Origin of the sequence: Aeromonas tecta, assembly GCF_000820185.1 — a bacterium.
GTDB classification, from domain to species: domain Bacteria; phylum Pseudomonadota; class Gammaproteobacteria; order Enterobacterales; family Aeromonadaceae; genus Aeromonas; species Aeromonas tecta.
In genome coordinates, this window is the sequence record NZ_CDCA01000011.1 from 57,672 (window position 1) to 115,342 (window position 57,671).

Annotated in this window: 41 protein-coding genes (2 of these 41 cut by a window edge); 26 read left to right on the forward strand and 15 right to left on the reverse strand. The window is 60.2% G+C overall.

The annotated features are described in order from the left end of the window. The 3 genes from BN1137_RS02990 to BN1137_RS03000 all read left to right on the forward strand — a co-directional run. Positions 1–1,338, forward strand: partial view of an efflux transporter outer membrane subunit gene (locus BN1137_RS02990; RefSeq protein WP_050717186.1) — the 3' portion only. It extends 36 nt beyond the left edge of the window; only the last 1,338 of its 1,374 coding nucleotides appear in the window; the start codon falls outside the window, past its left edge; it ends in the stop codon at positions 1,336–1,338. Between the two features lie 139 nt (positions 1,339–1,477). Then, positions 1,478–2,284, forward strand: a complete 807-nt coding sequence (locus BN1137_RS02995; RefSeq protein ID WP_050717187.1) for a siderophore-interacting protein — start codon at positions 1,478–1,480, stop codon at positions 2,282–2,284. Between the two features lie 258 nt (positions 2,285–2,542). Next, positions 2,543–3,649: a 3-deoxy-7-phosphoheptulonate synthase gene (locus BN1137_RS03000; RefSeq protein ID WP_050717188.1), complete on the forward strand. Its 1,107-nt coding sequence runs from the start codon at positions 2,543–2,545 to the stop codon at positions 3,647–3,649. Positions 3,650–4,131: 482 nt separating this feature from the next. Here the strand turns inward: BN1137_RS03000 and BN1137_RS03005 are convergent, their stop codons facing one another. Next, complete coding sequence (locus BN1137_RS03005) at positions 4,132–4,539, reverse strand: H-NS family histone-like protein (protein WP_050717189.1); 408 nt, start codon at positions 4,537–4,539, stop codon at positions 4,132–4,134. A gap of 420 nt (positions 4,540–4,959) precedes the next feature. Next, positions 4,960–5,892, reverse strand: a complete 933-nt coding sequence (gene dsdC, locus BN1137_RS03010; RefSeq protein WP_050717190.1) for a DNA-binding transcriptional regulator DsdC — start codon at positions 5,890–5,892, stop codon at positions 4,960–4,962. A 230-nt stretch (positions 5,893–6,122) separates the two neighbouring features. Here dsdC and dsdX point away from each other — a divergent pair, with 230 nt between their 5' ends. Both dsdX and BN1137_RS03020 read left to right on the forward strand, forming a co-directional pair. Then, positions 6,123–7,460 (forward strand): D-serine transporter DsdX, encoded by a 1,338-nt coding sequence (dsdX, locus tag BN1137_RS03015; protein WP_050717191.1) that lies wholly within the window; start codon positions 6,123–6,125, stop codon positions 7,458–7,460. Between the two features lie 17 nt (positions 7,461–7,477). Beyond that, positions 7,478–8,809 (forward strand): D-serine ammonia-lyase, encoded by a 1,332-nt coding sequence (locus tag BN1137_RS03020; RefSeq protein ID WP_050717192.1) that lies wholly within the window; start codon positions 7,478–7,480, stop codon positions 8,807–8,809. 135 nt (positions 8,810–8,944) lie between these two features. Here the strand turns inward: BN1137_RS03020 and BN1137_RS03025 are convergent, their stop codons facing one another. Further along, entirely contained in the window at positions 8,945–12,238 is a 3,294-nt protein-coding gene (locus BN1137_RS03025; RefSeq protein WP_050717193.1) for an ImpA family metalloprotease, read from the reverse strand. A gap of 785 nt (positions 12,239–13,023) precedes the next feature. Here BN1137_RS03025 and BN1137_RS22250 point away from each other — a divergent pair. Next, positions 13,024–13,200, forward strand: coding sequence for a hypothetical protein (locus tag BN1137_RS22250; protein WP_106886258.1), 177 nt, complete (start codon positions 13,024–13,026; stop codon positions 13,198–13,200). Positions 13,201–13,287: 87 nt separating this feature from the next. On the opposite strand, the gene icd is transcribed toward BN1137_RS22250, so the two are convergent. Beyond that, positions 13,288–14,541: an NADP-dependent isocitrate dehydrogenase gene (icd, locus tag BN1137_RS03030; protein WP_050717194.1), complete on the reverse strand. Its 1,254-nt coding sequence runs from the start codon at positions 14,539–14,541 to the stop codon at positions 13,288–13,290. A 202-nt stretch (positions 14,542–14,743) separates the two neighbouring features. Beyond that, complete coding sequence (locus BN1137_RS03035; RefSeq protein ID WP_050717195.1) at positions 14,744–15,619, reverse strand: helix-turn-helix transcriptional regulator; 876 nt, start codon at positions 15,617–15,619, stop codon at positions 14,744–14,746. A gap of 116 nt (positions 15,620–15,735) precedes the next feature. Here BN1137_RS03035 and manA point away from each other — a divergent pair, with 116 nt between their 5' ends. Continuing rightward, positions 15,736–16,935 (forward strand): mannose-6-phosphate isomerase, class I, encoded by a 1,200-nt coding sequence (gene manA, locus BN1137_RS03040; RefSeq protein WP_050717196.1) that lies wholly within the window; start codon positions 15,736–15,738, stop codon positions 16,933–16,935. Positions 16,936–17,031: 96 nt separating this feature from the next. On the opposite strand, the gene BN1137_RS03045 is transcribed toward manA, so the two are convergent. Continuing rightward, complete coding sequence (locus BN1137_RS03045; protein ID WP_050717197.1) at positions 17,032–17,556, reverse strand: phospholipase D family nuclease; 525 nt, start codon at positions 17,554–17,556, stop codon at positions 17,032–17,034. A gap of 462 nt (positions 17,557–18,018) precedes the next feature. Between BN1137_RS03045 and BN1137_RS03050 the strand changes: the two genes are divergently transcribed. Beyond that, positions 18,019–18,564 (forward strand): YgjV family protein, encoded by a 546-nt coding sequence (locus BN1137_RS03050; RefSeq protein WP_050717198.1) that lies wholly within the window; start codon positions 18,019–18,021, stop codon positions 18,562–18,564. A 155-nt stretch (positions 18,565–18,719) separates the two neighbouring features. Here BN1137_RS03050 and BN1137_RS22255 read toward each other — a convergent pair whose 3' ends face one another. After that, on the reverse strand, positions 18,720–18,875 hold the full coding sequence (locus BN1137_RS22255; protein WP_157433605.1) for a hypothetical protein: 156 nt from the start codon (positions 18,873–18,875) through the stop codon (positions 18,720–18,722). A gap of 706 nt (positions 18,876–19,581) precedes the next feature. Between BN1137_RS22255 and BN1137_RS03055 the strand changes: the two genes are divergently transcribed. Continuing rightward, entirely contained in the window at positions 19,582–21,471 is a 1,890-nt protein-coding gene (locus BN1137_RS03055; RefSeq protein ID WP_050717199.1) for a PTS fructose transporter subunit EIIC, read from the forward strand. A 108-nt stretch (positions 21,472–21,579) separates the two neighbouring features. Here the strand turns inward: BN1137_RS03055 and BN1137_RS03060 are convergent, their stop codons facing one another. The 4 genes from BN1137_RS03060 to BN1137_RS03075 all read right to left on the reverse strand — a co-directional run bounded on the left by BN1137_RS03060 (position 21,580) and on the right by BN1137_RS03075 (position 29,807). After that, positions 21,580–23,883, reverse strand: a complete 2,304-nt coding sequence (locus tag BN1137_RS03060) for an Ig-like domain-containing protein (RefSeq protein WP_050717200.1) — start codon at positions 23,881–23,883, stop codon at positions 21,580–21,582. A gap of 270 nt (positions 23,884–24,153) precedes the next feature. Continuing rightward, positions 24,154–25,008 carry an aldose 1-epimerase gene (locus BN1137_RS03065; RefSeq protein WP_083443342.1) on the reverse strand — a complete coding sequence of 285 codons (855 nt, stop codon included), beginning with the start codon at positions 25,006–25,008 and terminating at the stop codon, positions 24,154–24,156. Continuing rightward, complete coding sequence (locus tag BN1137_RS03070; RefSeq protein ID WP_050717202.1) at positions 25,005–26,456, reverse strand: sugar porter family MFS transporter; 1,452 nt, start codon at positions 26,454–26,456, stop codon at positions 25,005–25,007. Before BN1137_RS03070 ends, BN1137_RS03065 begins: the two co-directional genes overlap by 4 nt. A 72-nt stretch (positions 26,457–26,528) precedes the next feature. Then, entirely contained in the window at positions 26,529–29,807 is a 3,279-nt protein-coding gene (locus BN1137_RS03075; RefSeq protein WP_050717203.1) for a DUF5107 domain-containing protein, read from the reverse strand. A gap of 119 nt (positions 29,808–29,926) precedes the next feature. On the opposite strand from BN1137_RS03075, the gene BN1137_RS03080 reads away from it, so the two are divergent. From BN1137_RS03080 to pgl, 17 genes are all read left to right on the forward strand, one after another. Beyond that, positions 29,927–31,147, forward strand: a complete 1,221-nt coding sequence (locus tag BN1137_RS03080; protein WP_050717204.1) for an ROK family transcriptional regulator — start codon at positions 29,927–29,929, stop codon at positions 31,145–31,147. A gap of 418 nt (positions 31,148–31,565) precedes the next feature. Beyond that, complete coding sequence (locus BN1137_RS03085) at positions 31,566–31,841, forward strand: hypothetical protein (protein ID WP_050717205.1); 276 nt, start codon at positions 31,566–31,568, stop codon at positions 31,839–31,841. Between the two features lie 388 nt (positions 31,842–32,229). Further along, the gene (locus BN1137_RS22260) at positions 32,230–33,375 is read left to right on the forward strand and encodes a hypothetical protein (RefSeq protein WP_157433606.1); all 1,146 of its coding nucleotides are present in this window, start codon (positions 32,230–32,232) and stop codon (positions 33,373–33,375) included. A gap of 436 nt (positions 33,376–33,811) precedes the next feature. Beyond that, positions 33,812–34,210, forward strand: a complete 399-nt coding sequence (locus BN1137_RS03090; RefSeq protein WP_083443343.1) for a GNAT family N-acetyltransferase — start codon at positions 33,812–33,814, stop codon at positions 34,208–34,210. A 482-nt stretch (positions 34,211–34,692) separates the two neighbouring features. Then, the gene (locus BN1137_RS03095) at positions 34,693–36,600 is read left to right on the forward strand and encodes a PTS fructose transporter subunit IIABC (protein WP_050717206.1); all 1,908 of its coding nucleotides are present in this window, start codon (positions 34,693–34,695) and stop codon (positions 36,598–36,600) included. 425 nt (positions 36,601–37,025) lie between these two features. Beyond that, positions 37,026–38,432: a hexose-6-phosphate:phosphate antiporter gene (gene uhpT, locus BN1137_RS03100; RefSeq protein WP_050717207.1), complete on the forward strand. Its 1,407-nt coding sequence runs from the start codon at positions 37,026–37,028 to the stop codon at positions 38,430–38,432. Between the two features lie 222 nt (positions 38,433–38,654). Then, positions 38,655–38,960, forward strand: coding sequence for a PTS fructose transporter subunit IIB (locus tag BN1137_RS03105; protein WP_050717208.1), 306 nt, complete (start codon positions 38,655–38,657; stop codon positions 38,958–38,960). Continuing rightward, entirely contained in the window at positions 38,961–39,728 is a 768-nt protein-coding gene (locus BN1137_RS03110) for a PTS sugar transporter subunit IIA (protein WP_050717209.1), read from the forward strand. 88 nt (positions 39,729–39,816) lie between these two features. Further along, positions 39,817–40,803 carry a pseudouridine synthase gene (locus tag BN1137_RS03115; protein ID WP_050717210.1) on the forward strand — a complete coding sequence of 329 codons (987 nt, stop codon included), beginning with the start codon at positions 39,817–39,819 and terminating at the stop codon, positions 40,801–40,803. A gap of 26 nt (positions 40,804–40,829) precedes the next feature. After that, positions 40,830–41,297, forward strand: coding sequence for an NUDIX hydrolase (locus BN1137_RS03120; RefSeq protein WP_050717211.1), 468 nt, complete (start codon positions 40,830–40,832; stop codon positions 41,295–41,297). 157 nt (positions 41,298–41,454) lie between these two features. Further along, entirely contained in the window at positions 41,455–42,561 is a 1,107-nt protein-coding gene (gene mnmA / locus BN1137_RS03125) for a tRNA 2-thiouridine(34) synthase MnmA (RefSeq protein ID WP_050717212.1), read from the forward strand. A gap of 256 nt (positions 42,562–42,817) precedes the next feature. After that, a complete protein-coding gene (gene hflD, locus BN1137_RS03130) occupies positions 42,818–43,429 on the forward strand; it encodes a high frequency lysogenization protein HflD (RefSeq protein WP_050717213.1) in 612 nt (203 codons plus the stop codon). 190 nt (positions 43,430–43,619) lie between these two features. Beyond that, positions 43,620–44,990: an adenylosuccinate lyase gene (purB, locus tag BN1137_RS03135; RefSeq protein WP_050717214.1), complete on the forward strand. Its 1,371-nt coding sequence runs from the start codon at positions 43,620–43,622 to the stop codon at positions 44,988–44,990. A gap of 152 nt (positions 44,991–45,142) precedes the next feature. Then, positions 45,143–46,273: a ribosomal protein uL16 3-hydroxylase gene (locus tag BN1137_RS03140; RefSeq protein ID WP_050717215.1), complete on the forward strand. Its 1,131-nt coding sequence runs from the start codon at positions 45,143–45,145 to the stop codon at positions 46,271–46,273. Positions 46,274–46,721: 448 nt separating this feature from the next. Further along, a complete protein-coding gene (pykF, locus tag BN1137_RS03145; protein ID WP_050717216.1) occupies positions 46,722–48,134 on the forward strand; it encodes a pyruvate kinase PykF in 1,413 nt (470 codons plus the stop codon). A 147-nt stretch (positions 48,135–48,281) separates the two neighbouring features. Then, positions 48,282–51,602 (forward strand): mechanosensitive channel MscK, encoded by a 3,321-nt coding sequence (gene mscK, locus BN1137_RS03150; protein ID WP_050717217.1) that lies wholly within the window; start codon positions 48,282–48,284, stop codon positions 51,600–51,602. A 245-nt stretch (positions 51,603–51,847) separates the two neighbouring features. Next, a complete protein-coding gene (gene pgl / locus BN1137_RS03155) occupies positions 51,848–52,888 on the forward strand; it encodes a 6-phosphogluconolactonase (RefSeq protein ID WP_050717218.1) in 1,041 nt (346 codons plus the stop codon). Between the two features lie 84 nt (positions 52,889–52,972). On the opposite strand, the gene BN1137_RS03160 is transcribed toward pgl, so the two are convergent. The 4 genes from BN1137_RS03160 to BN1137_RS03175 all read right to left on the reverse strand — a co-directional run. Continuing rightward, entirely contained in the window at positions 52,973–53,551 is a 579-nt protein-coding gene (locus BN1137_RS03160; protein ID WP_232306885.1) for a lipid-binding SYLF domain-containing protein, read from the reverse strand. A 186-nt stretch (positions 53,552–53,737) separates the two neighbouring features. Continuing rightward, positions 53,738–54,475, reverse strand: coding sequence for a dienelactone hydrolase family protein (locus tag BN1137_RS03165; RefSeq protein WP_050717219.1), 738 nt, complete (start codon positions 54,473–54,475; stop codon positions 53,738–53,740). A gap of 156 nt (positions 54,476–54,631) precedes the next feature. Next, positions 54,632–55,870 (reverse strand): uracil-xanthine permease family protein, encoded by a 1,239-nt coding sequence (locus tag BN1137_RS03170; protein ID WP_050717220.1) that lies wholly within the window; start codon positions 55,868–55,870, stop codon positions 54,632–54,634. A 397-nt stretch (positions 55,871–56,267) separates the two neighbouring features. Then, positions 56,268–57,671, reverse strand: the 3' portion of a protein-coding gene (locus BN1137_RS03175) for an NAD-dependent malic enzyme (RefSeq protein ID WP_050717221.1). It continues 306 nt past the right edge of the window; 1,404 of the gene's 1,710 nt are visible here — the last part of the coding sequence; its start codon lies off the right edge, out of view; the stop codon is at positions 56,268–56,270.

Consider the following 57,671-nt stretch of genomic DNA (forward strand, 5'->3'; position numbering starts at 1 on the left):
CTCGCCGCCAGCCTGACCTTGAGTGCCTGCAGCCAGCAGAGCAGTTACCACAGACCCGAGCTTAGCGTGGCACCGAACTGGCAGCAGGCCAGCGAGGGGCTCACCCAGCAGCAGGCAGGCCTCTGGTGGCAAGGATTTAACGATCCCGCCCTCGACCGGCTGGTGACGGCCGTGCTGGCCGCCAACCCGGACATGCAGGTAGCGGGGCTCAAGTTGAAAAACGCCCTGCTCGGCGCCGATCTGGCCGATACCAACCGCACCCCCTCGGTCAACGCCAGCATCGGGGTCACCGGCAACAAGAACATGAAGGATGGCAGTGCCAGCAGCAACCTGGGACCCTCCCTCACCCTAGGCTACGAGGTGGATCTGTGGGGCAAGCTGGCCTCTGTGCGGGATCAGGCAAGCTGGGAGGCGCAGGCCAGCGAGCAGGATCTGGCGGCCACCCGGCTGATGCTCATTGGCAAGGCGCTGGAGCAATACTGGCAGCTGGCCTACCTCGGCTCGGCCATCACCCTCGGCGAGCGTCAGCTGGCCAACTACAGCCGCGCCGAACAGCTGACCCAGGCCAAATATGCTGCCGGCGCCATCACCCGGCTCGATCTGGTGCAGGCCAGCCAGCAGAAGGCTGGCAAGCAGGCGGAGCTAGCCTCCCTCATCTTGCAGCGGGAACAGGCTGGCAATGCCCTGCGCCTGCTGCTCGGTCGCAGCAGCGGTCCGCTGGAATTTGCCCCGACCGCGCTGACGACGACCCCCATCCCGACGCTGGCGGTCGGCATTCCGGCCGACGTGCTGGCCCGCCGCCCCGATGTGCGCGCCGCCGAGCTGCGCCTTCGCAAGACCCTGGCCAGGGGAGATGAGATCCGCACCGGTTTTTATCCCTCCCTGAACCTGACCGGCAGTGCCAGCACCACCTCGGATACCCTGACCCAGGTGCTGAGTAACCCGGTGGGCACCCTGGGGGCGACCCTGGCCCTGCCCTTCCTCGAGTACAACAAGACCAGGCTCAGCATCGCCAGCTCCGAGCTCGATTACCAGATAGCCGAAACCGAGTTTCGCAAGCAACTCTACGGCGCCCTGCTGGAGGTGGAAGATGGCTTGGCGGCTCGCCATCAGGGCGAGCAACGGCTGCACTATCTGGCGCAGCAGCTGGGTTATGCGAAGGAGGCGGAGCGACTGGCCCAGGCGCGGTTCCAGGCCGGTGCCACCGGGGTGCAACCCTGGCTGGATGAGCAAAACAGGCTGTGGGATGCCGAGCTGAGCCTGCTGGCCCAACAGCAGAGCCAGCTCAATACCATGGCCGGGATCTACAAGGCGCTGGGGGGCAGCGATCGGGGGTAACGGGGCTCTTGCGTGCACATCATCCGCAGAGAGGGGGAATATTCCCCCTTTTTTCTTGCCGATTTCTTGTTCACAAAGCAATTGATAATAGTTTTCATTTGCCTGAAAATGAGCGCCATTGCCTGTCAGGAGTACTCATATGTCACAGCCCGTCCCGGCCAATCGCCCTCGCCTGCTCACCGTCAAACATGTTCATGATGTGGGCCCGCACCTGCGCCGACTCTGTCTGACCAGCCCGGAACTGGCAGATTATCCCTTCAGTTGTGGCGGCGCCCACATCAAGATCATGCTGCCCCAGGCTGGGCAACAACATATCGTGCTGCCAACACCGGGTCCCAAGGGGCCTCGCTGGGAAGACTCGAGCCAGAAACCCATCATCCGTACCTTTACCGTCCGCGCCTTTCGCCGTGAGGCGCTGGAGCTGGATATCGACTTCGCCCTGCATGGCGACATCGGCCCCGCCAGCCGCTTTGCCCTGCATGCCAAGCCCGGCGATCAGTTAGGCATCTCGGGCCCCGGTGGCCCGGATCCCATGCTGCAAGTGGCCGAACACTATTACATGGTGGGGGATCTCACCTCCCTGCCCGCCATCAGCGCCATGGCCGAGGCCATGCCTGCCGAGGCTCAGGGTCATATCGCCCTGCTGGTACCCCATCAGGAAGATGTGCAGGATCTGTCGCTGCCAAGCGGGGTCAGTCTGCGCTGGTTTGTCGGCTCTCCCGAGCAAACCGAGCCCCTGGTGAGCTATTTCACCGCCCTGCCCATGGCGTCGGAGCAGAGCTATTTCTGGTTCGGCGGGGAAGAGGGGCTGGTGGTACCGCTGCGTCGTCATGTCAGGCGAACCCTGGACGTCGACCGCCAGCGGGTCTATGCGGTGCCCTACTGGCGCAGCGGCAAGGATGAAGATGCCTATCATCAGGACAGGCACGTGGTGATGGACAGCTGACAGACTCTATTTTCCCTATATAAATCAGGTCTATCGCTCATAAGTGTCAGGCCTGATTGCAATCTGGTTTCCACTCTTTTTTTCCCCTCCCCCCCATCTTGGTGATCTCCTCACCAGCGCTTGCATTCCCGATAGACAACAAGATAATGATAATCACTCTCAATAAAGTGATGTGTCATTGCGCCCTAACCCCCTGAGACTCAGGGGCCGGATCCACAAGCACCTCATTCACCCCCCAGGTACAGCAAGGTAATCCAGATGGCAGTTTTGAATTCGGTAATGCGCGCCTTCGCGGTTGAGGCTCTCCCCACTCCTGCCGACCTGTTGGCACTGCACCCTTGCCCTGACGACATGGCGGGGCAGATTGAGCGGCACCGTCATCAGGTTCGTCAGATCCTGACCGGAGCAGACGATCGGTTGCTGGTGGTAGTCGGCCCCTGCTCCATCCACGATCCCCTCGCCGCGCTCGATTATGCGCGGCGCCTGGCGAGGCTCGCGGTGGAATATCAGGACCGCCTGCTGATCGTGATGCGCACCTATTTCGAGAAGCCCCGCACCACGGTCGGCTGGAAGGGGTTGGTATTCGATCCCCATCTCGATGGCAGCAACGACATCGGCCAGGGCCTGCGGCTGGCACGCCAGCTGCTGCTCGACATCAACCAGCTGGGGCTGGCCACCGCCACCGAGTTCCTCGATACCACCAGCTTCCTCTACCTAGCCGATCTCATCAGCTGGGGCGCCATAGGGGCGCGTACCACCGAATCCCAGGTGCACCGGCAGCTCGCCTCGGCCCTGCCCTGTCCCGTTGGCTTCAAGAACGGCACCGACGGCAACATCCGGGTGGCTATCGACGCCATCCAGGCCAGCGAGGCGTCCCACTTGTTTACCGCGCCCGGTAGCCAGGGCGGCATCGTCGTTATCAAGAGTGAAGGCAACCCGAGCGGGCACATCATCTTGCGTGGCGGTACACTCCCGAACTACCACCAGAGCGACGTGGAAGAGGCGGCCGAGCGACTGGCACGCCAGGGGCTCAACCATCGCCTGATGGTGGATTGCAGCCACGGCAACAGCCAGAAGCAGCACAAGAACCAGATAAGGGTCGCTGGCGAGCTCTGCCGTCAGCTGAGCGAGGGGAGCGACGCCGTCGCCGCCGTCATGGTCGAGAGCTTCTTGCAAGGAGGCAGCCAGAAACCGGCGCCGCTGAGCGAGCTGCAATACGGCCTGTCGGTCACCGACGCCTGCCTGTGCTGGGATGACAGCCAGACGCTGCTGACCATGCTGGCCGAGGCGGTCGAGGCTCGTCGCCATGCCAACAAGTGCTCACCAAAGCCCATCCGCAATAAAGATACCCAGCCAGTCAGTTAATCTGGGGCCTATTTATCAGCACGGGGCCGCCATAGGCCCCGTATTACGACCCTTGTCCAAGTCCTGATAACATCAATATGCTTTGATACTTGGGTGTCAAATAGACCAGAGATAACGAAATAAAATAGAATTGCCCACTCTTCTGGTTTCCCATGTGAAACGAGAGGTGATCCTCAGAGAGGAGTGCAACTAATCATCTGCTATTTCATCACACCGCACCGCCCCCCAATTTGTCATACCGACGCCACCCACGATAACAAATGGGCTATATGAGTCCTCGCTAAATTGCAGATGAGGGAAGCTTGAATGAGGGGGAGATAGCTTACTGTCGATGGCAGTCTTTTCTTATTGCCCTATGGTAGCCATGGCTATTTCAGATTTGCACACAAGTTCCCTCTACAAGCAACCGCCATCTTTTCACCGAATGTTACAAATAATAATGCCGCCCAGAAGGCGGCATTATTGATGATCAGGCTGAATGCTTAGATCAGGAAATCATTCAGATCCTTGCCCAGCGCAACTTGCTCGGCAATGGCTTTAGGCATACGGCCCTGACCGGTCCAGGTTTTTTCCTGGCCATCTTCCTGATACTTGTACTTGGCCGGACGCGGAGCACGCTTGCTCTTGGCGGCGCCAGTGGCGGCCGGAGCGGCTACGCTGCCGATCAGCTCACGCGGGTCGATACCAGCTTGCTGCAGCATCTCGGTGAACTCGCTCAGCTTGCGCTGACGCTCTTCCTGCTCGGCACGCTCTTGTTCAACAGACTCGGCACGCTCGTTATATACCAAGTCAAACTTTTCTTTCGCTTCTTGCAGTTGCTCAAACGGCAGTTCACGAATGGCAGCGCGCAAGCTGCGAATGTTCAGCAGAACTTTCAGAAACTCGTTCATTACTTCCTCACAGAATTATTTTTGTATGTCACAGGGATAGCACAGTTTGAGAATAGCATGGCGACTCGATAACAACATAATCATTTTATAATCCACTCCAGATTTTTGACAACCTCATGACGCTTATTTGTTGTCGTTAATTCATGCTGTTGCATTAAATGAAAAACAGGACATGCAGACATTATTTTCCTGCTGCATTTGTTAACCGCGGCCAACGCCCCATCCGGGGTTTCCATCGATGTCAGCATTCTAAGGGCAGCAGCCAAAGCCGGAATATGACAGAGCATCAGGTCTTCATTGGCTCACCGCCATGAGCCTCTGATGTACACCTAATTGCTGTCTGAATGAAAATAGACCGGGCACGGTACCGACATAACCCCTCGGCGCTGAACCCGATCTCCCTGCTCGTCAACGTGGCACCTATGCCTGAGCGCTGATCCAGTCGATAAAGGCCTGGATCTTGGGACACTGGCGATTGGGGAGTGTGGCTAGGTAATACCGCTGCTCGCAGCGCACTTCCTTGCCCGGGAAAGGGGCCACCAGCTCATTGCGCTCCAGCCGCTGGCGCACCAGATTCTGGCGGCCCATGGCCACCCCCGCATGATTCATGGCGGCGATGATGGCCAAGTCGGAGCGATCAAACCCCATGCTCGACTGACAGGACTCGAGGGAGATGCCGGATTGACGGGCCCAGCTCCCCCACTCGTCGGTGTCCGAGTCATGGCCCCAAGCTTGCCTGTCGTGCAGCAAACGGCAGCGTGGCAGATTGTCCGGGTTATTTAGCAGTTGATGCTGCTTCGCATATTCCGGGCTGCACACCGGCACCATGTATTCATCCATCAGCGGATGAATGGCGAGCCGCTCCGGCATCTTGTCATCAAAATAGAGTGTCACGTCGATGCCATAACCGTGCAGGTTGATGTTCTCGTTGCCGGTCATGATGTTGAGATCGATCTGGGGATGCAGGCGGGAGAAATCTGCGAGCCTCGGCACCAGCCAGCACTGGGCGATGGAGGGGCGAGAATAGACGGTCAGGGAGCCTGACAGCTCCTGATGCTTGATCTCCAGGATCTCCTGATTGATGAACTCAAGGGACGACTTGAGCGCCCAGAAGACACGCTGTCCCTCCGCCGTCAGCTCCACCCTGCGATGAAAACGCTGGAACAGCTTGAAACCGAGCTCTTCCTCGAGGGCGCTTATTCTGTGGCTTACCGCACTCGGGCTGAGCGCCAGTTCATCCGCCGCGAGGGCAAAGGAGCAGTGACGGGCCGCCGCCTCGAAGGTGTGCAGCTTGGCGAGCTGATAGCCATTGAGCAGCTTGTTTCTCGGCACATAGTGCTCTTCGGTATACATCCGTCGTCCTCCTCATCGGGCCAGGATCGGCGTCATCATATCCCGACAAGCTCGACTTAGGATGCTTATACCGAATCCAAATCACAAAATCATGGCTAAATGTGATGAATGTGGCAGCTTTGCATCAATCCAGTTCATCCAATACGCCATTTTCATCATTTGTCAGCCCCCCGCCATTTTCGTTCAATAAGTGCCTACATCATCACTCATCATCCATGTCGGGGCGCAGTATGAATTCTGAAGTGTGGGTCGTCGGTACCTTGCTGACTAGCATCATCCTGATCGTCTTCACCATAGTGAAGGGCAAAGTACATCCCTTCCTCGCCCTGCTGCTGGCGAGCTTCTATGTCGGCACCATGATGGGGATGAACCCGGTCAAGATGGTCAATGCCATGGAAGAAGGCATAGGCGGCACCCTGGGCTTTCTCGCCGCCGTCATCGGCCTTGGCACCATACTCGGCAAGATGATGGAGGTATCGGGCGCCGCCGAGCGCATCGGCCTCACCCTGCAAAAGTGCCGCTGGCTGTCACCGGACGTGACCATGGTGCTGGTGGGCCTGGTGTGCGGCATCACCCTGTTTGTCGAGGTGGGCGTAGTGCTGCTCATTCCGCTGGCCTTCTCCATCGCCCGCAAGACCAACACCTCGCTGCTCAGGCTCGCCATCCCGCTCTGCACCGCCCTGATGGCCGTGCACTGCATAGTGCCACCGCACCCGGCCGCGCTCTACGTCACCAACCAGCTGGGGGCCGACATAGGATCCGTCATCGTTTACGGGCTGGCAGTCGGGTTGTTCGCCGCACTGGTCGGTGGCCCCCTGTTCCTGAAATTGCTCGGCAAACGGCTGCCGTTCAAGGGCGTGCCTGCCGCCTTTGCCGATATCGAGGCGCGCGATGAGGCGGATCTTCCCTCCCTTGGCGCCTCTCTCTTCACCGTGCTGCTGCCCATATTGCTGATGCTGACCAAAACGGTGGCTGAGCTCAACATGGCGCAGGATTCCGCCCTCTATACCCTGCTGGAGTTTATCGGCAACCCCATCACCGCCATGTTCATCGCCGCCTTCACCGCCTACTACGTGCTGGGGATCCGCCAGCGCATGAAGATGCAGGGCTTGCTGGACAAGACTGAGGAGTGTTTCTCCTCCATTGCCAATATCTTGCTGATCATCGGGGCCGGTGGTGCCTTCAACGGCGTACTCAAGGCCAGTGGCCTGGGGGACAGCCTGGCCGGCATCCTCTCCCAGCTGGACATGCACCCCATACTGCTGGCCTGGCTGGTCGCCATCATATTGCACGCCGCCGTCGGCTCTGCCACGGTTGCCATGATGGGCGCCACCGCCATCGTCTCCCCCATACTGGTGCACTACCCGCAGATAAGCCCGGAGATCATGACGCTGGCCATCGGCTCAGGCGCCATCGGCTGCACCATGGTGACCGATTCCCTGTTCTGGCTAGTCAAGCAGTACTGCGGCGCCACCCTGAACGAGACACTCAAGTACTACACCAGCGCCACCTTTGTCGCCTCGCTGATGGCGCTGGCCGGTACCTTCCTGCTTTCCTATATCGTATAAACAGACAGAGATATCCCATGAAAAACATCGACATTCAGCAGCTAGTCACGCAATTTCCGCTGGTTCAGAGGTTGATCGATCTCGAGCCTGTGACCTGGTTCAATCCCAATGCCACCTCCCTCGCGGTCGGATTGCCCTATGTGGGACTGGATCAGCACGATGTCACGGACGCCTCCGCCCGTCTTGCCCGCTTCGCCCCCTACCTGTGTGAAGCCTTCCCCGAGACCCGTGCCATGCAGGGCATCCTGGAGTCCGAGATAGCGGCCATTCCCGCCATGCAGGCCACCCTCAATGAGCGTTACGGCGTCGAGGTGACCGGTCGGCTGCTGCTCAAAAAAGACAGCCACCTGCCCATCTCCGGCTCCATCAAGGCCCGTGGCGGCATCTACGAGGTGCTGACCCATGCCGAACAGCTGGCGATCAAGGCCGGCCTGCTGCGAGAAGAAGATGATTACAGCAAGCTGTTCACGGACGAATTCCGCCAGTTCTTCGGCCAATACAGCATCGCGGTGGGCTCGACCGGCAACCTTGGTATGTCCATCGGTATCATGAGCGCCAAGCTCGGCTTCACCGTCACCGTGCACATGTCCGCCGATGCGCGGGAGTGGAAGAAGCGCAAGTTGCGTGAACACGGCGTCATCGTCGTGGAATACGCCGAGGATTACGGCGTCGCGGTGGAGCAGGGGCGCAAGGAGGCCGAGCGCGATCCCAACTGCTTCTTCATCGACGACGAGAACTCCCGCACCCTGTTCCTCGGCTATTCGGTGGCTGGCGAGCGAGTAAAAAAACAGTTCGACGAGATGGGCATCAAGGTGGACGCCGAGCACCCGCTGTTTGTCTACCTGCCCTGCGGGGTGGGCGGCGGCCCGGGCGGGGTGGCCTTTGGCCTCAAACTCGCGTTCGGGGATAACGTCCACTGCTTCTTCGCAGAACCCACCCACTCCCCCTGCATGCTGCTCGGGGTCCACACCGGCCTGCACGATGAGATTGCGGTGCAGGATCTGGGCATAGATAACCTTACCGCCGCCGATGGCCTGGCGGTGGGGCGCGCCTCCGGCTTCGTCGGCCGCGCCATGGAGCGACTGCTGGATGGCTTCTTCACCCTGAGCGATCAGGAGATGTATGACCTGCTGGGGCTGCTGGCCAGAGAGGAACAGATCAGGCTGGAGCCCTCCGCGCTGGCCGGTATGCCGGGCCCCTGGCGAGTGACGGCCGACCGCGCCTGGCAGGCGGCTCAAGGACTGGATGAGACTGCCATGGCCCGGGCCACCCACCTGGTGTGGGCCACCGGTGGCGGCATGGTGCCCGCGGCCGAGATGGAAAAATACCTGGCTACCGCCAACATCTGATCTGCCCGCCTCTCGGTGCAACGCTGCCGGGCATAAAAAATCCGAAACCTCGGCCGGGGTTTCGGATTTTTTGCATATTAGGGGTCACTCAATGCCGCCTCAAACGGGCGACATGAGCGTCAGCACACCGAGACGTCAGACTTTGGGACAGAGGGACGGCGAACTGCCGTCCGACCATCGCATACTGGTATCCGTCGGCAATAGCGGCAGGAAGCGCAGCCCCAGGGTCAGGTTCAGTGGAGGTATGAATCCGGCGAGATCGTAGAGCCCCATCGGCAGCTTGCCCTTGTTGCCGTTCATTGCGGCTTGCTGCGCCGCCAGGCGGGTGTAGCGCAGCCCCAGCATATCGAAATGAGGAGCCCAGTCGACACCGGTCAGCTTGCTGAGGGAGACCAGCATAAAGTCGTTGCCGGGGATGCTTGCCACCGATTTACCGCCATAGACCACATCACCGGAGAAGGGGAACAGACCAAAGCCCAGCTGATCGCGATGAGCGTCCCAGGCGGCGGCATCGGTCGCGTATTTATCAAATATCCGGCCGTGCTGATAGAGCAGGGTGAAGATATCAAAACCATTGCTCAGCGCGGTGCCGTCGGCAAAGGCCATGCCGTTGGCGCGCAGTGCCATCTGGATATAAAACCCCATGCGGTAATCGTTGTGTACCGCATAAGCGTTGCTTTGCCAGGGCGCCGTGTAGCGATCGACGCCAACATCCATGATGCGGCAAGCCGAGCCCAGCACCACCCGATTGCCCGCGGCGTCGGTCACCCCGGCGGCATCTGACATCCAGGCAAAGAAGATCCCCTTGTCAAAGCCATCGCGCCTGAAGGGTAAGCCCGCCGTGTTGCCATCACGCAGGTAATGGGTTCGCCACTGCACCACATAGGGGAAGATGTTGTTGGAGTTTTCACCGGCGCGGCTGCCATAACCCGACCAGCTATGGCGATTGTCATCGCTGACGTATTGCACGTTCAACTTGTTGGTCTGCAGGTTGTGGCCCAGCTCGTGGTTGTCACCCCAGCCGGTGGGCGAGATGTTCCAGCTGGCGTCCCAGGGGTTGCCGCTGCAGCCACTGCCGCATTGGGCGTTCTGGTCATAGTTCGCGTGCTGGATGGTGCGCCTGGTGTTCAGGGTCTCATCGAGGCAATCCTGACCGAAGAGCGCACCGCAGATGGCCTGCACGTCGCCGGGCAGGGATTCGGCCAGCGTCTTGCCCTGGATCTTGAAGCCCGCCAGGGTATAGACGGCGTTGATGTGGTCGCTGGCGATGCTGCGCAGCAGTGCCTTGACGTCCGGCGTGTTGGCATCGATGGCACCGAGGAAGCGATCGCGCCTCAGATGCTGCTCGGCGCCATCGGTGCGCAGATCCACATGGGGGAGTTCGGTATCCCGGATCACCGCTTCGAAGGCGGCAATCTCGGCGTCACTGCTGAAATCCATGATGGTAGGGTGCTTCGCCACCCCCTCAGCTGTCACATCCACTTGCAGGGGGGCGCCACTGCCAGAGAGATAGAGGTAGATGGGGCCACCGTAGGGCGTGGAGAACTGGATACGCTGCCCCTTGCCCAGCGTCAGGCGCTGGGTCGCCAGCTCCAGCGGTGCGCGGTAAACCTTCTGCTCATAGGCCCGGTTGGTATTGGGCCTGTGGTAATTGAGCTTCACCTCGACCGCCACATCGGTACCGTCGTGGCGCGTCAGGGTAATGATCTGGCCCGGCAAGGCGTACCACCCTGTGGTGGTCCACTGATCGGTATAGGGCACCGCAATCTGCTTGCGTTCACTCTGGGTGGCCGGATAGCGGTAATGAGCCTGACGATCCTTCTCCAGCTGGCGGGCGTCGATGACAAACTCCCCCAGATCCGGTTGTGGCTGATTGCTGGTGCGGGCATAGCTCACCAGCCAATCGGCGAACATGGCCTGCTGCCAGGAGGCGGATTCACGCCAGGCGATCGGGTAGTCGATGGCGCTGCGGTACTTGTCGGCCAGCAGCAGGCTGGCCTGCAGCAAGGCGAGCCGGGGATCATCGAACGGATTGCGCCCGGCCCTGTCCAGGCTAATGCTGGCATTGCGCAGCCAATCGGCCCCGCTCTTGAAGGCGGTCGCGAAACCGGCATCGTTGCAGTAGAGGAAGTTGCCGCCGCAGTTATCCAGCACGGCCGTGTCGAAATGCTCCGTTTGCAAGTCAGCCAGCAGATTGTCGACCGCGACCAGCGCGGCATCTTCGGCCTTGATCGCCTGAGCCGTCACCTGGTCAGCCCGCCGCTGTGGCCAGTAGTTGCCCAGCACGTTGAGCCCCATCTCCTGATAGAGCGGGGCCAGCATGGGGCTGGCCTCACGACTGGTGTTGGTCAGGATCAGCGGGATCCCGGCGAGCCTTGCTTGCGCCATGGCGACGGCGATGCCCTCGAAGCCCAGGCGCTGACGGTCAGCGTTGCCGAGGATGATGAGATCCGGCTGATGGGTCTCGATGCAACCGGCGAGCGCGCTGGCATCACAGCTGTTGGCGGCATTGACGCGATAACCTGGATATTGCGTGTTCAACCACCCACGCACCTTCTCGTTATAGGGGAACCAGTAGGTCTCGGCGCCGGGTAGCTGGGCCGTCACCACGCTCAGCCCCTGCACCTCATCCTGGCCCCGGGTCAGCCAGTGGATCAGCTGCCTGAGCAGCTTGTCCGTGCCGGGCGAGGTATCGATCGAGAACAGGCTGGAGGCCATGGCGACCATGCGCTGATCCTGCTCGGACGCCATTACCAGCCCGCCGCTGGTGGGCTTGCCATCCACATCGATGTTGACGGGCAGCACGTTGAAGGTATGAGTCGGCCGGTAGCTGCTGAAACTGACCGAATCGTGGCTGGGGTGCCAGCTGATGTCATCAATCCCTTGATACAGGGTGGTGACGAGGGCGCTGCGCACCCGCTCCCCGTCCGTCATGCTGCTGCGGGCGAAATTGATCAACTCGTCTGCGCTGGCCAGGCGGTGATCCTGCCGCTGCAGGGCCAGTGCCACATTGCTGATAAAGCGGGCCGTCACCACGCAATCCACGCTCATGGCGGCGGTGCTGTATTGCACGCCCTTGAGCACGCCGCCGCAGCCGCTTGCCTCGGCGATCACATGGCCAGGCGCGGGCACCAGGGTGAAGCGGCCCGTCTGGCCGGCAGGTACCACCAGGCTGGCGGGCAGGATCTGCCCCATCCCCTCCACTTTGGCACTGGCGGTGTAAGAGATGCTGGCATCGCCCCCCTGGCCCGTATCGGGATCCGTCGGGTTGGATGGGTTGCCATCTCCCCCTTGTCCCCCATCGGGATGGGTCGGGGTGACGGGGACTTGCTCCACGCCGGAGTCTGTATTTTCGTTCGTTGACTCTTCACCACCACCACAGCCGGCCAGGCACAGGATCGCGCCAGCCAGTACAGAAACTCGTCTCATCAATAACCCTTAACACATTGATTTTTATTAATGTAAATACAGAAGAGCGTCATTGCATCTCAGCTGCCCGCCCTCGATCCAAGTCGCAGGGGCCACTGCACTGCGACGCATGCCGCTGACAAACACCTGACGGCAAAGATGCGACGCAGGGGAGCGTGCACCGTTCGTCGCCCGTGGGGTTCAGCCCTCGGCGATGGGACATGAAGAAAAGTGGCGCGGCTCGCACCATCGGTTTTCACGAAAGAGTCGATCGAAGGGCATCATGGCAACGGCCATCAAGGGCTCAGCGCCACCCCATCCAGGTCAGATTTTTTGGCTTATTACGGGGAATATCTCCCTGGTCAGCCAGGGCACAGTGATTGTGGCGCCGTCATCGTGCAGAACTGGGGGGATCCAAGCGCCGATAGTGCGCAAACAGGGAGGGAAACACACCCAGCCAGAGCCCCTATCTTATCTTTTTTCATCTGCAGGAGCTGCCACCCTGATTGGTTTTTCTCTTCATGGATCAGCAAGATGGCATGTTCTTTGCGCAACGCTTGCCGCCCAGCACTCCCCTCCCCTTGCCGTCAATCCCCCCAAGTTGGTTATTTTGTGATAAGATAGAGGCCGTTTTTTGACATCTGCGCCCCGTTAACGCCCTCATCCGGCGAGATCACTACCCAATCCGGTGATAACAACGAGCAGTCGTGCGCAGCACAACAAGTGACCTGGTTGAGTCAGTTCTGGCCGAGTAGATGGGCCAGACGGGCGACCACCAAGGACACCTTAGATAAGGGGATCGGGCTATGAAACAGTATCAAAGCTGGCTGGGACAATATCTGATGAGCCGTCGCGATGGCGATCACGCCATGGCCTCCGAACTTGCCAACTCCATCTGCGAGTTCTGGCAGGCGCAGGGCGACGAAGCAGAGAGCAGCAAGTGGCAGCAGCTCTACCAACAGCACGTGGAAAAGACCACCTGACGGCAGGTGCACCTTGCAGGCCAGCGGGCCTGCCACTCATAAAAAAACCGGCGCTCATGGCGCCGGTTTTGCTTTTGGCAGATCGGATTACATCTGGTCGACCATGTCCTGGGCGAACTGGGAGCAGGAGCGCAGGGTGGCGCCTTCCATCAGTCGCTCGAAGTCATAGGTGACCGTCTTGTTGGCGATGGCCGCTTCCATCCCCTTGATGATGAGGTCGGCCGCTTCGACCCAGCCCATGTGGCGCAGCATCATCTCGGCGGAGAGGATGAGGGAGCCCGGGTTGACCTTGTCTTGACCGGCATACTTGGGCGCGGTGCCGTGAGTTGCTTCGAACAGGGCCACACCGTCACCGATGTTGGCGCCAGGGGCGATACCGATACCACCGACCTGAGCGGCCAAGGCGTCGGAGATGTAGTCACCGTTCAAGTTCATACAGGCGATGACATCATACTCGGCCGGACGCAGCAGGATCTGTTGCAGGAAGGCGTCGGCGATGACGTCTTTCACGACTATGGTCTTGCCGGTTTTCGGGTTCTTGAAGGAGCACCAGGGGCCGCCGTCAATCAGCTGGGCATCGTACTCTTTCTGGGCCAGGGCGTAGCCCCAATCCTTGAAGGCACCTTCGGTGAACTTCATGATGTTGCCCTTGTGCACCAGGGTCACGGAGTCGCGATCGTTATCGACTGCATACTCGATGGCGGCACGGACCAGACGCTCGGTACCGGCCTTGGACATGGGCTTGATGCCGATGCCGCAAGACTCGGGGAAGCGGATCTTCTTCACGCCCATCTCGTTTTTCAGGAAGGCGATGACTTTCTTCGCTTCGTCGCTGTCAGCCTTCCACTCGATGCCGGCGTAGATGTCTTCGGCGTTCTCGCGGAAGATCACCATGTCGGTCAGATCCGGACGCTTGACCGGGCTCGGGGTCCCTTCGTAGTAACGCACCGGACGCAGGCAGATGTAGAGATCCAGCTCCTGGCGCAGGGCCACGTTCAGGGAGCGAATACCGCCACCGACCGGAGTGGTCAGCGGGCCCTTGATGGCCACGCAGTATTCACGAATGAAATCCAGGGTTTCGGCCGGCAGCCAGGCACCTTCGCCATAGACATGAGTCGATTTCTCGCCGGTATAGATCTCCATCCAGGCGATCTTGCGTTCGCCTTTGTAGGCTTTCTCGACCGCGGCATTCACCACATTCAACATGGCCGGGGTCACGTCCACACCGATGCCATCCCCTTCGATAAACGGGATGATCGGGTTGTGGGGAACCTTCAGCTTGCCATTGGCATCGACTGTGATTTTCTGACCCTGGGTCGGGATAACTACTTTGCTTTCCATCGGCATCTCCTAACGTCCTTTTGTTATCAATCTGATCGTTACGCGCGGCCATCTTAGCCCATCCATTTTCATAATCAAATGGCGAGCGTGCATGTCCGACCATAGTCGAGTACTGGATCACAGTGCGCTTCGGCTGCACCAGATTGGCGCATGTCGGCATCCTTCAACGCCACGCCTGGCGATGTTTCCATGACCGGTTTTTTCACTCCAGCAGCGACTCCGTCTGCCCTTGGGGCTGACTCAGGGAGCGGTACTGGGAGGGGGTCAGCCCGGTCTTCTGTTTGAACACCCGGCAAAAATAGTTCACATCCGCGTAACCACAGCGGCTCGCCACCTCTTCCAGCCGGAAGCGGTACTTTTTCAGCATGAATTTGGCCCTGTCGATCCGCACCCAGCTGATGTAATCGGCCAGGCGCATGTGGCCCTGCTCGCGAAACAGGTGGGAGAGATGGCTGGCCGAGACGTTGAAGCGGTGGGCGATGGAGTCGCGACTGATGGGGCGGTGAAAATTCTCCTGAATATAGATGCAGATCCCGTGAAACAAGTCCGCTCCCCTCGGCCGCTCGGCGGCGGACTCCGCCAGCAGCTGGCGCGCACTGGTGAGCAGCGCCTGCAGCAGGTGGTTGTCGGTGGGGGAGCGGCCGGGATCCTCGGCCAGCACGTTGAGCGCCGCCAGAATGTGTTCGATCACATGGCCGGCTCGCGCCATGATGCTGTGCTTTTGCACGTCGAAAAAATCGGGGTCCTCACGGCGCTTGCTCACCAGGCTAAAGCCGAGCTGACGCTTGCCAAACAGCAGGCTCAGCACCGAACAGTCGGTGGTCCATTGCGGTTTGTTCCAGCCGTTGGGCGGGATGTAGAGCGCCTGACCGGGCTGCACGCTCACCTGTTTGCAACCCGACTCCTTGTCCCAGATCTGGTTGAGGTATTCGCCGCTGAACACCAGCTCGAGGCGGGGAAAGTTGACCTGATAGCTGAAACCTGGCGGCACACCCTGCTCGCTGGCAAACCAGATCTGCTCAAAAGGGACCTGTTCGTGGAGGGCGCCGTCGAGCAGCTGGCTGAAAATGAGTGACATGATGATCCCAGTCAAGAGAGAAGCAAGCGATTGCGATGGCCGCAACCGCCCATGTTATAGTCCGGCTCGGAGTGTCAATTCCACCCTTTTATTCAAACAAGACCGAGGCGTCCCTTATGAGCAGTAGCGATCTGCCCTCCTTTCTGTTGATGAAAAACCCGATCCAGGGCTACGACTGGGGCAGCCATGACGCCCTCACCCGCCTGTTTGGCATCCCCAACCCGGATAACAAGCCCCAGGCCGAGCTGTGGATGGGTGCCCATCCCAACGGCTGCTCCGAAGTGAGCCTGGCCGGCAGTGCCCAGAAGCTCTCTGCCGTTATCGATGCAGCCCCTGCCGCCACCCTGGGGGAAGCCACCGTCGCCCGTTTTGCCAGCCTGCCGTTCCTGTTCAAGGTACTGTGTGCCGAGAAAGCGCTCTCCATCCAGGTGCACCCGAGCAAGGCCCAGGCCGAAGTCGGCTTTGCCAAGGAAGAAGCCACCGGCATCCCTCTCAAGGCGGGCAATCGCAACTATAAAGACCCGAACCACAAGCCGGAGCTGGTGTTCGCCCTCACTCCCTATCAGGCGATGAACGGTTTTCGCGCCATCCCCGCCATCCTGGCACTGTTCGGTCGGGTCAATGTACCAGCCCTCTGTGACCTGGTTGAGGCTCTTGCCGCCAACCAGCACGAGGCGGGACTGCAACACTTCTTCCACCAGCTGCTGATCCTGGAAGGGGCGCGCAAGGATGAGGCACTGGCGGGCCTGCTGGCCTATGCCGCCGCGCATCAGGATGAGGAGACCTTCGCGCTGATTTGCTCACTCGCCGCCCAATACCCCGGTGATGTGGGACTGTTCTCACCGCTGCTGCTGAACGTAGTGACGCTGCAACCAGGCCAGGCTATGTTCCTCGATGCCTGCACACCCCACGCCTATGTGCGCGGCACCGGCCTCGAGATCATGGCCAACTCCGACAACGTGCTGCGCGCCGGGCTCACCCCCAAATACATCGATGTGGCAGAGCTCTTGGACTGCACCCGCTGTGTGGCCAAACCGGATGATCAGATCCTGCTCAGCCCCCGTCTCGAGGGTGCAGTGCAGCACTTCGATGTACCGGTACCGGACTTCACCTTCAGCGTCTATCCGGCGGGGGAACACAACCTCACCACCGCCAGCGCCGAGATCCTGTTTGCCATCGACGGTCCCGTTGTGCTCAAACGGGGTGACGAGACGCTGCGCCTGGCGTTGGGGCAATCGGCCTTCGTCCCCGCCGCCACCGGCCGCTATCAGCTGCTGGCCGAAGGCCGGGTCGCCCGCGCCGGCAACCGCAGCTAAGGCCGGATGCAAGGCAGTGACATGCCAAACACATAAAAAACGAGGGCCATCCATGATGGCCCTCGTCGTATCTGCTCTGCACCACTTTGCACCGCCTTATGGCGCAGAATAAGGCACGCCCTGCGCCCATCTGGACTGCCAATGCGCCAGGTATTGGCGAGCGACGTCCGGCATGCCGTGCAGGACGACCAGGTTCTCCGAGTTGAGCGTCTCAGCGGAGGGGGCGAAGTTGAAGGAGCCGGTCTCAACCGTGCTGTCATCGACGATGATCGTCTTGTCGTGATGAAGGTGGAAGCGATCGTTGGTGCGCAGCGCCACCCCGCCGCGGGTTGCCTCTTTCATGGCCGCCCTGCTCGCCTTGCCTTGATTGCGCTGCTTGTCGACCACCACCTGCACCTCGACCCCCCGTTGTTTCGCCGCCACCAGCGCCTCTACTATATCGGGCGCCTGGAAGGCATAGGCCAGCATGCGGATGTGGTGCCTGGCGCTCCCTATGGTGGCCAGCACCAGGGCGCGGGCCGAGCCTTCCGGCGAGAAACCGACCTGCACGCTGGGGGCTGAATTGGCCATAAGCGGCAGACAGAGCAGGATCGCCGCCGTGGCGTGTCGAACACTCTTCATCATGTACCTCGATGAGCGAAGCCGGGCTCGCTTACCTATTGATGATCGTTGTCACTATCCCGATTGGCCTGCCAATGTGCGCCTCCTTGCCACCGCTGGCAAGGCCGCCAAACGGCAAATAGAAGCGGTAGGGGAAGCAAGCGCGGCCTACGCCGTCCAGCTGGGGCTGTTGCACGCCAGAGGCCTCGGCGCCTTTGACGGGAACCGGTCACATGGTAGGATTTCCCGTCAGGCAGGGTCCCTTCTGGCAGCCCGGCCCCCTTGTCAAAGCCGCCGCCCACTGCAAACGGGCCAGACTGAAGCCCCATTGGCACGACCTCCATGCCGGCTCCCAGCACCAAGATTCCCATGGGTCATTTCTTGACTCCGTCGGCCGCTCTTCTTACCGAGACAGCCAGCAAGCAAACTGCCGCGCGCCCAACTTCTGGCGGTGGCACATTTTTGAAATGGAGCCTCTTTGTGATGGCAGATAACAACTGGCTGGCGCCTGTCTGGACGCTGTTTCAACAACAACCCCTGGCACAAGGCATCGGCCTCGCGGCCATGCTGGTTGGCATCAGCGCCTTCCGGCAGCGGGACGACGGCCGTTTTCGACTGCGGCTATGCCTCTATCAGGGGGCCATCGCCCTTCACTTCTTGCTGATGGGGGCCAGCACGGCGGCTCTCAGCGCAGGCCTCAGCTGCGCTCGCACCGTCGCCTCCGGGCACACCCGCAGTCCCTGGGTCATGCTGTTCTTCCTGCTGCTGGTCTGGGCCCTCGGCATTCCGGGGATAAACAGCCCGGTGCAATGGCTGCCCATCATCGGCACCACCATCGGCACCTGGGGGCTGTTTCGCGCCAAGGGCATAGTGCTGCGACTGTCCATGCTGGCGGGCGGGTTGTGCTGGACCAGTCACAACATCCTGATCGGCTCCATCGGTGGCAGCCTGATTGAGGTCAGCTTCCTGTTTATCAACTGCCACACCATGTACCGCATGTGGCGACAACCACTACCAGCATCAAATTGAGCAGTCACTAACTCCAATATTGATATTGAAATCAATATTTAACACTGCGACAGGAAGGGTAAGTCGTGAAATAAAGAACCCCCAGCGTCCTGTCGGGCGCTGGGGGTTTGATTTGTCTGCTGACCGATGGCCATCACAGGGTGGCCGTCGGCGGGCTAGTGTTCTGCCGTTTCCGGCTGGGACTCTTCTGAACGTTCCCGTTCCCGTTGCAGTTCATCGACTCGGGCCTGCCATTTGTCGTGGGCCTGTTTCTGGCCTTGTGACTCAAACTCCTGGCGCATGGTGTCGATCTCTTGGTCAAGTTTTTCCATCAGGATGTCTCCTTACATCTCGGGTTACACACTGGCTGACGGCACTGTTGGCCAACCTGCTCCCTTGATTGGACACCAATCCCGCCTCCCTTGTCCAACCAAATAAACGATTGATTATGCAAAAACCAATCTAAAAAATGATGTGGGGTTTCTTGTGAGGCCACCCAAAACACCCTCAAAGCGTTGAAAAAAATCATCTCAAAAATCACAAATAACAGATTATTATCAATCACTTGACTTAACCATGGCGACCTCATGACCTTGGTTGCAGATGACTTGTGACTATGCACGTTTTTTTCACTCAATCCTACCTCGCCTCCTCTTGCTCCTTGCGGGCGGGTGTCATGACCCCGCCCAGCCTCCATTTTGCCAAATGGCTCACATTTTAAGGGGAGACTGAGGCGCACAAATCTCCATTCAGGTTGAACGGCCAATATTGGCAAATCCACTCGTCGCGGTTTCACCCATAACATCTATGAGATTAACTAATTGTTTTTAAATACATTTATTAAAACCAGGTCAGGTTAACACCCATCAAGCGAAATGCGAGCAGGGTCACAGGCCGAAGGCATTGACACAAAACTCCAGTAAAGGGCACATATCTCCGATTTCGGTGAGGCACCGTTGGACGAAACAATAGCGGGGTCAATCGTTTTCTCCATCCAAACATCACCTCACCAGGGCTCGCAGGAGCCAGGAGACACCAATGCTCACCTCGTTGATAGATGAAGGACTGATCTGCCTCGACATCGCGGCCAAAGACAAGCAGGGGCTGTTTGTCGAACTGGCTGCCCGGCTGAAATCGAGCGGCAAGATAAGCAATCAGGATCAGTTCGTGCGCGATCTCTGGGCGCGGGAAAATCTCGACAGCACCGGCTTCGAACAGGGTGTCGCCCTGCCTCACGCCAAGAGCGAGGCAGTGATCCAGCCCGCCATCGTGATTGGCATCAGCCAGCAAGGCATCGACTTTGGTGCCGAGGATGGCCTTCCCTCCAAGCTGTTCTTCATGATTGCCTCCCCCGCAGGCGGTGCCAATCACCATATCGAGGTGCTGGCCGAACTCTCCACCAAGCTGCTGGAACCCGGCTTCATCCCGCAGATGCAGGCGGCGCGCAGCAAGGCCGAGGTACTCAGCCTGCTGACCAGCGCTCAATCCGGCACCCGGCCACAGGCAAAAACCCAGACCTCATCCCAGCCGCCAGAGCCGCAGGCACGCGGCATCAAGGCCCAGCTCGGCACCCTCAAGCAGCACCTGCTGTTTGGCACCTCTCACATGATCCCCTTTATCGTCGCGGGGGGCGTACTGCTGTCGCTGTCTGTCATGATGAGCGGCAAGGGCGCGGTGCCCGAGGCCGGCGTGCTCAAGGACATGGCCGACATGGGGATCGCGGGGCTGACCCTGTTTACCGCCGTGCTCGGCGGCTACATCGCCTACTCCATGGCGGACAAGCCGGGCCTGGCGCCCGGCATGATCGGCTCCTGGATAGCGGTGCAGCAGTTTCACACCGGTTTTCTCGGTGCCATTTTGGTGGGCTTTATCGCCGGGCTGATCGTCAATCAGCTCAAACGCATCAAACTACCGGACTCCATGAGTTCGCTCGGCTCCATCTTCATCTATCCGCTGATCGGCACCTTCCTGGTGTGTGGCATCGTCATGTGGGTCATAGGTGCGCCCATCGCCGCCATGATGGAAGGGATGAACCATTGGCTCTCCAGCATGGCGGGCTCCGGCAAGGTGATGCTGGGCGCCATCCTGGGTGGCATGACGGCGTTTGACATGGGAGGCCCGGTCAACAAGGTCGCGACCCTGTTCGCCCAGACCCAGGTCAACACTCAGCCCTGGCTGATGGGCGGCGTCGGCATCGCCATCTGCGTGCCGCCCCTTGGCATGGCGCTGGCCACCCTGCTCTCGCCCCGTCGCTACAAGAAGGAAGAGCGTGAAGCAGGCAAAGCCGCCGCCATCATGGGCATGATCGGCATCAGCGAGGGGGCCATCCCGTTCGCCGCCGCCGATCCGGTGCGGGTCATCCCGGCCATAGTCGCGGGCGGTATCGTCGGCAACATCACCGGCTTCATGATGCACAGCATCAACCACGCCCCCTGGGGCGGCTGGATAGTGTTACCGGTAGTGGAAGGCAAGATGGGCTATATCCTCGGCACCGTGCTCGGCGCCTTGACCACGGCCCTTATCGTCAACGCGCTGAAAAAACCGGTGACCGAGGAGGACGAAGTGACCGTTGCCAACACCGACTACCAGGCCATCGAAGCGGAAGGGGAAGCTGACGTGCTCGCCATCACCGCCTGCCCCTCCGGCGTGGCCCACACCTTCCTCGCCGCCAAGAGCCTGCAAAAGGCGGCGGCCAAGGCGGGCATCAAGCTCAAAGTGGAGACCCAAGGCGCCAACGGCATCATCAACCGCATCACGGCAAAGGACGTGGCCAACGCCCGCTGCGTCATCCTGGCCCACGACGTGGCCATCAAGAACCGAGAACGCTTCGCTAATATCGAAATAATCGATGTTAAGACCAAGGATGCTATCCATAATCCAGATGGATTACTGGCCCGTACCCAGGCTGGCAGCAGCAAGGTGGCCTGATAAACCGCATCACATTGAGATAAAAAAGGGGCCCTCCGGCCCCTTTTGTCTTGCCGCAATCCCGGCATCAGTCTCTGTGTTATTCGCGGCTCCCTTCGCAGGCCGCTGCTACGGCTTGAGCAAGGTATCGAGCTCACCGATCACCATGGTGCCCCGACCTCCCGTCATCTTGTGGAAGTTGGTACCTTGGGACGGATTGTCTGTGCGCACCAGCAGGGTGGCGCCATCGTTGTAGTTTTTGATCTCGCTGGCGGTGAGCGCTCTGTTCGACAGGATCAGCAGCAGCACCCGAAACTGCTTCTGCGCGTCGGCTGCCGTCGGCACCCTGGGCTTCTGATCCGCCGGGATGAGCCCATAGGCGTCGAGGCTGGCCGGATCTGTCATTTCGGATGCGTCCATGAGCCCCATCAGATAGAGCTCGATGTCGGCGTAATTGGCGCTCACATCGTTCAGCTGTCCCTGGATCCCAAGCTCGGCGCCCCAGTGGCCGGGATAGCTGCTCGGCACCACCCAGTTCGCCCAGCGGTGGGTCATCTCGTGCAAGATGGGCCCGTAGGTCGAGGTCGACAGGTACTTCTTCTTGTAGAGGAAGGAGATGCCTTGCAACTTGCCGGCCGAGTGAAACGCCGCCGTGTTGTCAAACATCCCAAGACCGATGCCCGTCACGTCGTTCTTGACGTGGCTGTACTCACCGGTGGGCATGCCTGGCGGCACGGCGTCGTTGTTCATCAGCACGGTGATGAAGTCAAATTCGTCCTGAAACTGCCCATAAACCCGCTCGGTCAGCGCCTTGAGTGCGACCTGCCCCTCGGGGGAGTTGATGGTAGTGCGGTTCCAGAACCCAAACTCCTCGGCACTGAGCGGCAAGGAGGCGATCTGTTTGCGCAGCGGCTCAATGAGGATGGCATCCGGCGGCGTGACGGTGAGCGGCGCCGCCACGCTGGACAGGCCTGCCATCTCGGCGCTGATAAGCGCAATACCCTCGCTCAGACCGGTGGCTTCCCCGCGACTGCCGGCGGCATTGCTGACTGCCGCCACCTCGGGCGCATCGGAGCGCCAGCTGATGGCTGCGTCCTGGGTCACATCCTGGGTCGCTCCATCCGAGAGGGTCGCCATGGCCTGAAATTGCTGCTTGGCCCCCAGGGAAACGGCGGCACTTGGCGGGGTGATGGTGAGGTTGATCAGCACGGCCGACGAGATGGTTACCGGCGCCGACGCCGTGAATGGCGTGCCCTCGACAGTGCCGCTCGCCATGATGGTGGCGCTTCCCTCCGCCAGTCCCCTGACCATCCCCTTGCTGCCAGCAAGGCTGCTGACACTCGCAATCTCGGGATGGCTGCTGCGCCATTGGATGAGGGGGTTATCGGTGACGTCGAGCGACGTCCCATCAGACAGATACGCCGTGGCGGTGAATGGCTGCTCCAATCCCACCGGAACCAGGCTGTTAATGGGTTGCACCTCGAGCCGAATGACGACCACCGAGCTCACCTTGAGCGGCTCGGTAGCACTCAGTGGCACCTCGTTGAAGGTACCGCTCGCCTCTATGGTAGCGCTCCCCTGTGCCAATCCGGTGGCCAGCCCGGTCTCGCTGATACTCGCCACCTCAGGGGCGCTGCTGCTCCAGCCAAGGCCCTCATGGCGGGTCACCTCAATGGGCTCGCTGCCATCAGACAGGCTGGCAAAGGCATGCAGTTGCGCAGTCAGCCCCATCGGCAACGGATCTTGCGGGGCCTGGATATGCAGCCCGGTGACCATCGCCTCGGTCACCGCCAGCGGGGCCGAGGCCGCGAACGACGAGCCATTGGCGCTGCCCATAGCGTCGATGGTCGTGCTGCCGACCGCCACCCCAGTGGCGATCCCCTGCTTGCCGGCCTCATTGCCAACCGTGGCGATCCCCTCGTCCTGACTGCGCCAGCTCAGAGCCGAGGCAGTGGTCACATCCCGCGTCTGACCATCAGAGAAGGTGGCGCTGGCCACGAATGGTTGACTCAGTCCCACCGGCACCTTGGCATTGGCCGGCGTCAGCTGCAACGCGGTCACGTAGACATCGGTCACCTCCACCCTGGCGGTGGCGCTGTATGGCTCACCGTTGGCGGTGCCGGTCGTGGTGATGAGCGCCGTCCCCGGGCTGATGCCCTTGGCCAGCCCATCGTCATCTATGGTGACCACGGCGCTGTCGCTGCTGCTCCAGGCGATGTTGGGGTGCGGCGTCACATCCTGCACCATGCCGTCATCCCAAACGGCCATGACCTGAAACTGCTGCTCGAAGCCGACGGGCACCCTGGCATCCCCCGGGCTTATCTGCAGCGCAGAGAGCTGACGTCCCTCATTGGTTGAGTCGTCATCGTCACTACCACACCCCAGCAGCGCCAACGCCGCCACGCCCGCCATCAAGTACTTAGCCAACTTCATTGTCCACTCTCCCTCATCTTTCCATGCCCGGTTCACCCAAGGTGAGCCGGGGCCATCCGGCACGGTGGCTATTTGAACCTGGCGCGGAGTAGAGCAATGAGACCCGCCACCGTCCATCAAAAGTCACGGCGCAGACAGCCAGGGTTAAGAAAGGAGATAAGGACAGACCAGTTAACGGCCAAGGCCACGCCCTGGTGGCGTTTTCACCCAGGCGCTCAAATGACGAAGGCCCTCATGGGCCTCGGTCATGGGCGGGAACAGACCGCCACATCACAACGCCAGCTGGGTGATGCTCATGCCAATACTCATGCGATCGCCGTGCGCCAACAGCCGCAGACCGGGGTGACCCGCCAAGTGGTGCGCATTGGCGGCGTGGCTCTGGGGCTCAAGGCAGACAAAGCCACACTCCTCGTTGGGCTGATAGAGCATCAGGAAGGCAGCGTCACTCGCCAGGAGCAAGCGCCGTTGCTGCGCCGGGTGCGCGAGCTCGGCCTGACCACGCCAACCACCGTAACAGTGATTGAGCCAACCGTGCGGGCGCTGCCAGTGCCGAAAGTCGAGGTTCGGCGCGAGCCTGCTGCTCCAGGCCGTCGGCAGATGATCCGCCCCCTCCTGCCAGACGCCACTCGCCAGAAAGCGGATCTGCGTCTGGGTGTCGCGCCAGAAGAAGGGGTGGAATCCTGCGCCATAGAGACAGGGCAACGCCCCCAAATGGGTCAAGCTGATACGCGCAAGTAGGCTTCGCTCGCTCAGCCGGTAGTCGATGTCGGCCAGATAGTGAAAAGGGCCGTTGTGGCTGGTGAGTTGCAGCGTTACCGAGCTGCCGCTCTGCGCCACCGTCTGCCAGGGCTGGGACCAGCCTTCACCGTGCAGGAAGAACACGGGATCCAGCTCGCTCTCTGGCAATCGGTATTGCTCACCCCATAACTCGAAGCCATTGCCCGCCACCCGATTGGCCAGCGGCAACATGGGAAACAACGCACTCTGCCCCGGATGCCACGGGGTAGTGGTATCCGTTTCCCGCAGGATGGGACGTCCCTCGCTATCCTCCAACCCTAGCAGGCAGGCTCCTTGCGAAGAGACCCGCATCCGAAGATGCGGGTTGCTCAAGGTATGAACCGTCATGCGGAGGTGCTCGTCTTGTTCGGAGTCAGCTCCACCTTGCCCCGGGCCAGCTGTGCTTCCAGTGCCTCCAGAGTGACGCCCTTGGTCTCTGGCACCTTGCGGTAGATGAAGACGAGACCGGCGAAGCAGATTAGGCCGTAGAGCAGGAAGCTACCCGCCGCCCCCAGCCCGGCGTTGAGCAGCGGGAAGGTATAGGTCAGCACGAAGCAGGCGATCCACAGCGCCAGGGTACCGGCCGACATAGCCAGACCGCGCACCCGGTTCGGGAAAATCTCGGAGAGCAGCACCCAGGTGACCGGCGCCAGGGTCAGGGCATAGATGGCGATAGCCGCCAGCACCAGCAACAGTACCGGCATTCCCAGCACGTCGTTCGCATAGGCTGCCGCGATCAGGCCATAGATGAGCGTGAGGCCGGCGGAGCCTATCAGCATCAGCTTGCGGCGACCTATCTTGTCCACCATGGGCAGCGCAATCAGGGTAAACAGCAGGTTGATGAGGCCGGTCGCGACGATGGACTTCAGGGTGCTGTTGATGTCAAAGCCGGCGGAGGCGAAGATCTCCTGCGCGTAGTTGAAGATGACGTTGATGCCGCACCACTGCTGGAACACCGCCAGTACTATCCCGATGATGAGGATGGGGCGCACCGAGGGCTTGCCGAGTTCGGCAAGGGAAACCTTGTGCGTCTCCCCCACCAGGGTCTGGCGGATCTCGGCCAGGGTCTGACTGGCATAGGCATCGCCGCCAATCTTGCTCAGCATGCGGGAGGCCTGCTCATACTGGCCATCTTTGGCCAACCAGCGGGGGGACTCCGGCACGAAGAACATCAGCACCAGGAACGCCAGGGCGGGTATCAGCTCGGCCCCGAACATCCAGCGCCAGCCGGACTGGCCGTTCCAGGTTGCCAGGATATCGGCCTGGGTCGCTTGGCTCGCGACGGGATCGGCGATCATCAGGTTCACCAACTGGGCGGCCAGCACGCCGATGACGATGGTGAGCTGGTTAATGGCCACAAACTTGCCACGTTTGTCGGCGGGACTTATCTCGGCGATATACATGGGCGAGAGCGCCGAGGCCAGACCGATACCTATGCCGCCGATGATGCGATAAACCACAAAGAGGTCGAAGTCGCTCGCCAGGGCGGTGCCCCAGGCGGAAACGGTGAACAGGACGGCGGCCAGGATCAGCGGCTTCTTGCGGCCGTAGCGATCGGAAGACCAGCCGGAGATGGCGGCGCCCAGCACGCAGCCCACCAGCGCCGAGCTCATGGCCCAGCCGGATTGGGAAGGATCCGTGATGCCGAAGTAGGCCTCGTAGAACGGCTTGGCTCCGCCTATCACCACCCAGTCATAACCGAACAACAGGCCACCGCAGGCTGCCACCAGGCAGATCATCCATATGTAGCTCATGTTGAGCCTGTTGCTATCTAATTGATGTTGTGTGTGTTCCATGACGCTATCTCTCTATCAATTGAATTGTAGGGTGCAAGGGCGCCCCTACCTTGGCGGGGCGCCATTTTGTTGTTATGGGTGGAGACGAGGCAGGCGGCTGACGAGGCGCAGCAAGTGCTCCTTGTCGTGGGCCGGGTTCAGGGCGAGCAGCGCCATCAGGGCTTGCTCACTCTCCTCCTCGCGGCCCAGTCCCAGCAGGCCGAGCGAGCGCACCAGCAAGCAGTGCTGACGGTGTTTCTGTTGAGGATCGTCGTCGAGCACGATGAGATCGGGCAGGGAGACGGCGAAGAAATCCGCCTCGACCCGCTCGTTCATGACCTCGTCAGCCCAGGCCACCATGCCCGAGAACAGATCCTGGGCCTCCTGCGTCCGGCCGAGGCGGGCCAGCGCCATTCCACGGTAGAAGAGGTAGTCCACCGGCTGATCGTTGTAGTAGCGGCTCGCCCCCAACGACCCCTCCCCCAGGCAGGCCAGTTGCAGGCTCTGCTCGGCCAGGCTCTGGTTGTCACAGGCCTGATGGCAGAGCGCCAGCAGGAAGTGAATGTCGTTGTCGGTTTGACCCACCAGGCGCCCTTCCCCCAGGTTGAGGGGATAGTGCAGCGCCTGTTGCAGCAGCGAGATAGCCTGCTGGTGATTCCCCAGTGCCATCAGCGCCAACGCGCGCCGTTGCTGGTTGATGAGGTATTGCCCCGTCACCTTGCCCTCACCCCCTTCCCAGGGATGGAACTCGCGTAGTCGCAATATCTCGGCCGCCGCCTCCAGTTTGCCCTCGATGTGGTAGAGGCTGAGCAGTTCGGCGGTCAGATCGTCGCGCTTGAGGGCTACGCTGCGGTGCACCTCCAGCAGACTCAGTCGTTCGGCGGGCGCCATGCCGCTGCGTTTGTGCAGCTGATCCAGCTCGAACAGCAGGCGGGCATCATCATCGCGCAGCGCGAAGGCGCGGCTCAGACAGTGCTCAGCCACTGCCAGATCGCCGCTCTTGTTGAAGTGGTAGATGCCGAGGCAGCGCCAGGCACCGGCGAACTGCGGCGCTCGTTCACAGACCCCTTGCCACAGGGCGATGGCCTGCTCGTAGCGACGCTTGCTGTAGTGGAAGCACCCCAGCAGGTACTGGGCGAACCCGCTGTTTGGCAGCCGCTCGAGCATGGCGACCTCCCCCAAGGTATTGGGGAAACGCACCTTGTGAGCAAACGCCTGCTCCGCCCGCGCCAGCAGCGCCGCTTGCGCCTCGCCTTCGGGCAGCAGGCTGGCCTGGAACAGCAGCGGCAGCGTCTCTTCCACCGGCACTGAGGCCAGCAGCCGTTGCGCCAGCTCGGGGCGACCCAGCTCCAGCAGGTTGCTCGCGAGGAAACAGAGGTTCACGCCGCGGCCGTTGCACAGGGTGCGCAGCGCCTCGAGATCCGCCGCCTGCTCGCTGGCCAGCCAGCGCAGGAAGGCGAGCTGGTAGTGCAGCGGATAGCACACTCGCTGCTCGTCGATGTAGCCCAGTGCCTCCTCGCGCTCGCCGCACTCCAGCAAGGCAAGTGCCTTGAGGGCGATGGCGCCGTAGTGGGTACCGTTCACGGCCAGGCTGCGCTCGACAAATTGCAGCGCCTGCGCCGGATCCCGGCGCACCATGGCGATGCGGGCCAGGCCATGGAAACCGCTGTCCCGGCAGTTGCCGCTCCAGGTCGCCTTGTGGAAGTCGTCGAAGGCGGCATCGAACTGGCCGAGACGCTCCCCGATATGGCCGCGCATCAGGCTCGCCTTGCCGCACTGGGGGTTCTTGTTGAGACGATGGGCCCGCGCCAACGCCTTGTCGGCATGGCTCAAGGCCTGCTCGTAGTTAGCACGGTTGTATTCGAGGGTGGCCAGCGCCAGGTTGCAGCGATAATCCCCGCCATCCAGCGCCAACGCACGCAGGTAGTAGTCGAACGGCGAGCGGCTCGCGTGCAGGTACTGCTCCAGATGCTGACCGATGAAATAGAGCTCATCGACCGACTCCAGCTCCCGCGCGGGCAGTGGCGCCGTCGCCGGATCCGGCAACGCCTCGCCCGCGGGCTCGTGCTCCAGATAACTCAAGATGACCTGGTCGTACTCATCCAGCAGCCGCACCCTCAGGCGCGCCTCGCTGGTGATGGCAACCTGCTCCAGCCAGACCTGGCCCGGTTGCAGCTCGATGGGCTGGCTCAGCAACACGCCGCTCTCATCGCTCACCTCGAAGCGCACCCGACACAGCGGGGCTATCGCGTAAACGCCGCACAGCAGCCCGTCCTCGACGCGCTCCAGCTTGAGCGCGGCGCGGGTGTTCGCGTTTTGCAGGGTGCCCAGGGTGTTATATGGCAGGAAGTTCTGGACGAAGATCTTCTCCTCCCCCGCATCCAGCCAGGTGAAATCGGGCTGGTTATCGGTGTAGACCCCGGTCATCAGCTCGATATAGGGGCCGTTGTCATCGGTCAGGTTGCGATCCCAGGCGAGGCCAAAATCACAGCTGCCCCAGCTCCACTGCTTCTTGCCCGGCGAGACGTGGTGATCCGCCACGTGGAGCAGGCCACCTTGCTCGCCATGGCAGTAGGCGCCGACAAAGTCGTAGCCAGACTTGTCCGCCATGTAGGAAGTCGGCACCGGAATGTTGCGGTAACGGGAGATATCTACCCCTGCGGAGTAATCCACCTTGTAGTAGGTGCCGTGGGCGATGGGGAAGGCGCTGACGTCACGCTTGCCGTGGTCATAGACGGCGGTGACATCGGGCGGGAAGACGCTCTGGTGATCGTCGCCTCCCTTGACGGCCGGGTTGGACCACCACAGGAAGTGGCGTGGGGTGTCGTTGCCGTTGAACACCTTGCCGGTGATCTCGATCAGCGCCTTGTCCGGGTAGAGGGTAAAACCGGCCATCACCTGCAGGCCGCGCATCGCCTCCACTTCTCCCAGCCAGACGGTTTTGGCGCCGCCATCCCTCTCCTGGATGGTGAAATCTACCGGCATGTAGGTAGTCGGTCTGTGGTGCTGCGGCCAGTTGAACTCGATGCCACCAGAGATCCAGGGCCCCACCAGGCCCACCAGCGCGGGTTTGATCACCTCGTTGTAGTAGACGAAGTCGCGCTGCATCACCTTGTCGTAGGCGCGATGGATGCGGCCACCAAGTTCGGGCAGCAGCATCACCTTGATGAAGTCGTTCTCCAGCCAGACCGCCTGATAGGTCTTCATCTGCTTCTGGCCGGTGAGGGTGTCGATCACGCCATAGGGATAGACGGCGCCCGAGGAGCCCTGATAGACCCGCTTCTCGAGAAACATGGGGTTCGGATCTTCGGCACCGACCTCGTAGGTCGGCAGGGTAACGGCTTCAACCCAGACATTTACATCAGCTCTCATTTCGCTCGCCTCATTAAACATTAATTAGTAAATGTTTCAGTGAGGCGAGTTTAGAATGAGCATTACGGCGCGTATCGCTGAAAGGTCACGCAATACAGTAAGCGGAGTTTAGTAAAGAGATGATCACCGGCTTGAACAACCAGAAGGTGCGTCAGCACAACAAAAGGGTACTGCTGGCGCTGCTCTACCGCCTCAAGGAGGCGAGCAAATCGACCCTCGCCCGCCACAGCGAGCTCTCAATTCCGGCGGTCAGCAAGGTGCTCGACGAGCTCGCCGCCGAGGGCGCCATCAGCCACAGCGCCCTGAATCTCTCCCAGCGCGGCATCAGCGGCGGCAGCTATCGCATCGCGAGCGGCAGCGGGGCCATTCTATGCCTGAATATCAGCCCCACCAGCCTGGAGAGCATCCTGGTAGACAGCCAGATAGCGCCGCTTGACACATTCAACGGCCAACAGATAGCCCCCCAGACGCCGGACGCCTTGCTGCGCCTGATCGAAGAGTGCTACTACCAGCACAAGCGCCGCCATAAGGGATTGACGATCCGGCTGGCGCTGGCGGTGCATGGCCAGGTCAACCCGGCGACCGGCGTCTCCCAGACCATGCCGCAGGCGCCCTGGCACGCCCCGGTCGAACTCAAATACCTGCTGGAGGAGCGCCTCGGCTGCGAGGTGATGGTGGATAACGACTGCACCATGCTGGCGCTGGCACAAAAGTGGCAGGGCCAGGAAGAGCGCAGGGATCTGTGCGTCATCAACGTCGATTACGGCATCGGCTCGGCCTTCATCATCAACGGCCAGATCTACCGGGGCGCGCTCTTTGGCAGTGGCCAGATAGGCCACACCATCATAGATCCGGATGGCAGCGCCTGCGTCTGTGGCCGCTACGGCTGCCTGGAGACTGTGGCCTCGCTCTTCGCCATCAAGAAGCGGGCGCGGATCTTTCTCAAGCAGCACACCGGCGACGACGCCACGCCGCTCACCAGGGGAGAGCTCAGCACGGCCCAGCTGATCGCCCATTATCGACAGGGGAACACCATGATCCGCACCTTGGTGGACGAGGGGGCGAGAGCCATCGGCCTGAGCCTCTACAACTTCCTCAACATCCTCAACATCAACCGCATCTACCTCTATGGCCGCAGCTGTGACTTTGGCGACCACTGGCTGCAAACCATCGTCAACCAGACCGGCGCCAACCCGTTCGACTGCAGCGATGTGGTCAATCAGACGCATATCCGCTTCGGCCAGCTCGATCGCGCGCAGCAGGTGATGGGCATCGGTTATCTCTATGTGGAGCGGGCGCTGGAACACGGCCAGGCCGGCAACCAGCGCTTCGACAAATAAGGATTACCCCGCGTAGCCCTTGTCCACACCCGCAAGGATGGCTGGCGTCCTGCCAGCCATCCTTTCTGCAACAGCCGGCTTGGCGCTATCTATGGGCTATGGGTTGGCCGACCCAAGCCCAATGGTGAAACACCGCTGGCGCAAGTGCAGACCCAGCCATCCGCATCCATGATCCAGCCCCGTTGTAGCTCCGCGTAGAGTATGACCCAGGCACCATCAAGAAAGCAGAGCCGGGCCCAGCAGTACCTGATAGCCCCCGCGATTAGGCGAACAGTAGTGGGACGCCCCTCCGATAGGGATAAGCGGGCATAGCCTGAATCTTCCCCCCGCATGGGGAGTCTCTGTCCATCGGTGATAGGAGTGCCAAGGGGAGAAGAATATGATGGGCCCATCACCCAGTTAAAGAGCCCGGATCAAGATGAGCACCCAGAGCAAAGATCAACAGCAGACAGAGCCGCAGAGCGAGATCCATCCCTGCGATCAGTGCGGTGAGCGAACCCGCCATCTGGTGGTGCTGGTCCCCCGCGATCACAGCCAGGACATCATGCCCAAGGAGAAATCCAAGGCCTTCTGGCATGCCTTTCGTGCCAGCACCATCACCAACTGGGCATTTGGCTCGACCCTGGCCTATCAGACCACCCATGTGCGGCACCTGATCTGCGAGCGCTGCGGCGAGAAATTTCTCGAGTATTAAGCCTTGTTCTCAAACTGTTGGCTCGTCTGCGGTTAGTCGAGTCGACCCGGATTGTGCAAATAGCACCCTGCTAATAATCGATTTGTTGATCCTGAGCCAGTTTTTATCGGCTCCCTGTTTTGCTCTTCTGACACCTTGGTTAAGATGCTCCACTTGGCTACCAATCTAATTACGGATCTCCATTCATGACACGGGTCTATCATTCTTCACCGGATCATTCGCGGGGGCAAAAGCAGCATGTTGGAGATTTAAACTTAGGGCAGTAGCCTGTCCGATAAAGACCTGAAGAGTCTTGATCATACTTTCGCGACAGTCCGGTTACGCTACGTTAATCGACATACGGTCATCGATCATTAAAAGTAATAATAAACTAGGGTGTTTTTATAAGATGAGTGATTTTCAAAAAGTATTGAATAAGTTATTGCAAGGGTATAAATTAAAACAACCATTCATCTATGAACCTTACAAAACAAATTATCGAGATGATTTAAAAGATAGGCTTGACAACTATTTAGACAGAATTAGAAAGCTCCAAAAAATTGGTTCCGTAGAGGCCTATTTGCATGATAACACATCAAAATTAGAGCGCGTTTGCGAACAAATAATAATGTCTCTTGATGAATACTTATCTGGTAATGCAGGTAGCGCCTACGATGCCTTTGAAAGATTAATGGATTTACCTATTATTAAAGATAACATCCCTAAATTAGTAAGAGACATACAGCATTTTTTAAAGTCCGATGATAAGTTATATCGAGTTAGATGCTCAGACCATGAACTTTCAGAACGCAAAGATATGTTTCATATCCCATTCCATTTACGTCACCTCGTTGGAACTCAGAGATATTCTATAGCCGGATTACCATGTTTATATTTAGGCACATCAATTTATGTATGTTGGCAAGAAATGGGTAAGCCAGATCTTAATAGAATGTATCTTTCACGATATGAATGCGTGAATGAAGAAAGTGTTAGCGTTATTAATTTTTCATATTCATTGGAAACACTAAAAAAAACAGAGTTTGAGAACTTATTCTTTCCTGAGGATGATGAACATGACGGAAATGTAGATCTTCAAAATGCCTATATTGTTATGTATCCATTATTGATAGCCTGTAGCTATAATAGAGCATTCAATGGTGGTAACTTTAACATCGAATACATAATTCCTAACTTGCTTTTGCAATGGATTAGTAAAGAGAAATCCAATGTTTCCGGAATTAGTTATTTTTCAACAAAAACACCTCAATTGAGGCATAGTAAAATTGGTATTAACTTTGTGTTCCCTCCTGACCGAGCATTAGTTCAATTAAGTGGGTTTTGTGCAAAACTAAAAGAAAATTTTAATCTTACAAAACCTATTTCCTGGCAATTGCTTAATACAATAGACAGTACTGAAAAAACTGAGCAAGAATCAACTCCACACTTTGATAGTGTAGATGAAGGTTTCGTAAAACATTATAAGATGACGAGATTTTATAAGGTGGAGTGTTTACTTGAAAATATATTAAAAACAGATCATGTTGACATCTAAAACTATTATCCATATAAAATAATATCACTACCTATTGAAGCCATCCATTATAATATTTCGTGTGTTGAATCTTGCAAGCTCAGCGCCAATCTACAGGTTGCGTAGGTTGGCGCTGGACGAAGTGAAACCCACCGCTCACCTAGAGATATAATCCTGCTTTTCAAGCACCGCCATTAATAATGGTGCGAAATCAAAATAAACAAAAATGAAGAAACTCAAAAAATAAAGGGTGTTTCTCTCTATCTTTAGATCTGGTCTAACCATTACGGAACCTGTCGGTTTGCTCCTCGCCTTTATCCGGCATGACTTCCATATGGATTTGTTCTCGCCAGCGGCCGGCGCCTCTATCTGGTCATTGTTTTTTCTGCCGCTGCTTATGCGGGGATAACATGGCTTGTCCATCACTTGATGAGCATTCGAAAGAAATCAGGGGAAAATGGCAGGGTTGGTGGCGAATAAAGAGAAAGAACATCACGACAGCATAAAGAATCGTATGAACCATAAATTCAGCATATTACGCTACCATTCTTACAGGCAACCCGTTTCGTCCCTTATCGTCTATCGGGACAGCTTTGGCCTTGGCCAGGGCTGTTTTGGCATAGGTTCACTGGCAACGACGCCTGCGATGAGGGGACAAGGGTTTGGCGCCCATCTGCTGCGCGCCGTGACAAATATGCTCCTGAGTGATCCCAATACAGTCGCAACGTTTCTGCATGCGGATATCGACCATCACTTCTACGAGAGGCGGGGCTATAGACGCATCCAGAGCGGTGATTGCATTCATTTCTCCCTTGGGCTGTCGCACTATATCAGTGAACCGCCAACCTACTTTTAATCCACCTCCAGCCACCATCCACACGGCTGCTGCCCGATGGCTAACGACTTTTCTCCACCTTGCCCCCTCCTCTTACCCTGATAATCGCTATTTATGTGCACTGGCTCACATCCTGAAGTCTCTTCTTACCTCACAAATTTACAGGAACACAGTTCCTCTCGCCCCAGTGAAAGCAGGCTCCATGGCTGCTCCGCATCGGCATACATATCTTCAATTGATTGATTTTTAACTATAAAAAATCATTCCGTGGTTCAATATAAACCCATTTTGTCAGCTGGTCTGCTGTGAGATCGGGGTCACACTCAAGGTGATGGCGCACAAAAATCCAGTATTTCGCAGTTTTGTCCGATAGGGTTGATCCTTCTCCCCCACCATAATAGGAGGGTCAAATTTGTCTGCATGTCCCGGGGCTGAACCTGTCGTGGTCAACTAGACCCGGGAAACGATGCCAACAGGCTCCAGCGAGGAGCGGGGAGAACACCATGATCACCACCCTTATCAACGAGCAGCTGATCGCGCTCGATTTAAAGGCCAGCCGCAAGGAAGAGGTCTTCAGCGAGATGGCCCGTCTGCTGGCGGCGCAAGGCAAGGTCAGCGACGAGCAGCAGTTCATCAAGGACTTGTGGGCCCGAGAAGAGCTGGACAACACCGGCTTCGAGGAAGGGGTAGCCCTGCCCCACGCCAAGAGCACGGCGGTGAGCACCCCGGCGGTGGCCATCGGCATCAGCCGCGCCGGCATCGACTACGGCGCCGAGGATGGCAAGCCGTCCCGCCTATTCTTCATGATTGCCTCCCCGGCGGGTGGCGCCAATCACCATATCGAGGTGCTGGCTGAGCTCTCCGCCAAGCTGATTGAAGAGGGTTTCATTGCTAATTTGCTGGCCGCCAAGACTTCGGCCGAGGCACTGGCGCTCTTGCTCGAGAAGAAGGAAGAGACGGTAGCCGCTCCGGCTGCCGACAAGGGCTTCATCATCGGGGTCACCGGCTGCCCGGCCGGCATCGCCCACACCTATCTCGCCGCCGAGTCTCTTGAGCGCGCCGCCAAGGAGCTGGGTTACGAGGTGAAGGTGGAGACCAACGGCTCCATCGGCGTCAAGAACAGCCCGACCGCGGCCGAAATTGCCCGCGCCAGCGCCATCGTGGTGGCCTGCGACAAGCAGGTGGACATGGCCCGCTTCAACGGCAAGCCGCTGATCAAGACCGGGGTCAAGGCTCCCATCAAAGACGGCAAGGGGCTGATCGAGCAGGCGCTCAAGGCTCCTGCCTATGTGGCGGACAAGGATGAGCGCAAGAGCGAGGAGAAGAGCGCAGGCGGCACCTCGGATCTTTACCGCTACCTGATGAACGGCGTCTCCCACATGATCCCGTTTGTGGTCACGGGGGGCTTGCTGATTGCCCTGGCGCTCGCCATCGGCGGCGATCCAACCCCAAGCGGCATGCAGATCCCGGCAGGCAGCATGTGGAACCAGATCCTCAACGTGGGGGTCGCCGCCTTCACCCTGATGATCCCCATCCTCGCCGGTTACATCGCCTACGCCATCGGTGATCGCCCGGCCCTGGCTCCCGGCTTTATTGGCGGCTGGATCGCCAACAACGGCAGCTTCTACGGCGCCGACGCCGGTACCGGCTTCATCGGTGCCATCATCGCGGGCCTGCTGGTCGGTTATCTGGTGCGCTGGATTGCCACCCGCCAGTACCACAAGATGGTGCAGCCGCTGGTGCCGATCCTCATCGCCCCCATCGTCGGCTCGCTGTTTATCGCCGCTGTGTTCATCTTCATCATCGGTGCCCCCATCGCCGACATGATGACCGGCCTGAACGCCATGCTGCTCTCCATGAGCGGTGGCAGCCTGGTCTTGCTCGGTATCGTGCTGGGTGGCATGGCGGGCTTTGATATGGGTGGCCCAGTCAACAAGGTGGCCTTCCTGTTCTCCGTGGGCATGATTGCCTCCGGCCAGACTCAGTTTATGGGCGCCATGGCCTGTGCCATCCCGGCCGCGCCGCTCGGCATGTCACTGGCTACCGTGCTCGGTCGCAAGCTGGGTATCTTCGATGCCAGCGAGATTGAGGCAGGCAAGGCCGCCGGTGCCATGGGTCTGGTGGGGATCTCCGAGGGCGCCATTCCGTTCGCCGCCCGCGATCCGCTCGCCGTCATTCCGGCCAACATGCTGGGCAGCATGACCGCCGCCGTCATGGCCTTCCTGTTTGGCATCACCAACAGCGTGGCCCACGGTGGCCCCATCGTCGCCCTGCTCGGCGCCGTCAACAAGCCGCTGCTGGCCCTGCTCTGCATGATCTGTGGCGCCATCGTCACCGGTGTGGTGGCGGTCGCCCTGAAAAAACTGCGGGTGAAGAAGACGGACGAGACCGCGCTGGCCAAGGCCGCCTGACGTTCTCACGCCTTTCTTCTCACAGAAAGCCAGAGGCCACCCCGGGGTGGCCTCTTTTTTATTGCCTCTATTGCCTGCGTGCAGCTTCCCTCCCACAACACACAGACCCGCTTATCGACCAGCCATCCCGTGATCCCCTTCACACTTCGCGGCCAGATCCCGCCAAACTAGGAAATTTTCCTATCTCCCCTAGGGATGGCTCTCACGCCCTCCCGGCTGCGCCTCATTACAGTCGTCCCACCTGATGTAGTGACCCGCCCCTTCGCAGACGCAAGGTGCCGGGCACAGGTTCAATCGACTGGGCAGCCCCGCTTCCCCGTTGGCCTTTCCGTGGCGTGACCTCTTATAACCGGTTGAAGCATCAACCACTGAATAAACGAGGGGCGCGGCGGAAATTCCGTCTATCTCGCAGAGGATGAACGAAGATGTTGAAATTGCTCCAACAGGTCCGGGTCCCCACCCTGGACCTGCCGGTCGAAGCCCGGCGCAAGCTCTGGTTCAAGCCCTTTATGCAATCTTATCTGGTTGTATTCATTGGTTATCTGACCATGTATCTGATCCGCAAGAACTTCAACATTGCGCAGAACGACATGATACAGGAGTACGGTCTCTCCATGACCGAGCTCGGCATGATAGGCCTTGGCTTCTCCATCACCTACGGGGTGGGCAAGACGCTGGTCTCCTACTATGCCGATGGCAAGAACACCAAGCAGTTCCTGCCGCTGATGCTGATCCTCTCCGCCCTCTGCATGCTGGGCTTCAGCGCCAGCATGGGCGGCACGGGGTTTAGCCTCTACTTCATGATCTTCTTCTATGCCCTGAGCGGCTTCTTCCAGAGCTGTGGCGGCTCCTGCAGCTACTCCACCATCACCAAGTGGACTCCCCGCAACAAGCGCGGCACATACCTCGGCATGTGGAACCTCTCTCACAACGTGGGCGGCGCCGGCGCGGCCGGGGTGGCACTGTTCGGTGCCAACTACCTGTTCGATGGCAACGTGCTCGGCATGTTTATCTTCCCGTCCATCATCGCGCTGGTCGTCGGCTTTATCGGCCTGCGCTTTGGCAACGATTCGCCGGAGGCCTATGGCCTTGGCAAGGTGGAGGAGCTGTTTGACGAGGTCGCCAGCGAAGAGGACATCGCCACCGAGGAGCAGAAGCTGACCAAGGGCCAGATCTTCGTCAAGTACGTGCTGATGAACAAGGTGATCTGGCTGCTGTGCTTCGCCAACATCTTCCTCTATGTGGTGCGTATCGGCATCGACCAGTGGTCCACCGTCTACGCCCATCAGGAGCTCGGCTTCTCCAAGGAGATCGCCATCCAGGGCTTCACCTTCTTCGAAGTGGGCGCCCTGGTCGGTACCCTGATGTGGGGTTATCTCTCCGATCTGGCGAACGGTCGTCGCGGCCTGGTGGCCTGCGTGGCACTGGCGCTGATCATCGCGACCCTGGGTCTCTATCAGCACGCCACCACCCAGTTCATGTTCCTGGGCTCCCTGTTCACCCTGGGCTTCCTGGTATTCGGCCCGCAACTGCTGATCGGCGTCGCTGCCGTGGGCTTCGTGCCGAAACAGGGCATCAGCGTGGCCGACGGGGTCAAGGGCACCTTCGCCTACCTCATCGGTGACAGCTTCGCCAAGCTGGGCCTGGGCATGATCGCCGACGGCACTCCCATCTTCGGCCTGACCGGCTGGGATGGCACCTTCGCGGCGCTGGACATGGCCGCCGCCGCCTGCCTGGTGTTGATGGCCTGCGTGGCCGTGGCCGAGGAGCGCAAGATCCGCCGTATCAAGCGCGAGCTGAAAGCCGCCGAGCTGGCGACCCAGCCCGCCTGATAGACAAAGAGTTTCACTCCGTAGTGTGCATTCGGCTCGCCTTCAGGCGGGCCGTTTTTTATGGCGGGCTGCCACCGTCAGCAAATGACGCCACATTGCCCCCATCCCCCTTGCCTCCTGCCAGCAGAGCGCCGCCAAGATCCCACTTTTCGCCCGCACCTTTGGCAAAATCGGGCCCTTGGCGCTATCTTGTTGCCCCACCTCAATTTGCTTCGAGAACCGATGAAGATCCTCGCCGTCACCGCCTGCCCCACCGGCATCGCCCACACCTATATGGCCGCCGAGGCACTGCAAAAAGCCGCCGACAAGCTGGGATTGAAGATCAAGGTCGAGACCCAGGGCGCCATGGGGCTGGAGAACGTGCTGACCGCACGGGACATCGCCGCCGCCGATCTGGTGCTGATCGCCTCCGATATCGAGATTGAGCAGAAGGAGCGCTTCCTCGGCTGCCCCCTGCGCCAGGTATCGCTGGAATCCGTGCTGATCGATGCGATTGCCGTGCTCAAAGCCGCGACCCTCGGCGCCTGAATGCTGCGCCGCGAGCTCACCTTCTGCTGTCGCCAAGGCCTGACCATCACTCAGGCCAAACAGCTCTGCCGACTGGCGGGACTGTTCAAGTCCCATATCCAGTTCATCAATGTGACGCGCCGCCAGAGCGTAGGGGCGACCAACCAGCTCGCCCTGCTCACCCTGGCCACCCAACCCGGCGATCTCTGCCAATTGCTGATCGAGGGACTGGACGCCGAGCTCGCCCACATGGCGTTCACCTGCTGGTGCGTCGAGCTCGGCCAACCGCTCGGTCGACCCGCCACCGCCGCTCAGGCCGAACAGCGGCTGCGCGATGCCCAGCCCGACTACTGCTTCTCACTGGCTCAGCTCGGTCACGCTAACGCCCCCCTCGACAAGGCGCTGGCGCTGAGGGTGCTGGTGGACTTGCTGCCCGCCGAGCTGCTCCGTGACAGACCCGTGCTGGAGCAGGCCATCGATAGCCGCGAGCGGCTCGCCGCCACCATCATCAGGCCGGGCCTCGCCATGCCCCACGTGATCTGCCCTGCCATCCGCCAGCCCTCCCTCTCGCTGCTCAGCTGCGCCGAGCCCATCGAGTGGGGCTCAACGCTGGGACCGGTGGAGAGCATCATCTTGCTGGCGATCCCGACCGGGCTCGTCCCCGAGCAGCTGCGCCCCCTCACCCGCCTGGCCCGCGCCCTGATGGACGAAACGGTCAGCACGGCGTTGCTGCACGCAAGCTCGGCCCCCACCCGTCAGGCCATCGTCATCGAAGGCTTGCTGAGCTAAGGATGCACCCTGCGGGGCGCCCCTCATTCATCCCGCAGACAACCCCCTGTGATACAATCGCGCATTCCCTGCTTTTGGTGCGCATTCGATGAAACCTGCCCGTCCCCGCCTCTCCCTCACCAACCGACCCGCCAGCGCCGGTCGGCCCACCAAGGGGGCGGTGATCGTCAAACCCGAGCGTTCACGCAGTGGCGGCCAGGGCGAGCAAAAACCCCAGGTGGCACCGGCGGATCGCAAGTTGCTGCTGCTAAACAAGCCCTACATGGTGCTGTGCCAGTTCACCAACGAAGGGGGGCGCGAGACCCTCAAGGATTACATCAGCGAGCCCGGCATCTATGCCGCCGGCCGGCTGGACCGCGACAGCGAGGGGCTCTTGCTGCTCACCAACGACGGTAAGCTGCAGGCTCGCCTCACCCAGCCGGGGGAGAAGACCCCCAAAACTTATTGGGTGCAGGTGGAAGGGATTCCGAGCGAGGAAGCGCTGGCTAACTTGCGCGCCGGGGTAGAGCTGAACGACGGCATGACATTGCCCGCCGGGGCGCGGATCATGAGTGAGCCCGTGGTGTGGCCGCGCAACCCGCCCATTCGCGAGCGTAAGGAGATCCCCACCTGTTGGCTCGAGATCAAGATAGTGGAGGGGCGCAACCGCCAGGTGCGGCGCATGACCGCCCACATCGGTCACCCCACCCTGCGCCTCATTCGCTACGCCATCGGTGACTGGAACCTCGACGATCTGGCCCCTGGCCAGAGCCGCGCCCTGCCCGCCCCCGAGCTGGCAGCCCTTCCTCGCACCCATACGGCTCGTCGGGACGGCCCGGGAACGCCGGATAGGGCGGTGAGATCGACTACAAACAATCAATCTAGCGATAAATCACGCAATCAAAGCAGGCCAAAGGCAGCGCGAGACACTACTACAGCAGTAAAAAGCAGCAGGCCCCATGGCGCCGATCGCGGCCTCGCCTCATCAAGTCCCGCCCAACCGGCGGACGGCAAGCCCCGCGGCTCGGGACGTGGCACGGCCCGTCGTCCGGCTCGCGGCGGCAACGGCAACGGCAACGGCAACGGCCAATCCTGAATCAACGCACGAGACAAGGAGTCCTTATGATTGATCACCCCCCGCTGCCGGCCAGATTGACGGTGGCCGCCCTGGTGCACTGGCAGGGTCGCTTCCTGCTGGTGGAAGAGGAGATAGCGGGCCAGCGCCGCTTCAACCAGCCCGCCGGTCATGTGGAACCTGGCGAGAACCTGCTTGAGGCCGCCTGCCGCGAGCTGAAAGAGGAGACGGGACTCACCGCCGCCCCCAGCGCCTGGCTAGGGGTCTATCTGTTCAAGCCGGCGGACAGCGAGGCCACCTTCGTGCGCACCGCCGTCATCTTCGACCTTGAAAAGGCGCCGGGTCAGCACCATCCAGAGGATCCTGACGGCGATGTGCTGGCCTGCCACTGGCTCACCCTGGACGAGATAGCCGAGTGCAAACCGGCCCTGCGCAGCCCCCTGGTGTGGCAATGCATCCAGGATTATCTGGCGGGAACCCGCCTGCCGCTGTCGGCGCTTAAGGCCTTTATCTGAGGTCGTTTGACGCCATTTTTTCATCATGGTGCCGACAAACAGAAAAACGATTTCCTGTCACAACAACCCGCTACGGGATGCTGGCATGGATATGTGACCGGGGGCGCGAAATTCTGGTAGAATACGCCCCGTTTAAACGAACTGGTAACTTCGACTAATGACAGACAACAGCCAAATCAAGGTGATCGTCGGCATGTCCGGCGGTGTGGACTCTTCCGTCTCGGCCTACCTGCTCCAGCAGCAGGGCTATCAGGTCGAAGGCTTGTTCATGAAGAACTGGGAAGAAGACGACACGGACGAGTATTGCTCTGCCTCCCAGGATTTGGCTGACGCTCAAGCCGTCTGCGACAAGCTGGGCATGAAGCTGCACACCATCAACTTCGCCGCCGAGTACTGGGACAATGTGTTCGAACACTTCCTGGCCGAGTACAAGGCCGGGCGCACCCCGAACCCGGATATCCTGTGCAACAAGGAGATCAAGTTCAAGGCGTTCCTGGAATTTGCCGCCGAAGAGCTGGGTGCTACCTACATCGCCACCGGCCACTATGTGCGCCGTGACGACAGCACCGGCCGCCCGCGCCTGCTGCGGGGTCTCGATGGCAACAAGGATCAGAGCTACTTCCTCTACACCCTGAGCGAAACTCAAGTGGGTCAGAGCCTGTTCCCGGTCGGGGATCTGGAGAAGCCGGAGGTGCGCCGCATCGCCGAGCAGCTCGATCTCATCACCGCCAAGAAGAAGGACTCCACCGGTATCTGCTTCATCGGTGAGCGCAAGTTCAAGGACTTCCTCGCGAAATTCCTGCCCGCCCAGCCCGGCCCCATCGAAACCGTGGACGGCAAGGTGATCGGCGAGCACCAGGGCCTGATGTATCACACCCTGGGTCAGCGCAAGGGCCTCGGCATCGGCGGTCGCAAAGACGCCACCGAAGAAGCCTGGTACGTGGTCGACAAGGAAGTGGAGCGCAACACCCTGATCGTCGCGCAAGGGGAACATCCCCGTCTCTACTCCGATGGCCTCATCGCCAGCCAGCTGCACTGGGTAGATCGCACCCCCATTCGCGCGCCGCGCCGCTGCACCGTCAAGACCCGCTACCGCCAGGAAGACATCCCCTGCCTCATCCAGCCCATCGACGATGAGACCATCAGGGTCATCTTCGACGAGAAGCAGGCTGCGGTGACGCCGGGTCAATCCGCCGTCTTCTACGACGGGGAAGAGTGTCTGGGCGGCGGCATCATAGAGCAGCGCTTCAGCCATCCGGTGTAAATGAATAACGAAGGCCGCCCTATACGCGGCCTTCGTCAGTAATCCAGCACCGGGCTGCAGCCAGCCGGTGCGAACGAACAGAACAAGACCGCGACCAGATGAGCGATAGATTTCAAGGCTGGATCAGGGTCTGCGGCGGCATCAGCCGGTGAATGAACAAAACAGGGCCGTGAATGTATGAGCGACAAATTCCAAGGTCGGATCATGGCCTGCTGCGGCATCAGCCAGTGAATGAACAAAACAGGGCCGTGAACCTATGAGCGACAAATTCCAAGACAGAACCATGGCCTTTGCCGGCATCTGCCAGGCGGCCTACCTGGTGCAGAAGGTGGCCCGTGACGGCACCTGTGACGAGGCCTCCCTGCGTGAGAGTCTCTCCAGCGTGCTGGTGACCGACCCCAAGCAGCCGCTGGAAGTGTTTGGCAGCCACCTCGCCATCCGCGATGGCTACCGCGCCCTGGTGGAACAACTCGGCGCCGACGGCAGCCAGAAGAATGCCGAGCTGACCCGCTACGTGGTGAGCCTGATTGCGCTGGAGCGCAAGCTCGCCAAGCGCAAGGACATCCTTAACATGCTGGGGGAGCGGATCAGCCAGATCGGTCGCCAGCAGCAGCATTTCGATCTGCTCGACGAGCAGATCCTGGCCAACATGGCGAGCATCTACAGCGATCTTATCAGCCCGATTGGCCCCAGGATCCAGGTGGCGGGTACCCCGCTGTTCCTGCAGCAGCCGCTGGTGCAGCACAAGGTGCGTGCCCTGCTGCTGGCGGGCATCCGGGCCTGCGTGCTGTGGCGCCAGCTTGGCGGCAGCCGTACCCAGATCATCTTCGCTCGCAAGAAGATGGTGGAATTGGCCAAACGTTTTTAAGAATCGGCTCGAGCACCGTCGTGAGAGGTCGGAAGCAAGGTGAAGCGCAGCACAGGTACCGGAGCTTATGTCGATAAATGAGAACTCTCGGTTACCAACAAGCGAGCAGCACATGAGCCTTGATAACGGCCTCGCAACAGGAGCGCGAGTTGATGAGAATCCCCCACACCAATCATCAGGAGTTCACCCCATGGAGCTGTCCGCGCTGACTGCTGTTTCCCCGATTGACGGTCGTTATGGCGACAAGGCCGATGCCCTGCGCCCTATCTTCTCCGAATTCGGCCTGCTGCGTTTTCGCGTCGAAGTCGAGGTGCGCTGGTTGCAAAAACTGGCAAGCCACGTCGGGATCCCGGAAGTCCCTGCCCTGAGTGCGGCCGCCAACGCCCTGCTCGATGGCATAGTCCACGACTTTAGCGAGAGTGACGCCGCCCGCATCAAACAGATCGAGCGCACCACCAACCATGATGTGAAAGCGGTGGAGTATTTCCTGAAGGAAAAAGTGGAAGTGAACCCGGAGCTCGCCGCCGTCAGCGAATTCATTCACTTCGCCTGCACCTCGGAAGACATCAACAACAACTCCCACGGCCTGATGCTGAAAACGGCCCGCGAAGAGGTGATCAAGCCTTATTGCGAGAAGCTGATTAGAGAGATCAAGCGCCTGGCCCATGAGTACCGCGACATGCCGCTGCTGTCCCGTACCCACGGTCAGCCAGCGACCCCGAGCACCATGGGCAAGGAGATGGCCAACGTCGCCTATCGCCTTGAGCGTCAGTACAAGCAGATCATGGCCGTCGAGATCTTGGGCAAGATCAACGGCGCGGTCGGCAACTACAACGCCCACGTCAGCGCCTACCCGGAAATCGACTGGCACCAGTTCTCCGAGCAGTTCGTCACCTCGCTGGGCCTGTCCTGGAACCCCTACACCACCCAGATCGAGCCGCACGACTACATCGCCGAGCTGTTCGATGCCATGGCCCGCTTCAACACCATCCTCATCGACTTCGACCGGGACGTGTGGGGCTACATCTCCCTGGGCCACTTCAAGCAGCGCACCATCGCCGGCGAGATTGGCTCCTCCACCATGCCGCACAAGGTCAACCCCATCGACTTCGAGAACTCCGAAGGCAATCTGGGTTTGGCCAACGCCGTGTTCCAGCATCTGGCGAGCAAGCTGCCTATCTCCCGCTGGCAGCGTGATCTGACCGACTCGACCGTGCTGCGCAACCTCGGTGTCGCCGTCGGTTATTCGCTGATCGCCTATCAGGCGACCCTGAAGGGCATCTCCAAGCTGGAAGCCAACGCCGCCGCCATGGCCGCCGATCTGGATGCCAACTGGGAAGTGCTGGCCGAGCCTATCCAGACCGTGATGCGCCGCTACGGCATCGAGAAGCCCTACGAGAAGCTCAAGGAGCTGACCCGTGGTCGCCGCGTCGACGCCGAAGGCATGCGCACCTTTATCGACACCCTCGAACTGCCCGAGGACGTGAAGGTGGAGCTCAAGAAGCTGACCCCGGCCAACTACCTCGGCCAGGCTCAGCGTCTGGTGGATCTGCTGAAGTAAGCGGGTAAACCGATACCACGGGGGCCCTGTCATTGCGGCAGGGCCCCTGTTCATTTTGGCCCATTCGATGGCGTTAGCTGCTATTGGGCCATACCAGAGATCTTGCCCAAACCCGGTTTGGGCAAGATCTCTCACAAGATACGAGAAGCACCATGTACGAACTCAATCTGGATATCGCTCACTTCCTCGAGCACCATTGGCAGAAGCGCCCGCTGCTCATCAAGGGCGGCTTCAAGAACTTCCAGGATCCCATCAGCCCGGACGAGCTGGCGGGTCTGGCCATGGAAGAGACCATCGAATCCCGTCTGGTGACCCGCTTCGACGGCAAGTGGGCCGCCGCTCACGGTCCCTTCGAATCCTACGATCACCTGGGAGAAGAGAACTGGACCGTGCTGGTGCAGGCCTGCAACCACTGGGCTCCCGAGGTACACGAGCTGGCGCTGCCGTTCCAGTTCATCCCGGGCTGGCGTTTTGACGATGTGATGGTGAGCTTCTCCACCCCCCACGGTGGTGTCGGCCCCCACATCGACAACTACGACGTCTTCATCACCCAGGGTCAGGGCAAGCGCCACTGGCGCGTCGGCGATGCGACGCCTCGCAGCGAGTTCGCCGCCCACGCGGCCCTGCTGCACTGCGAGCCGTTCGAGGCGATCATCGACGTCATCATGGAGCCGGGCGATATCCTCTACATCCCGCCTGGATTCCCCCACGAGGGCTATGCCATCGAGCCGTCCCTGAACTTCTCGGTGGGCTTCCGCGCGCCTGATGCAAAGGCGCTTATCTCCTCCTTTGCCGATCACCTGATCGACAACGAGGTGCGCACCGAGCGTTACGGCGATGCGGATCTCAAGCCCCGCGCCCGCCACGGCGAGATCCTGCCCCATGAGCTGCATCGCCTGCGGGAATTGATGCAGCAGGCGCTGGACGACGAGACCCTGTTCAAGGAGTGGTTCGGCACCATGATCTCCGAGGCCAAGCACGATCTGGATGTCAATCCGGTCGAGCCCGACTACAGCGCCGAGGAGATCGCCGACCTGCTGACCCAGGGCGAGCCTGCCATCAAGGTACCGGGCCTGCGATCTGTCTGGTTCAGCGGCGATGCCCAGCAGTGCTACATCGACGGCGAAGCCTGGACTCTGCAGAGTGAAGACGCGGCCGCCATTTCCCTGCTGTGTGACAAGGACATGGTCACCCAGGCCGACATGGTGGATCTCGCCGATCAGGCCGGCTTCCTGCAACTGCTGACCCGCTTGGTCAACCGCGGTTACTGGTTCTTCGGCTAAGACCTGGCCGTCTGCGTCAGAGCCAATAAAGAAAAAGCGCCGCTGATGTTCAGCGGCGCTTTTTTATGTCCATCGAGGCGGATTTGCCCTGATCAGGCTGTCGGGATGGGCGGCAATCTTCGCCAATGACTCACGACGCCCCTGCGGCTGGCTACACTTGGGGGCGGCTCGGCCAGCAAGCGCTCTCTTCCCTCCCCTCATTGAGCACTTGGTCAGTTGCTTGTTATTAAACAACATCCGATCGCGCCCAGGGGGACCCGACAAGGGGTGCCGAATGAGCGGCTATCGGGGGAGGCAATTATTTTAGCCCCTAAAATCAACCGTGAGCGAAAACGTTATCTTGTAAATTGGGACGGTTTTAGCCCAAAACGTTGTTTCTGGATCATAAAAAGTATCCAAAAACTGGTGTATATTGCACGACGGAAACTCCTTAACCATGAAGACTGACATGAAAAAGACCAAAATCGTCTGCACCATCGGTCCCAAGACCGAATCCAAAGAAATGCTGGGCAAGATGCTCGACGCCGGCATGAACGTCATGCGCCTGAACTTCTCTCACGGTGATTACGAAGAGCACGGCACCCGTATCCGCAACCTGCGTGAAGTGATGGCCGCTACCGGCAAGCACGCAGCTATCCTGCTCGATACCAAGGGTCCGGAAATCCGTACCATGAAACTGGAAGGTGGCAACGATGTTTCTCTGGTCGCCGGCCAGACCTTCACCTTCACCACCGACCAGACTGTGGTTGGCAACAAAGACAAAGTCGCCGTGACCTACGCCGGCTTCGCCAACGATCTGCGCGTCGGCAACCGCATCCTGGTGGATGACGGCCTGATCGGTCTGGACGTCATCGAGATCAGCGAACGCGAAGTCATCTGCAAGGTGCTGAACAATGGCGATCTGGGCGAGAACAAAGGCGTTAACCTGCCGGGCGTCTCCATCAAACTGCCGGCCCTAGCCGAGAAAGACAAGCGTGACCTCGTCTTCGGTTGCGAGCAAGGCGTTGATTTCGTTGCTGCTTCCTTCATCCGTAAGAAAGAAGACGTACTGGAAATCCGTGAGCACCTGAAGGCCCATGGTGGCGAAGCCATCCAGATCATCTCTAAGATCGAAAACCAGGAAGGCCTGGACAACTTCGACGAGATCCTGGCTGTCTCCGACGGCATCATGGTCGCCCGTGGCGACATGGGTGTGGAAATCCCGGTTGAAGAAGTTATCTTCGCCCAGAAGATGATCATCACCAAGTGCAACAAGGCACGTAAAGTGGTCATCACCGCCACCCAGATGCTGGATTCCATGATCAAGAACCCGCGTCCGACCCGCGCCGAAGCCGGCGACGTGGCGAACGCCATCCTGGACGGTACCGATGCAGTCATGCTGTCCGGTGAATCCGCCAAGGGTAAGTACCCGCTGGAAGCCGTGACCATCATGGCTACCATCTGCGAGCGTACCGACGCCGTGATGCCGTCCAACCTGTCTGCTGCCAATGACAGCAACAAGCTGCGCATCACCGAAGCCGTCTGCAAGGGCGCCGTTGAGACCTCCGAGAAGCTGGATGCCCCGCTGATCGTGGTTGCCACCGAAGGCGGCAAGTCTGCCAAGGCCATTCGCAAGTACTTCCCGAAAGCCTGGATCCTGGCCATCACCACCAACCAGAAAACCGCTGCTCAGCTGGTGCTGACCAAGGGTGTGGTTGCTCACGTGGTTGACAGCATCGCCTCCACCGACGATTTCTATCGCATCGGTAAAGAAGCGGCGCTGGCCAGCGGCATGGGTCTGAAGGGTGACGTGGTTGTCATGGTTTCCGGTGCTCTGGTACCGAGCGGTACCACCAACACCGCCTCCGTTCACGTACTGTAATCAGTCTTGAACCGATAAAACGGCGCCTGCGGGCGCCGTTTTTTTTATCTCTCCCCCCTGCTTCGTGTTTACCGCCGGTGTTAGAATCCACGCGGATTTCCCCCTGTGGGATGTCTCCCAAATTTCGCGTAATAACCCGGAAGTTTTATGCCCTCAATACAGTTCAGAAAAGCCTCGGCCAGCCTGTTGCCGCTGCTTTGTTTACTCGTCAGTCTGTGCGCCCCGCAAGCCATGGCGCAGGATGTGCCGCAACGCGCCACCGTCCAGCGGGCGCTCGATGCGCTCGGTAAATCAGACACCCTCACCGTCAGCCAACAAGCCGATCAGAAGCTGCTGACCGATACCCTGAGCCTGCTCGACAACATCGAGAAGGAGCAGGACAAGAGCAAAGCCCAGCTACAGCGGCTACGCTCGCTCCCCACCGAATTGCGAGAGATTGGCGCCAAGCTCGACAACCTCACCCAGGGCAAGAGCCTGGAGCAGCTCAAGAGCGAATACGCCAGCATGAGCCTGGCGGAGCTCGACACCCGTCAGGCCGAGATCATGGCCAACCTGCAGGAGTCGCAGGAAGCCCTCGGCACCATCGGCAGCCAGATCACCAGCCTGCAAACCCTGCCCGAGCGCGCCCAGGTCAACATGAGCCGCGCCTACCAGCGCAGCCAGGAGATCCGCACCCGATTGAATTCCGGCGACAGCATCAGCAGCGCCGAGAAGATGAAGCTGGGTACCGAGCTGGTGTTGCTGGACTTGCAACTGGCGAACCTGCAAAAGGAGCTGGATAACCGCACCAGCATGCAGGATCTCGCGGTCAAGCAGCGCGACTACCAGAGCGCACGCCTCACCTACGAAGAGCAGAAACTGCAGGCGCTGCAAGAGCAGAGCAGCGCCAAGCGCCTCGGCGACACCGAGAAGGCCGCCGAGCAGACCGGTGAGCTGGTGGCCAGCGAAGACAACCCGCTGGTGCAAAAAGAGCAGGAGATCAACCACCAGCTCAGCCAGCAACTGATCAGCGCCACCGCCAACCTCAACTCTCTCGCCCAGAAGAATCTGCAGGCGAAGAGCTGGCTGGAGCGCGGCACCCAGACCGAGCGCAACCTGAATGAACAGGTGCAGATGCTCAAGGGCAACCTGCTGCTGTCGCGCATCCTCTATCAGCTCTACCAGCAGCTGGAGGCCGCGCCGTCGACCCTGGTGAAGAACCTGGAGGAGCAGATAGCCGACCTGCACCTGGCCCAGTTCGAACTGAGCCAGCAGCGAGATCAGCTGTTCCAGAAGACCCAGTATCTGGACAACCTGATCGCCAGCAGCAGCGAGCCGGTCAGCGAGGAAGACAAGGCCAGCCTCGCCAAGTTGCTCGATACCCGCATCAACCTGCTCGATCAGCTGAACCGTCAACTCGACAGCCAGCTCACCAACGCCATCAGCCTGCAGCTGACCCAGCAGCAGCTGAGCCGGGTCTATGCCTCCATCGAGTTCACCCTGCAACAGCACATCTTCTGGGTCAGCAGCAACAAGCCCATCGATGGCAAGTGGCTGCTCAACTGGCCCGCCCAGGCCTACAAGCAGGCCTCCGACTGGGTGCTCAAGCCCGACTGGAGCGGCTGGGGTGACACCCTGCTGCCCATCTCATTGCTCGCCTTCCCGCTGTTGCTGGTCGGTGGCCTGCTGCTGTGGAAGCGGCCGACCATCATCGCCCGTCAGCAGAAGATCGCCAAGGATCTCGGCCGCTTCCGCCAGGACAGCCAGTGGCATACCCCGCGCGCCCTGCTCTACACAGTGCTGCAGCGCCTGCCCGGCACCCTGTTTATCCTGGCGGCCGGCCTGTTGCTCACCTACTGCGGCCTGCTGAGCCCCAAACTCATCTTCCAGATCACCCTGAACCTGGCGCTCGGCTACCTGGTGTTCAGCGTCTACCTGTCGGTGATGCGACCCGGTGGCATCGGCGAGAACCACTTCCGCCTGCCGAGGGCCGAATTACAGGCCAAGCGCAGCAGCATGAGATATCTTTGGATACCTCTTTTACCGCTGATCATGCTGTCCACCAAGGCGGTGGTAGAGCCTTCCTCTCTTGGCAACGACGTCATCGGACAGGGTCTGACCCTGGTGCTGCTGGGCCTTGCCGGCTATCTGGTGTTGCCCATCTCCCGCGCCCGCATCAAGGGCGAGGCCAGCATGCTGCAGATCATGACGGGGGTCGCCCTGGCCCTGGCGCCGGTGGCACTGATAGTGCTGGCAGCCCTTGGCTACTACTACACGGCCCTCAAACTCACCGGTCGCCTGATCGAATCCTTCTACCTCATCATCATCTGGGGCCTGGTCTATCGTACCGCCCTGCGTGGTCTGGAGCTGGCGGCCCGCCGTCTGGCCTATCGCCGCGCCGTCGCCAAGCGTGAGCACAAGACCCAGGAAGATGCGGAAGGGGGCGAGGCCATCGAAGAGCAGCCCATGGATCTGGAGGATGTCAGCCAGCAGTCCCTGCGTCTGACCCGGATCATGCTGCTGCTGGTGTTCGGCGTCGCCTTCTACTGGCTCTGGTCCGATCTGGTCGCGGTCTTTACCTACCTCGACAGCGTGGTGCTGTGGCACAAGAGTGAAGGGACTGGCGCCAACGCCGTGCTCTTCCCCATCAGCCTGAGCGACGTGCTGACCGGTCTGTTCCTGTTCGGGGCCGCCTTGTCCCTGGCGCGCAACCTGCCCGGCCTGCTGGAGGTGCTGATACTCTCCAAGCTGCGCCTGGCCCAGGGCACCGCCTACGCCTTCACCACCATGCTCAACTATGCGCTGATCGGGGTGGGTTCCCTCACCGCGCTGGCCATGTTGGGAGTCCAGTGGGAGAAGCTGCAATGGCTGGCCGCCGGCCTCTCGGTGGGGATCGGTTTCGGCATGCAGCAGATCGTCTCCAACTTCATCTCTGGGATCATCATCTTGTTCGAACGCCCGGTGCGGATCGGTGACACCGTCACCATCGGCACCATCTCGGGGACGGTCAACAAGATCCGCATCCGCTCCACAACCCTCACCGATTTCGATCGCAAAGAGGTGATCATCCCGAACCAGCAGCTGATGATAGAGCGGCTGGTCAACTGGTCCCTGTCCGATACCGTCACCCGGGTCATCGCCCGGGTCGGGGTGGCCTATGGCTCGGATCTGGAGCTGACCCGCACGCTGCTGATTCAGGCGGCCATGGAGAACAGCCGGGTGCTAAAGGATCCGGCGCCCATCGTCTACTTCCTCACCTTCGGTGCCAGCACTCTGGATCACGAGCTGCGTTTCTTCGTGAGCGAGCTCGGCGATCGCAACCCGGCCATCGATGAGCTGAACCGCCGGATTGATGTGTTGTTCCGCGAACACAACATCGACATCGCGTTCAACCAGATGGACGTGCATATCAAGAACAGGCAGGGGGATGAGCAGCGGGTGGAATCTCGCCCTGCCCTGCCCCCGGCGCAGCCTGGTAGGACGAGCTGATCCCGCTCGCCCCCATCAGTCAAACGGGCCCCACCATGGGGCCCGTTTCTTTGCTAGCGTCAGCCTCACCGTTACCCCGGCCGGTGCCAACCTACGCATCAACCTAAAGAGCCTGACCAGCCCCCTATTCGCCCTCTCTTTTATCCCCGTTTATACCCTGACTGGGCAGATGGGCCTGTCTGTGCGACCATCGCCACTTCCGTCTTGCCCGTGCCAGGACAACCCCATCGCCATCAGGAGGCGCCATGCTGCAAGTCGTTTATGTAGCCAACCCGGTCAGCGGGTTGATCCATGTCTTTCAGTTAGAGGATGATGCGCTCGTCCCACTGCAAGAGGTGCAGACCGGTGGTGAGGTGCAACCGCTGGTCATCAGCCCGGACAAGCGCTGGCTCTATGCCGGCGTGCGCCCCGACTTCAAGGTGCTGAGCTACCCCATCCTGGCGGATGGACGACTCGGCGAACCAAGCTCGGCGCCGCTGGCGGGCAGCGCCTCCCACACCTGCACGGATGCTCGCGGCCGCCTGTTCTTCGCCGCCTCCTACGCTTTTAACCACCTCAGCGTCTCGCGCATGGATGCCGCAGGCCGGGTGCTGGCACCGCACCAGCGCATCGACGATCTGATGGCCGCCCACTCAGTCACCCTGCTCGATCAACCGCCAGCCCATCACGGGCAAGGGCATCAGGAGCTGCTGGTCGCCTGTCTCAAAGAGGATGTGATCCGTCGCTTCACCCTGGGCGATGATGATCGACTGGAGCCCCATCCACTTGGCGACATTCACACGGCAGCGGGTGCCGGGCCTCGCCATCTGGCGCTGCACCCGACCAACGGCGATATCTATTGCCTCAACGAGCTCGATGGCACCCTCAACCGCTACCACAGGGAGAGCGACGGGCGCATCTCGGCGCAGCAGAGTCTGGACATGTTGCCGGCAGGCTATGAGGGGGAGCACTGGGGGGCGGATCTGCATCTCACCCCGGACGGGCGTTTTCTCTACACCAGCGAGCGGGCCAGCAGCCTGCTGACCCTGTTTGGCATAGACCCGCAGTATGGTCAGCTGAGTGTGCTCGGCCACTTCCCCACCGAATTGATGCCGCGCGGCTTTGCCATCGATCACAGCGGCCAGGCGCTGATCGTGACCGGGCAGGAGTCGTTGGAGCTGGCCCTGCATCGCATAACACCAGAGACGGGGCAGCTGAGCCTCTCTTGCCGCCAACCGGTGGGCAAAGGGGCCATGTGGGTAAGGGTATTGGCACTGGAGACACCGGCATCATCATCGGACCGATGATCGTGCCGGGAGAGCGGAGAGAAGCAGGTATTGCGATGATCGTACCTGCTTATCCCCTAGTGTGAAGAGATGAGGAGGCTCATCTCACTTGCCGCCGTTGAGATCATCGTCCGGCCAGTACTTGTAACCCTGCATGGTCGCCTGCACCGCCACGCCCTGTTCGGTCAGCTGATACATCTTCACCTTCTGGAAGTCGGCATTGGCCGCCTCGCTGACCACCACCTTGCCATCGTCGGCAGACTTGGCCGCCACATCGGCCTGGGCGCTGGCATCAAACCCTGTGGTGATGAAACGATCAAGGGCCACGGCATCGTTAAAGATGATCAGAGCCTGGAACTTCTTGATCCCCATGCCAACCCCGAAACCGGCGGTGGCCATCTTCATGTAGGTGTCACGGCCATTGCGGTTATCGCGCAGCACCCCATAACCCGAGCCGGCGCTGAGCAGCAGCAAGTTGTTGTTCACATTGCTAAAGACGGCATAGCCTTTGGATCGGGTCACCTCTCGCTTGATATTGGGATTCTGGCCATACAAGACAGATAGCGCCTGCTGGCGCATCTGCAGCGTATTGCTGCGTTGCTCGGCAGGGGTATCCCCCTTGGAAGAGCAGCCCAGCAATAGCAGCACGATTAACATCTGACTCCATAGACGCAAGTCACGCATCTCATTACTCCTTCAGATTCCACGGCAAAAATGGCAGCGATCATGGCTATGACCGGCTGCCCTGCCTGAGGGCGAGTCAACAAACGCCCGTCGACTCGCCACCTGACCCTCAATGGGTCGCACCATCAGCTTCATCGAATGAGTATAACTGGCCTGAAGCCCCGGCCCTTCGCGGTGAAAACGCCTCTAGCCCTGGGTCACCTCACCAAGAAACTCGGTGAAACGCTGCCAGGACTTGGCATCGGCGTCGGCGCGGTAATTCTCGGAGCCAAACACGCTGAAGGCATGGGGCGCACCGCTGTAGATGGCCGCCTCATAGGGGATGCCTGTGCTTTCCAGCTCGGAGACAAGCCCCGCGAACTGACCCAGCGACACCGCCTGATCCGCGCCGCCATGCTGGATAAGCAGCTGGGCCTTGGTCTGCTTGTAATCCTGCCCGACGGGCGTCTCCAGCCCGCCATGCACGCTCACGACCCCCTTGAGCGCGGCGCCGCTGCGAGCCAGCTCCAGCACGGCGGCGCCGCCGAAGCAATAACCAAGCGCCACCACGTCGTCGAGCCGTCCGCCCAGCTTGCCCGCCTCGGCCAAGGCGGCGGCCAGCAGCTTGCGCATCCGGGGTCTGTCTTGATAGAGGGCGCCGGTGAGCCGCTTCTTATCCTCGATGGAGGTCGGCCGCACGCCCGCGCCGAACAAGTCGACCGCAAAGACGCTGTAACCGAGCGCCACCAGCATCTCGGCACGCTTGACCTCATACTCGGTCAGACCATCCCAGTCATGCACCAGCAGTATCAGCGGCGCCTTCTGGCCGGCCGCCAGGTAATAACCTTCGAACGATTGACCATCGACCTCGTAGCGCACCGCGCCAGCCTGGCTCACCCCACTCCAGATAAGCCCGAGCAGGGCCAGGATCCATGCCTTCTTCATGCTTCTCTCCCTCGACTGTGAATAACGCCCCTGATTGTAGTCGTCCGGATTTAGGGGGGCGCCCTGCCCCGCCAGATCGGAGCTCTCCAGCTCGCGCACAAAAGAGAGAGGCCACCCTGGGGTGGCCTCTTTGCTAACACAGATAAAGGTGGACGCTTAGTCTTTGGCAGCGTCCATCGCGCCCTCTTGCGAGTGCGCAGGCAGGATCAGGTTGAGCAGTATGGCGGCCACCGAGGCCAGACCCACGCCCGCCAGGGCGAAGTCACCGATCTTCATCTCCAGGGCGCCGACGCCCACGGTCAGGGTCACGGCCACGATGGCGATGTTGCGGGCAAGGCCCAGATCGACCTTGGACTCCACCAGGGTCTTGAGACCGATGGCGGCGATGGATCCGAACAGCAGCAGCATGATGCCACCCATCACCGGCATGGGGATGGAGGTGAGCAGCGCATTGAACTTGCCGAAGAAGGCCAGGATGACGGCGAACACCGCGGCCCAGGTCATGGTGACCGGGTTGAAGTTGCGGGTGATCATCACGGCGCCGGTCACTTCGGCGTAGGTGGTCACGGGTGGGCCACCGATGAAGCCGGCGAAGCAGACACCGATGCCGTCACCGGCCAGGGTGCGGTGCAGGCCCGGGTTCTTGGTGTAGTCCTGCCCGGTCACACCGCCGATGGCGAGTACGCCACCGATGTGCTCGATGCAAGGGGCGATGGCCACCGGCAGCATGAACAGGGCGGCGGCCCAGTTGATCTCCGGGGTCTCGAAGTGAGGCAGTGCCAACCAGGGGGCGTTAACCATCCCCTCGAAGCTCACCTGCCCCATCAGCACCGCCGCCACGTAACCGGCGACCACGCCGGAGAGAATGGGGATGAGCTTGATCCAGCCCTTGCAGAACACCGCGGCAATCAGGGTCACCGCCAGCGAAATCCCCGCCAGGGTCAGGGCGGTAGTGGGGTCGACCACCTGTTCACCACCGGCACGACCCATTGCCATGTTACAGGCGACCTGGGCGACCGACAGGCCAATCACCATGATCACCGGGCCAATCACCACCGGCGGCAGCAACTTGTGCACGAAACCCATGCCCCGCACGCGAATGAGCGCCGCCAGGATGAAGTACATGAAGCCGGCCGCAAACAGGCCAAACATGGTGGACGGCAGTCCCCAGGTCTGGGTGGCGTAGATGATGGGGGCGATGAAGGCAAAGCTGGAACCGAGGAAGATCGGGACCTGGCGGCGAGTGCAGAGCTGGAACAGCAGGGTGCCTACACCGGCGCCAAGCAGGGCCATGGAAGGGTTCAGTCCGGTGAGCAGGGGCACCAGAACCATGGCACCGAAGGCGACAAACAGAATTTGCAGCCCGGCGACACTTTGCTTGACCAAGGAAAACATGGGTGTCCTTAATTTTTTGATAACTGACAGGGATAATTGACACTTTTCAGTCATCACAACATATTTTCAAGGTGTGAAATACGCCAAATGGCGTCATTTGTTACCTTTTACTGCTTGGGGAGGGCATGAAACTGGCTTTTTAGGCGGGATTCGTTGCTACAAGCATCGAGGAAGCGATTTTACGCACTTTTATGGCCAGCGCAAAACGTTTTTCTAGCGCAGTTTATTGATAGTCATAGCAAGGCGACGCAATTGTGAACGCTGACCCCGACATTTGCGCTACATCGCCACCCCGGATGGCGAGGCCAGCATCTTGGCCGCCCAGCTTCCATGAAAAAGGGGATAGCCATGCCATCCCCTCTGCTTTTTATCAAAAATGCAGTCAAGCGTGCGTCAATCAGACCCTGCGATAGGGCAGATACACAGGCTCCCACATGTGACTCAGGATATGCTGCTGCAGATCCTGGCCAATCAGCGGGTGGGACGGGTCTCGCCGCACTATGTCCTTGAGTACCGCGGTTGCCACGTGCACCGAGATGTTGCGCAGCTCGCTGATCCGTGGATAGACCGAGCCTTGCGCCAGATCGGCCTCGCTCACGCACTCGGCAAGGGCGAAGGCCGCGGTAGTGAAGACGTCCGGGGTGATCTCGCTCAACTGGCTGACGATGGCCGCCAGGCCCACGCCGGGGAAGATGAAGACGTTGTTGCCCTGGCCGATGCGGTAATCCTTGCCCGCGAACGTCACATCCTTGAACGGGCTGCCGGTGGCGACGATGGCACGGCCCTGGCTCCAGCGATAGATGTCTTCCGGCAACGCCTCGCAGTTGGCGGTCGGGTTGGAGAGCGGGAACACCATGGGGTGTTCGCAGTGCGCCAGCATCAGCTGGATATGCTGCTCCTGGAAGGCGCCACCGGCCCCACTGGTGCCCAGCAGCACCGTGATGGGCACATGGCGCAGCACCTCGGTCAGCCCGGCCTTGCCCTGCACATCCCACTGCGCCAGCAAGAGCCCCGGTTTGGCGTAACGGCGCTTGTACTCGTCGAGCCCTTCGCGGTTGTCACACACCAGCCCCTGGGTATCCAGGATGTAGATGCGATCCCGCGCCGCCTGGGGATCCAGCCCCTCGCGGATCATGCCTGCGCAGATCTGATCCGCCACCCCGACCCCGCCAGCGCCAGCGCCATAGACCAGATAGTTCTGTTGACCCAGGGTCTCACCCTTGAATTTGACCGCCCCTATGATGCCTGCCAGCACCACGGCGCCGGTGCCCTGAATGTCGTCATTGAACGAGGGCAACGCCTGCTGGTAGCGCGACAGGTTGTTGAAAGCGTTGGATTTGCTGAAATCTTCCCACTGCAAGACGGCATTCGGGAAGTGGCGCTTGACCCCGGCCACGAATTTTTCGATGAAGTCGTCATACTCCTTGCCGCGAATGCGGCGATGGGGCTGACCGAGGTACATGGGATCGTCCAGCAGCGCCTGATTGTCGGTGCCGACATCCAGCGCGATGGGCAGACAGCAGGCGGGATGAATGCCGGCCCCCAGGGTATAGAGGGAGAGCTTGCCGATGGGGATACCCATGCCGCCCACCCCCTGATCGCCGATCCCCAGGATGCCCTGGCTGTCGGTCACGACGATGATGCGTACCGATTTGGCGTCCATGTGACGGGCCAGGGAGCCCATGTCATCGACGTTCTTCGCGGTGATGTAGAGGCCGCGCGGTTTTTGGAAGCGGTGGCTGAACTCCTGGCACGCCTTGCCCACGGTCGGGGTATAGATGTAGGGGGTCATCTCCTCCAC

Bases quoted from the DNA above. Each gene is read 5' to 3' on its own strand.
- BN1137_RS02995 (WP_050717187.1), top strand. From the start codon at position 1,478: ATGTCACAGCCCGTCCCGGCCAATCGCCCTCGCCTGCTCACCGTCAAA.
- BN1137_RS03000 (WP_050717188.1), top strand. From the start codon at position 2,543: ATGGCAGTTTTGAATTCGGTAATGCGCGCCTTCGCGGTTGAGGCTCTC.
- BN1137_RS03005 (WP_050717189.1), bottom strand. From the start codon at position 4,539: ATGAACGAGTTTCTGAAAGTTCTGCTGAACATTCGCAGCTTGCGCGCT.
- dsdC (WP_050717190.1), bottom strand. From the start codon at position 5,892: ATGTATACCGAAGAGCACTATGTGCCGAGAAACAAGCTGCTCAATGGC.
- dsdX (WP_050717191.1), top strand. From the start codon at position 6,123: ATGAATTCTGAAGTGTGGGTCGTCGGTACCTTGCTGACTAGCATCATC.
- BN1137_RS03020 (WP_050717192.1), top strand. From the start codon at position 7,478: ATGAAAAACATCGACATTCAGCAGCTAGTCACGCAATTTCCGCTGGTT.
- BN1137_RS03025 (WP_050717193.1), bottom strand. From the start codon at position 12,238: ATGAGACGAGTTTCTGTACTGGCTGGCGCGATCCTGTGCCTGGCCGGC.
- BN1137_RS22250 (WP_106886258.1), top strand. From the start codon at position 13,024: ATGAAACAGTATCAAAGCTGGCTGGGACAATATCTGATGAGCCGTCGC.
- icd (WP_050717194.1), bottom strand. From the start codon at position 14,541: ATGGAAAGCAAAGTAGTTATCCCGACCCAGGGTCAGAAAATCACAGTC.
- BN1137_RS03035 (WP_050717195.1), bottom strand. From the start codon at position 15,619: ATGTCACTCATTTTCAGCCAGCTGCTCGACGGCGCCCTCCACGAACAG.
- manA (WP_050717196.1), top strand. From the start codon at position 15,736: ATGAGCAGTAGCGATCTGCCCTCCTTTCTGTTGATGAAAAACCCGATC.
- BN1137_RS03045 (WP_050717197.1), bottom strand. From the start codon at position 17,556: ATGAAGAGTGTTCGACACGCCACGGCGGCGATCCTGCTCTGTCTGCCG.
- BN1137_RS03050 (WP_050717198.1), top strand. From the start codon at position 18,019: ATGGCAGATAACAACTGGCTGGCGCCTGTCTGGACGCTGTTTCAACAA.
- BN1137_RS22255 (WP_157433605.1), bottom strand. From the start codon at position 18,875: ATGGAAAAACTTGACCAAGAGATCGACACCATGCGCCAGGAGTTTGAG.
- BN1137_RS03055 (WP_050717199.1), top strand. From the start codon at position 19,582: ATGCTCACCTCGTTGATAGATGAAGGACTGATCTGCCTCGACATCGCG.
- BN1137_RS03060 (WP_050717200.1), bottom strand. From the start codon at position 23,883: ATGAAGTTGGCTAAGTACTTGATGGCGGGCGTGGCGGCGTTGGCGCTG.
- BN1137_RS03065 (WP_083443342.1), bottom strand. From the start codon at position 25,008: ATGACGGTTCATACCTTGAGCAACCCGCATCTTCGGATGCGGGTCTCT.
- BN1137_RS03070 (WP_050717202.1), bottom strand. From the start codon at position 26,456: ATGGAACACACACAACATCAATTAGATAGCAACAGGCTCAACATGAGC.
- BN1137_RS03075 (WP_050717203.1), bottom strand. From the start codon at position 29,807: ATGAGAGCTGATGTAAATGTCTGGGTTGAAGCCGTTACCCTGCCGACC.
- BN1137_RS03080 (WP_050717204.1), top strand. From the start codon at position 29,927: ATGATCACCGGCTTGAACAACCAGAAGGTGCGTCAGCACAACAAAAGG.
- BN1137_RS03085 (WP_050717205.1), top strand. From the start codon at position 31,566: ATGAGCACCCAGAGCAAAGATCAACAGCAGACAGAGCCGCAGAGCGAG.
- BN1137_RS22260 (WP_157433606.1), top strand. From the start codon at position 32,230: ATGAGTGATTTTCAAAAAGTATTGAATAAGTTATTGCAAGGGTATAAA.
- BN1137_RS03090 (WP_083443343.1), top strand. From the start codon at position 33,812: ATGGCAGGGTTGGTGGCGAATAAAGAGAAAGAACATCACGACAGCATA.
- BN1137_RS03095 (WP_050717206.1), top strand. From the start codon at position 34,693: ATGATCACCACCCTTATCAACGAGCAGCTGATCGCGCTCGATTTAAAG.
- uhpT (WP_050717207.1), top strand. From the start codon at position 37,026: ATGTTGAAATTGCTCCAACAGGTCCGGGTCCCCACCCTGGACCTGCCG.
- BN1137_RS03105 (WP_050717208.1), top strand. From the start codon at position 38,655: ATGAAGATCCTCGCCGTCACCGCCTGCCCCACCGGCATCGCCCACACC.
- BN1137_RS03110 (WP_050717209.1), top strand. From the start codon at position 38,961: ATGCTGCGCCGCGAGCTCACCTTCTGCTGTCGCCAAGGCCTGACCATC.
- BN1137_RS03115 (WP_050717210.1), top strand. From the start codon at position 39,817: ATGAAACCTGCCCGTCCCCGCCTCTCCCTCACCAACCGACCCGCCAGC.
- BN1137_RS03120 (WP_050717211.1), top strand. From the start codon at position 40,830: ATGATTGATCACCCCCCGCTGCCGGCCAGATTGACGGTGGCCGCCCTG.
- mnmA (WP_050717212.1), top strand. From the start codon at position 41,455: ATGACAGACAACAGCCAAATCAAGGTGATCGTCGGCATGTCCGGCGGT.
- hflD (WP_050717213.1), top strand. From the start codon at position 42,818: ATGAGCGACAAATTCCAAGACAGAACCATGGCCTTTGCCGGCATCTGC.
- purB (WP_050717214.1), top strand. From the start codon at position 43,620: ATGGAGCTGTCCGCGCTGACTGCTGTTTCCCCGATTGACGGTCGTTAT.
- BN1137_RS03140 (WP_050717215.1), top strand. From the start codon at position 45,143: ATGTACGAACTCAATCTGGATATCGCTCACTTCCTCGAGCACCATTGG.
- pykF (WP_050717216.1), top strand. From the start codon at position 46,722: ATGAAAAAGACCAAAATCGTCTGCACCATCGGTCCCAAGACCGAATCC.
- mscK (WP_050717217.1), top strand. From the start codon at position 48,282: ATGCCCTCAATACAGTTCAGAAAAGCCTCGGCCAGCCTGTTGCCGCTG.
- pgl (WP_050717218.1), top strand. From the start codon at position 51,848: ATGCTGCAAGTCGTTTATGTAGCCAACCCGGTCAGCGGGTTGATCCAT.
- BN1137_RS03160 (WP_232306885.1), bottom strand. From the start codon at position 53,551: ATGCGTGACTTGCGTCTATGGAGTCAGATGTTAATCGTGCTGCTATTG.
- BN1137_RS03165 (WP_050717219.1), bottom strand. From the start codon at position 54,475: ATGAAGAAGGCATGGATCCTGGCCCTGCTCGGGCTTATCTGGAGTGGG.
- BN1137_RS03170 (WP_050717220.1), bottom strand. From the start codon at position 55,870: ATGTTTTCCTTGGTCAAGCAAAGTGTCGCCGGGCTGCAAATTCTGTTT.